Origin of the sequence: Mesorhizobium sp. RIZ17 (genome assembly GCF_051127865.1) — a bacterium.
Lineage (GTDB): Bacteria > Pseudomonadota > Alphaproteobacteria > Rhizobiales > Rhizobiaceae > Mesorhizobium > Mesorhizobium humile.
Window position 1 is genome coordinate 5,634,408 of sequence record NZ_CP147861.1, and the last position, 55,119, is coordinate 5,689,526.

Annotated in this window: 58 protein-coding genes and 1 tRNA gene (2 of these 59 running past the window's edge); 14 read left to right on the forward strand and 45 right to left on the reverse strand. The window is 62.9% G+C overall.

Annotation, left to right across the window (positions count from 1 at the left end; genetic code table 11):
• From bamA to WDX12_RS27455, 8 genes are all read right to left on the reverse strand, one after another.
• Positions 1 to 1,229, reverse strand: partial view of an outer membrane protein assembly factor BamA gene (bamA, locus tag WDX12_RS27420; protein ID WP_434722688.1) — the 5' portion only. Its footprint begins 1,138 nt before the window's first position; 1,229 of the gene's 2,367 nt are visible here — the first part of the coding sequence; the start codon lies at positions 1,227 to 1,229; the stop codon falls past the left edge of the window.
• 218 nt (positions 1,230 to 1,447) lie between these two features.
• Positions 1,448 to 2,590 (reverse strand): RIP metalloprotease RseP, encoded by a 1,143-nt coding sequence (gene rseP / locus WDX12_RS27425; protein WP_434722689.1) that lies wholly within the window; start codon positions 2,588 to 2,590, stop codon positions 1,448 to 1,450.
• A 101-nt stretch (positions 2,591 to 2,691) separates the two neighbouring features.
• Positions 2,692 to 3,507, reverse strand: coding sequence for a phosphatidate cytidylyltransferase (locus WDX12_RS27430; RefSeq protein WP_434722690.1), 816 nt, complete (start codon positions 3,505 to 3,507; stop codon positions 2,692 to 2,694).
• 12 nt (positions 3,508 to 3,519) lie between these two features.
• On the reverse strand, positions 3,520 to 4,239 hold the full coding sequence (locus WDX12_RS27435; protein WP_320295700.1) for an isoprenyl transferase: 720 nt from the start codon (positions 4,237 to 4,239) through the stop codon (positions 3,520 to 3,522).
• Positions 4,240 to 4,270: 31 nt separating this feature from the next.
• Entirely contained in the window at positions 4,271 to 4,825 is a 555-nt protein-coding gene (frr, locus tag WDX12_RS27440; protein WP_140642694.1) for a ribosome recycling factor, read from the reverse strand.
• Positions 4,826 to 4,915: 90 nt separating this feature from the next.
• Positions 4,916 to 5,638, reverse strand: a complete 723-nt coding sequence (gene pyrH, locus WDX12_RS27445; RefSeq protein WP_040987265.1) for a UMP kinase — start codon at positions 5,636 to 5,638, stop codon at positions 4,916 to 4,918.
• 166 nt (positions 5,639 to 5,804) lie between these two features.
• Positions 5,805 to 6,914, reverse strand: coding sequence for an aldo/keto reductase (locus tag WDX12_RS27450; protein ID WP_434722691.1), 1,110 nt, complete (start codon positions 6,912 to 6,914; stop codon positions 5,805 to 5,807).
• A 32-nt stretch (positions 6,915 to 6,946) separates the two neighbouring features.
• Positions 6,947 to 7,474 carry a nuclear transport factor 2 family protein gene (locus WDX12_RS27455; RefSeq protein WP_320295702.1) on the reverse strand — a complete coding sequence of 176 codons (528 nt, stop codon included), beginning with the start codon at positions 7,472 to 7,474 and terminating at the stop codon, positions 6,947 to 6,949.
• Positions 7,475 to 7,588: 114 nt separating this feature from the next.
• Between WDX12_RS27455 and WDX12_RS27460 the strand changes: the two genes are divergently transcribed.
• A complete protein-coding gene (locus tag WDX12_RS27460) occupies positions 7,589 to 8,515 on the forward strand; it encodes a LysR family transcriptional regulator (RefSeq protein ID WP_320295703.1) in 927 nt (308 codons plus the stop codon).
• A gap of 54 nt (positions 8,516 to 8,569) precedes the next feature.
• Here WDX12_RS27460 and tsf read toward each other — a convergent pair whose 3' ends face one another.
• From tsf to WDX12_RS27485, 5 genes are all read right to left on the reverse strand, one after another.
• Positions 8,570 to 9,490: a translation elongation factor Ts gene (tsf, locus tag WDX12_RS27465; RefSeq protein ID WP_434722692.1), complete on the reverse strand. Its 921-nt coding sequence runs from the start codon at positions 9,488 to 9,490 to the stop codon at positions 8,570 to 8,572.
• Between the two features lie 121 nt (positions 9,491 to 9,611).
• A complete protein-coding gene (gene rpsB, locus WDX12_RS27470; protein ID WP_040994986.1) occupies positions 9,612 to 10,391 on the reverse strand; it encodes a 30S ribosomal protein S2 in 780 nt (259 codons plus the stop codon).
• 175 nt (positions 10,392 to 10,566) lie between these two features.
• Positions 10,567 to 11,181: a LysE family translocator gene (locus WDX12_RS27475; RefSeq protein ID WP_320295705.1), complete on the reverse strand. Its 615-nt coding sequence runs from the start codon at positions 11,179 to 11,181 to the stop codon at positions 10,567 to 10,569.
• On the reverse strand, positions 11,178 to 11,456 hold the full coding sequence (locus WDX12_RS27480; protein ID WP_320295706.1) for a DUF4031 domain-containing protein: 279 nt from the start codon (positions 11,454 to 11,456) through the stop codon (positions 11,178 to 11,180). The genes WDX12_RS27475 and WDX12_RS27480 overlap by 4 nt, the downstream gene beginning before the upstream one ends.
• A 68-nt stretch (positions 11,457 to 11,524) precedes the next feature.
• On the reverse strand, positions 11,525 to 12,355 hold the full coding sequence (locus tag WDX12_RS27485; protein WP_434722693.1) for a cell envelope integrity EipB family protein: 831 nt from the start codon (positions 12,353 to 12,355) through the stop codon (positions 11,525 to 11,527).
• 139 nt (positions 12,356 to 12,494) lie between these two features.
• Here WDX12_RS27485 and WDX12_RS27490 point away from each other — a divergent pair, with 139 nt between their 5' ends.
• From WDX12_RS27490 to WDX12_RS27500, 3 genes are read left to right on the forward strand one after another with little or no spacing between them, the layout of a single operon-like run.
• Positions 12,495 to 12,959 (forward strand): RidA family protein, encoded by a 465-nt coding sequence (locus tag WDX12_RS27490; protein ID WP_320295708.1) that lies wholly within the window; start codon positions 12,495 to 12,497, stop codon positions 12,957 to 12,959.
• 8 nt (positions 12,960 to 12,967) lie between these two features.
• A complete protein-coding gene (locus WDX12_RS27495) occupies positions 12,968 to 13,696 on the forward strand; it encodes a glycerophosphodiester phosphodiesterase (protein ID WP_434722694.1) in 729 nt (242 codons plus the stop codon).
• Between the two features lie 55 nt (positions 13,697 to 13,751).
• Positions 13,752 to 14,966 carry a GNAT family N-acetyltransferase gene (locus tag WDX12_RS27500; RefSeq protein WP_434722695.1) on the forward strand — a complete coding sequence of 405 codons (1,215 nt, stop codon included), beginning with the start codon at positions 13,752 to 13,754 and terminating at the stop codon, positions 14,964 to 14,966.
• A gap of 252 nt (positions 14,967 to 15,218) precedes the next feature.
• Here WDX12_RS27500 and WDX12_RS27505 read toward each other — a convergent pair whose 3' ends face one another.
• Both WDX12_RS27505 and WDX12_RS27510 read right to left on the reverse strand, forming a co-directional pair.
• Complete coding sequence (locus tag WDX12_RS27505) at positions 15,219 to 16,097, reverse strand: DMT family transporter (protein WP_320295711.1); 879 nt, start codon at positions 16,095 to 16,097, stop codon at positions 15,219 to 15,221.
• Entirely contained in the window at positions 16,094 to 16,561 is a 468-nt protein-coding gene (locus WDX12_RS27510) for a hypothetical protein (RefSeq protein ID WP_320295712.1), read from the reverse strand. The genes WDX12_RS27505 and WDX12_RS27510 overlap by 4 nt, the downstream gene beginning before the upstream one ends.
• A 105-nt stretch (positions 16,562 to 16,666) precedes the next feature.
• Here WDX12_RS27510 and WDX12_RS27515 point away from each other — a divergent pair, with 105 nt between their 5' ends.
• Both WDX12_RS27515 and WDX12_RS27520 read left to right on the forward strand, forming a co-directional pair.
• Entirely contained in the window at positions 16,667 to 17,359 is a 693-nt protein-coding gene (locus WDX12_RS27515) for a helix-turn-helix transcriptional regulator (protein WP_320295713.1), read from the forward strand.
• A 362-nt stretch (positions 17,360 to 17,721) separates the two neighbouring features.
• Entirely contained in the window at positions 17,722 to 18,153 is a 432-nt protein-coding gene (locus WDX12_RS27520; RefSeq protein WP_434722696.1) for an HIT family protein, read from the forward strand.
• 110 nt (positions 18,154 to 18,263) lie between these two features.
• Here the strand turns inward: WDX12_RS27520 and clpA are convergent, their stop codons facing one another.
• The 3 genes from clpA to WDX12_RS27535 all read right to left on the reverse strand — a co-directional run bounded on the left by clpA (position 18,264) and on the right by WDX12_RS27535 (position 21,668).
• Positions 18,264 to 20,729: an ATP-dependent Clp protease ATP-binding subunit ClpA gene (gene clpA / locus WDX12_RS27525; RefSeq protein ID WP_320295717.1), complete on the reverse strand. Its 2,466-nt coding sequence runs from the start codon at positions 20,727 to 20,729 to the stop codon at positions 18,264 to 18,266.
• 6 nt (positions 20,730 to 20,735) lie between these two features.
• Positions 20,736 to 21,062 carry an ATP-dependent Clp protease adapter ClpS gene (gene clpS, locus WDX12_RS27530; protein WP_040972327.1) on the reverse strand — a complete coding sequence of 109 codons (327 nt, stop codon included), beginning with the start codon at positions 21,060 to 21,062 and terminating at the stop codon, positions 20,736 to 20,738.
• 276 nt (positions 21,063 to 21,338) lie between these two features.
• On the reverse strand, positions 21,339 to 21,668 hold the full coding sequence (locus WDX12_RS27535) for a phasin family protein (RefSeq protein WP_320295718.1): 330 nt from the start codon (positions 21,666 to 21,668) through the stop codon (positions 21,339 to 21,341).
• A gap of 287 nt (positions 21,669 to 21,955) precedes the next feature.
• On the opposite strand from WDX12_RS27535, the gene WDX12_RS27540 reads away from it, so the two are divergent.
• Positions 21,956 to 23,389, forward strand: coding sequence for a D-alanyl-D-alanine carboxypeptidase (locus tag WDX12_RS27540; protein ID WP_434722697.1), 1,434 nt, complete (start codon positions 21,956 to 21,958; stop codon positions 23,387 to 23,389).
• A 43-nt stretch (positions 23,390 to 23,432) separates the two neighbouring features.
• On the opposite strand, the gene WDX12_RS27545 is transcribed toward WDX12_RS27540, so the two are convergent.
• The 3 genes from WDX12_RS27545 to WDX12_RS27555 all read right to left on the reverse strand — a co-directional run bounded on the left by WDX12_RS27545 (position 23,433) and on the right by WDX12_RS27555 (position 26,323).
• On the reverse strand, positions 23,433 to 24,131 hold the full coding sequence (locus WDX12_RS27545; RefSeq protein ID WP_434722698.1) for a DnaJ domain-containing protein: 699 nt from the start codon (positions 24,129 to 24,131) through the stop codon (positions 23,433 to 23,435).
• Positions 24,132 to 24,397: 266 nt separating this feature from the next.
• Positions 24,398 to 24,835, reverse strand: coding sequence for a DUF1489 family protein (locus tag WDX12_RS27550; protein WP_434722699.1), 438 nt, complete (start codon positions 24,833 to 24,835; stop codon positions 24,398 to 24,400).
• 84 nt (positions 24,836 to 24,919) lie between these two features.
• Positions 24,920 to 26,323 (reverse strand): L-serine ammonia-lyase, encoded by a 1,404-nt coding sequence (locus WDX12_RS27555; protein ID WP_434722700.1) that lies wholly within the window; start codon positions 26,321 to 26,323, stop codon positions 24,920 to 24,922.
• 178 nt (positions 26,324 to 26,501) lie between these two features.
• Between WDX12_RS27555 and WDX12_RS27560 the strand changes: the two genes are divergently transcribed.
• Positions 26,502 to 27,221, forward strand: a complete 720-nt coding sequence (locus WDX12_RS27560) for a DUF599 domain-containing protein (protein WP_434722701.1) — start codon at positions 26,502 to 26,504, stop codon at positions 27,219 to 27,221.
• Here WDX12_RS27560 and WDX12_RS27565 read toward each other — a convergent pair.
• The 6 genes from WDX12_RS27565 to WDX12_RS27590 form a co-directional block, all read right to left on the reverse strand.
• Positions 27,194 to 27,991 (reverse strand): YdcF family protein, encoded by a 798-nt coding sequence (locus tag WDX12_RS27565; protein ID WP_320295724.1) that lies wholly within the window; start codon positions 27,989 to 27,991, stop codon positions 27,194 to 27,196. The two genes, WDX12_RS27560 and WDX12_RS27565, sit on opposite strands and share 28 nt — an antisense overlap.
• A 29-nt stretch (positions 27,992 to 28,020) precedes the next feature.
• Positions 28,021 to 29,586 (reverse strand): amidase, encoded by a 1,566-nt coding sequence (locus WDX12_RS27570; RefSeq protein WP_434722702.1) that lies wholly within the window; start codon positions 29,584 to 29,586, stop codon positions 28,021 to 28,023.
• Entirely contained in the window at positions 29,586 to 30,044 is a 459-nt protein-coding gene (locus WDX12_RS27575; protein WP_434722703.1) for a GNAT family N-acetyltransferase, read from the reverse strand. Before WDX12_RS27575 ends, WDX12_RS27570 begins: the two co-directional genes overlap by 1 nt.
• Positions 30,045 to 30,047: 3 nt before the next feature.
• Positions 30,048 to 30,335, reverse strand: a complete 288-nt coding sequence (gene gatC, locus WDX12_RS27580) for an Asp-tRNA(Asn)/Glu-tRNA(Gln) amidotransferase subunit GatC (RefSeq protein WP_434722704.1) — start codon at positions 30,333 to 30,335, stop codon at positions 30,048 to 30,050.
• A gap of 94 nt (positions 30,336 to 30,429) precedes the next feature.
• A complete protein-coding gene (locus WDX12_RS27585; protein ID WP_434722705.1) occupies positions 30,430 to 31,011 on the reverse strand; it encodes a hypothetical protein in 582 nt (193 codons plus the stop codon).
• Between the two features lie 270 nt (positions 31,012 to 31,281).
• Positions 31,282 to 31,989: a metal-dependent hydrolase gene (locus WDX12_RS27590; protein WP_434722706.1), complete on the reverse strand. Its 708-nt coding sequence runs from the start codon at positions 31,987 to 31,989 to the stop codon at positions 31,282 to 31,284.
• 115 nt (positions 31,990 to 32,104) lie between these two features.
• On the opposite strand from WDX12_RS27590, the gene ruvX reads away from it, so the two are divergent.
• Positions 32,105 to 32,587 (forward strand): Holliday junction resolvase RuvX, encoded by a 483-nt coding sequence (ruvX, locus tag WDX12_RS27595; protein WP_434722707.1) that lies wholly within the window; start codon positions 32,105 to 32,107, stop codon positions 32,585 to 32,587.
• Here ruvX and WDX12_RS27600 read toward each other — a convergent pair.
• From WDX12_RS27600 to WDX12_RS27610, 3 genes are all read right to left on the reverse strand, one after another.
• On the reverse strand, positions 32,529 to 32,870 hold the full coding sequence (locus WDX12_RS27600; RefSeq protein ID WP_201410094.1) for a DUF6105 family protein: 342 nt from the start codon (positions 32,868 to 32,870) through the stop codon (positions 32,529 to 32,531). The two genes, ruvX and WDX12_RS27600, sit on opposite strands and share 59 nt — an antisense overlap.
• The gene (locus tag WDX12_RS27605; RefSeq protein ID WP_320295731.1) at positions 32,870 to 33,427 is read right to left on the reverse strand and encodes a hypothetical protein; all 558 of its coding nucleotides are present in this window, start codon (positions 33,425 to 33,427) and stop codon (positions 32,870 to 32,872) included. The genes WDX12_RS27600 and WDX12_RS27605 overlap by 1 nt, the downstream gene beginning before the upstream one ends.
• A 212-nt stretch (positions 33,428 to 33,639) precedes the next feature.
• Positions 33,640 to 35,268 (reverse strand): DNA alkylation response protein, encoded by a 1,629-nt coding sequence (locus WDX12_RS27610; RefSeq protein WP_320295732.1) that lies wholly within the window; start codon positions 35,266 to 35,268, stop codon positions 33,640 to 33,642.
• Positions 35,269 to 35,443: 175 nt separating this feature from the next.
• On the opposite strand from WDX12_RS27610, the gene WDX12_RS27615 reads away from it, so the two are divergent.
• The 4 genes from WDX12_RS27615 (at position 35,444) to dprA (ending at position 39,683) form a co-directional block, all read left to right on the forward strand.
• On the forward strand, positions 35,444 to 36,409 hold the full coding sequence (locus WDX12_RS27615; RefSeq protein ID WP_434722708.1) for an aspartate carbamoyltransferase catalytic subunit: 966 nt from the start codon (positions 35,444 to 35,446) through the stop codon (positions 36,407 to 36,409).
• Positions 36,406 to 37,692 (forward strand): dihydroorotase, encoded by a 1,287-nt coding sequence (locus tag WDX12_RS27620; protein ID WP_434722709.1) that lies wholly within the window; start codon positions 36,406 to 36,408, stop codon positions 37,690 to 37,692. Before WDX12_RS27615 ends, WDX12_RS27620 begins: the two co-directional genes overlap by 4 nt.
• Before the next feature lie 285 nt (positions 37,693 to 37,977).
• Positions 37,978 to 38,559: a glycerol-3-phosphate 1-O-acyltransferase PlsY gene (plsY, locus tag WDX12_RS27625; protein ID WP_434722710.1), complete on the forward strand. Its 582-nt coding sequence runs from the start codon at positions 37,978 to 37,980 to the stop codon at positions 38,557 to 38,559.
• A complete protein-coding gene (gene dprA / locus WDX12_RS27630) occupies positions 38,556 to 39,683 on the forward strand; it encodes a DNA-processing protein DprA (RefSeq protein WP_434722711.1) in 1,128 nt (375 codons plus the stop codon). The genes plsY and dprA overlap by 4 nt, the downstream gene beginning before the upstream one ends.
• 31 nt (positions 39,684 to 39,714) lie before the next feature.
• Here the strand turns inward: dprA and WDX12_RS27635 are convergent, their stop codons facing one another.
• From WDX12_RS27635 to WDX12_RS27645, 3 genes are all read right to left on the reverse strand, one after another.
• The gene (locus tag WDX12_RS27635) at positions 39,715 to 40,860 is read right to left on the reverse strand and encodes a hypothetical protein (protein WP_434722712.1); all 1,146 of its coding nucleotides are present in this window, start codon (positions 40,858 to 40,860) and stop codon (positions 39,715 to 39,717) included.
• A gap of 96 nt (positions 40,861 to 40,956) precedes the next feature.
• Positions 40,957 to 41,349 (reverse strand): hypothetical protein, encoded by a 393-nt coding sequence (locus tag WDX12_RS27640; RefSeq protein WP_434722713.1) that lies wholly within the window; start codon positions 41,347 to 41,349, stop codon positions 40,957 to 40,959.
• Positions 41,322 to 41,397: transfer RNA gene (locus tag WDX12_RS27645), tRNA-Lys, on the reverse strand. The genes WDX12_RS27640 and WDX12_RS27645 overlap by 28 nt, the downstream gene beginning before the upstream one ends.
• Positions 41,398 to 41,688: 291 nt before the next feature.
• On the opposite strand from WDX12_RS27645, the gene WDX12_RS27650 reads away from it, so the two are divergent.
• Positions 41,689 to 42,150 (forward strand): BA14K family protein, encoded by a 462-nt coding sequence (locus tag WDX12_RS27650; RefSeq protein WP_320295738.1) that lies wholly within the window; start codon positions 41,689 to 41,691, stop codon positions 42,148 to 42,150.
• A gap of 74 nt (positions 42,151 to 42,224) precedes the next feature.
• Here WDX12_RS27650 and glpK read toward each other — a convergent pair whose 3' ends face one another.
• The 12 genes from glpK to WDX12_RS27710 all read right to left on the reverse strand — a co-directional run.
• Positions 42,225 to 43,718 carry a glycerol kinase GlpK gene (gene glpK, locus WDX12_RS27655; RefSeq protein ID WP_434722714.1) on the reverse strand — a complete coding sequence of 498 codons (1,494 nt, stop codon included), beginning with the start codon at positions 43,716 to 43,718 and terminating at the stop codon, positions 42,225 to 42,227.
• 93 nt (positions 43,719 to 43,811) lie between these two features.
• The gene (locus WDX12_RS27660) at positions 43,812 to 45,536 is read right to left on the reverse strand and encodes an ABC transporter substrate-binding protein (protein ID WP_320295740.1); all 1,725 of its coding nucleotides are present in this window, start codon (positions 45,534 to 45,536) and stop codon (positions 43,812 to 43,814) included.
• Between the two features lie 79 nt (positions 45,537 to 45,615).
• Positions 45,616 to 45,903: a DUF2160 domain-containing protein gene (locus WDX12_RS27665; RefSeq protein ID WP_320295741.1), complete on the reverse strand. Its 288-nt coding sequence runs from the start codon at positions 45,901 to 45,903 to the stop codon at positions 45,616 to 45,618.
• A 3-nt stretch (positions 45,904 to 45,906) separates the two neighbouring features.
• Positions 45,907 to 46,821, reverse strand: coding sequence for a carbohydrate ABC transporter permease (locus WDX12_RS27670; protein WP_434722715.1), 915 nt, complete (start codon positions 46,819 to 46,821; stop codon positions 45,907 to 45,909).
• A gap of 1 nt (position 46,822) precedes the next feature.
• Positions 46,823 to 47,689: a carbohydrate ABC transporter permease gene (locus tag WDX12_RS27675; RefSeq protein WP_320295743.1), complete on the reverse strand. Its 867-nt coding sequence runs from the start codon at positions 47,687 to 47,689 to the stop codon at positions 46,823 to 46,825.
• A complete protein-coding gene (locus WDX12_RS27680; RefSeq protein WP_434722716.1) occupies positions 47,690 to 48,757 on the reverse strand; it encodes an ABC transporter ATP-binding protein in 1,068 nt (355 codons plus the stop codon).
• A gap of 10 nt (positions 48,758 to 48,767) precedes the next feature.
• Complete coding sequence (locus WDX12_RS27685; protein WP_434722717.1) at positions 48,768 to 49,847, reverse strand: ABC transporter ATP-binding protein; 1,080 nt, start codon at positions 49,845 to 49,847, stop codon at positions 48,768 to 48,770.
• Positions 49,848 to 49,886: 39 nt separating this feature from the next.
• The gene (gene glpD / locus WDX12_RS27690; protein ID WP_434722718.1) at positions 49,887 to 51,413 is read right to left on the reverse strand and encodes a glycerol-3-phosphate dehydrogenase; all 1,527 of its coding nucleotides are present in this window, start codon (positions 51,411 to 51,413) and stop codon (positions 49,887 to 49,889) included.
• A gap of 126 nt (positions 51,414 to 51,539) precedes the next feature.
• On the reverse strand, positions 51,540 to 52,307 hold the full coding sequence (locus tag WDX12_RS27695) for a DeoR/GlpR family DNA-binding transcription regulator (protein WP_320295747.1): 768 nt from the start codon (positions 52,305 to 52,307) through the stop codon (positions 51,540 to 51,542).
• A gap of 125 nt (positions 52,308 to 52,432) precedes the next feature.
• A complete protein-coding gene (locus tag WDX12_RS27700; protein ID WP_434722719.1) occupies positions 52,433 to 53,845 on the reverse strand; it encodes a pyridoxal phosphate-dependent decarboxylase family protein in 1,413 nt (470 codons plus the stop codon).
• Positions 53,846 to 53,946: 101 nt separating this feature from the next.
• The gene (locus tag WDX12_RS27705; RefSeq protein ID WP_320295749.1) at positions 53,947 to 54,678 is read right to left on the reverse strand and encodes a peptidase; all 732 of its coding nucleotides are present in this window, start codon (positions 54,676 to 54,678) and stop codon (positions 53,947 to 53,949) included.
• A gap of 32 nt (positions 54,679 to 54,710) precedes the next feature.
• A protein-coding gene (locus WDX12_RS27710; protein WP_320295750.1) for a transglutaminase family protein crosses the window boundary here: on the reverse strand, positions 54,711 to 55,119 show its 3' portion. Its footprint extends 386 nt past the window's final position; the window shows 409 of its 795 coding nt (coding positions 387-795); its start codon lies beyond the right edge, outside the window; the stop codon is at positions 54,711 to 54,713.

Consider the following 55,119-nt stretch of genomic DNA (forward strand, 5'->3'; position numbering starts at 1 on the left):
GACTGGAAATAATCAAGGTTTTCCAGCCGCTTCTTCGCGCGCTGGATGAGAACCTGGTTGAAGGCATCGCCTTCGCTGACATCGAATTCGCGACGGATGACATAGTCGCGCGTGCGGTCGTTGCCGCGGATTTCGATGCGCTCGACATAGGCCTTGGTGCCCTGATCGATGGTGTAGACGACCGAAATGGTGTGGTTCTCGAAATTACGGTCGCCGCGCGGCGTCACCTGGGCGAAGGCATAGCCCGAACCCGCGACCTTTTCGGTCAACGCAACGATCGAATCCTCGACATCCTTGGCGTTGTAGACGTCGCCCTTGTGGGTCTCGACCGCGGACTCCAGCGACTTCGAGTCGACTTCCGGGATGGTGCTTTCCACGCTGACGTCGCCGAACGTATAGCGGTCGCCTTCCTGCACGGTGATGGTGACCGTGTATTTGTTGGTGGTGTCGTCGAGCTCGCCGACGGCCGAGACGACCTGGAAGTCGGCATAGCCGTGATTGTAGTAGAAGCGGCGCAGCAGTTCCTGGTCGGCGCGCAGCTTGTCCTCATCATAGACGTCGTCGCGCAGCACAAAGGACAGCCAGGACGAGCGCTTGGTGTTGATGACATCCGACAGGCGGCGGCTGGAATAAGCGTGGTTGCCGACGAAATTGATCGCCGCGATCTGGGTGCGACCGCCTTCGTTGATGTTGAAGACCACGTTCACGCGGTTGTCGCCGAGATCCATGATCTGCGTGGTCACGGCAGCGTCGTCGCGGCCGATGCGCTTGTAGGCGGCCTTGACCGCCTCGACGTCGGCATCGAGCGCCTGCTGCGAGAAGGTCGCGCGCGGCTTCAGCTGGATGGCGGCCTGGAGCGCGTTGTCCTTCAGCTTCTTGTTGCCCTGGAACAGGACCTGGTTGACGACCTTGTACTCGGAAACCTTGACGACCAGGCTCGAACCGACCTGGTTGATCTGAACGTCCGAGAACAGACCGGTGCCGAACAGCGCCTTGACGGCATCGTCGATATCGGAGCTGGAGAAGGGCTTGCCCGGCTTGATCGAGATGTAATTGCGGATGGTTTCCGCATCGACCCGCTGGTTGCCGCTGACCTCGACACGCGAAATGACCGCGGCCTCAGCCACAGACGTGGCGGCGAACTGCACTGCGAGCGCGCCTGGCACGACCAGAGCGGCGGACAAAGCCGCCGCGGAAGCGGCGCTCAGAAACTTGGATGCTGCCTTCATCGGGCTTTTGTACCTTTTTCTCGTAGTCCCCACGGCGAGAAAACCGGACGTGCGGTATTTTCCCTTACCGTATTAACCGGATTTTCCCTACACGCAAGGCTCCCGGTTAATTTGTATTTACTTAACCGTACCGCGTGGCTTTCGCGTCACGCATATCCCCACGCATGGTAAACGGCATCTCAATGCGACCGGGTCTGAAGCCAAATTTCTTCATGATTTCAGCATCCAAACAGATCATTCCAAAACACGAAGCCCATGAAGCCCAGCACCAGGAACAGCCCGGTCCTATAGGCCATCTCCATCATTCGCTCCGAAACCGGTCGCCTTATGACGGCCTCCACGCCGTAGAACAAGAGGTGGCCGCCGTCGAGAGGGGGAATCGGCAGGAGATTGAGAAAACCTATCCCGACTGACAGAAATGCAACAAGCTGCACCAACCACTCGAAGCCGAGCTTGGCTGCCTGTCCCGACATCTTCGCGATCTTGATCGGACCGCCCAGTTGGCATTTGTCCTCGCGTCCCAGCGCAAAGCGCTGCAGGAACTGGCCGGTGCGCTCGATCACATGCCCGGTTTCCTCCACCGCCGCCACCACGGCGCCGGCCGGCGTATAGGAGATCAGGCGCGGCTGGCCGAGTTCGGCGTTGTTGACGACGCCAATAACCGCGACCTTGATCTTGTTGCCCAGCGCATCCTGCTGCTCCATGGGCTCCGGCGTGGCCGTAACGTCGATTTCCTTGCCGTCGCGCAGCATGGTGAAGGTGATGGCGTCGCCCGCCCGGCCCGAAACCAGCCGCTGCACGTCGGCAAAGGTCTCCACCTTGCTGCCGTCGACTTTGACGAATCGGTCGCCTGGCTGGATTCCAGCCTTTTCCGCCGGGCTGCCCTTGGTGACTTCGGCGACTGTCGGCTCCAGGACTGGACGGCCATAGAGGGAAAACAGCACCGTGAACACGGCGATCGTCAGCAGAAAATTGAACAGCGGCCCGGCAACCACGGTAGCAGCCCGCTTCCATATGGGTTGCGTATGAAAGGCGACCTCGCGCTCGGCTTCCGTCAGCGATTCGAGCTCTTCGGTGCTCGGCTGGCTCGACGTCGCGTTCATATCGCCGACGAATTTGACGTAGCCGCCAAGCGGAATGGCGCAAAGCTTCCAGCGCGTGCCGCGGCGATCGTAGAAACCGAAGATCTCAGGGCCGAAGCCGATGGAAAAAGCCTTCACCCCGATGCCGCACCAGCGGCCGACCAGATAGTGGCCCATCTCGTGGACGAACACGACCACGGTCAGCACGAACAGGAACGGCACCAGCGTGCCAAGGACGAAGCCTTGTGTGCTGAAGACCGCGTGAAAGATGTCGTTCAAGTCATGCCCTCAAATTCGCCCACGCGCGACATTCCACCGCGACTGTGGCATCAATCCGGGCGAATCCGTGGCGCGCGCCATTTTTCGCCTTACCCCGCCGTTCAGTTCGGAAATAGCCCCAATGCCGGATGCTCGGCGCCCGCCGCGATCCAGCCCATGACGTACAGCGCGAACGCGGCCGCGACAAGCCCGTCCACCCTGTCCATGACGCCGCCATGGCCGGGAATGAGGTTGCTCGAATCTTTGGCGCCGTGCCGGCGCTTGACCCATGATTCGAACAGATCGCCGATCTGCGAAACGATCGAAAGAGCGAGCGCCACGAGGCCAAGCTGGACGAGATTGCCGGCCCCGGCCGCAACTGCCAGCAGCAATCCGGCAACAACGCCGCCTGCCGCGCCGCCAAGCGCGCCGCTCTGCGTCTTGCCGGGTGAGATCGACGGCGCGAGCTTGGGTCCGCCGACCGCGCGGCCGACGAAATAGGCGCCAATGTCGGTCGCCCAGACCACGGCGAACAGGAAGAGAATCGCAATCAGCCCGGAATGATTGTCGTCACGGAGAAAAGCGAGCGAAAAGCCGGAAAGAGCCGCATAGGCAAGTCCAGGGGCTTCCCAGGACGCAGCCCCCTTGATCCGAGCGGCAATGGCCGCGACCGCCACAAGGATCGCGACGAGCAAGAGCAGCCACAAGGCTGGCAGCCCAGCGATCAGCGCGCCGATGAAGACCAGAATCAGGGTTTCCGGCAGGAAGCCGAGAGCCGCGCCGCTCCCGGCGCGCGCCATGCGCGTCCATTCATAGAAGATCAGCGCAGCGATTCCCGCGCTAAACAGCCGGAACGGCAACCCGCCGAGCCAGGTGAGCGCAAGCGTCAGCGCCGCCATCACGATTGCCGAGATGACGCGCTGCTTGAGGTTGCTCATTCGTGGCGGCGCCTAAAGCGCGACATCGCGGGCGGCAAGCCCGCCGAAGCGTCGTTCGCGGCCGGCAAAGTCGCGCAAGGCGTCGGCCAGGTGCTCGCGGCTGAAGTCCGGCCAATAGCAAGGCAGGAAGACGAGCTCGCTATAGGCCGCCTGCCAGAGAAGGAAGTTCGACAGCCTGAGTTCGCCGCTGGTGCGGATCACCAGCTCGGGATCGGGAATGCCCTTTGTGTCGAGCGACGCGGCAAAACTTTCCGCCGTGATCGCGTCGCTCGCCATGTCGCCGCGCGCGACGGCATCCGCCAGCTTGCGCGCCGTGCGCACGATCTCGTCACGGCCGCCATAGTTGAAGGCGATCACCAGCGTCAGCGACTCGTTGCCGGCGGTCAGCGATTCGGCCTCCTGCAGCAGTCCCCTGATGTCGGGCTGCAGCCCCTCCTTGTCGCCGATCACCCTCACCCGCACGCCGTTCTGGTGCAGTTCGGCGAGATCGCGGCGGATGAACAGCTTCAACAGACCCATGAGGTCGCTGACCTCGGTTTTCGGCCGCGACCAGTTCTCCGAGGAAAAAGCGTAGACGGTCAGGTAGGAGATGCCAAGCTCGGGCGCGGCGCGGACCGTCTTGCGCAGGGCCTCGACGCCGGCGCGGTGTCCGGCAAGGCGCGGCAGGCCGCGCGCCTTGGCCCAGCGTCCGTTTCCATCCATGATGATCGCGACATGCGCGGGCGTTGCCATGGTCTCGCTTTCGAGCCGGAAAACCCGACCCCTAAACCTGCATGATTTCAGCTTCCTTATCGGAAAGCAGGTGATCGATGGTGCTGATCGTCTCGTCGGTCAGCTTCTGCACCTGGTCGGAGCGCTTGCGCTGATCGTCCTCGCTGATGGTGCCGTCCTTTTCCGCCTTCTTGAGGAAATCCATCCCGTCGCGACGGACATGGCGCGCGGCGACACGGGCATTCTCGGCATAGCCGTGCGATATCTTGACCAGTTCCTTGCGGCGTTGCTCGTTGAGCTCGGGCAACGGAATCCGCAGATTGGTGCCGTCGACGATCGGGTTGAAGCCGAGATTGGCTTCGCGGATGGCGCGGTCGACCGCGCTGACCATCGACTTGTCCCAGACCGAGACCGAAATCATGCGCGGCTCAGGCACTGTCACATTGGCCACCTGGTTGATCGGCATCGTCGTACCGTATGCCTGCACCTGGACGGCGTCGAGCAGGTTGCTGGACGCCCGGCCGGTGCGCAGCGAAGCCAGATCGTGCTTGAAGGCGGCGATCGCCCCGTCCATGCGTCGCTTCAGGTCTTCGAACTCGCCACTCATGATCATCTCCTCGACCCGTTCGCCGGGTTCACTGCTTCTATCGTTATTTGGTCCAGGATTCCGTAGCCGCGTAACGGATCCCGGCGCCTGTTACTTGTCCGTGACGACCGTGCAATGGCCGCCGCCCCTCAGAATATCGCCGAAACCACCTTTTTCGTGGATCGAATAGACGATTATCGGAATGTTGTTTTCGCGCGCAAGTGCAATCGCGGCGGTGTCCATGATCGCAAGCCCGCGTTTGATGACTTCCGCATGGCTGATACGATCGAAACGGACCGCATTCGGGTCCTTCTTGGGGTCGGCCGAATAGACCCCGTCGACCTGCGTGCCCTTGAACAACGCATCGGCGCCGATCTCGGCGGCGCGAAGGGCCGCGGCCGAATCGGTGGTGAAGAAGGGATTGCCGGTGCCGCCGGCAAAGATGACGACCTTGCCCTGGTTCATGTAGGCGGTCGCCTGGCGCTGGGAAAAGCTCTCGCAGAGCTCCGGCATGGCGATCGCCGAAAGCACGACGGCGTCGACGCCGATCTTGTTGAGCGAGGTGCGCAGCGCCAGCGAGTTGATGACGGTGGCGAGCATGCCCATGTGATCGCCGGTGACGCGGTCGCCGCCCTTCGAGGCCACGGCGACGCCGCGAAAGATGTTGCCGCCACCGATGACGACGCCCACTTCCACGCCTAGCGCGCGCGCCTCGGCGATGTCGGCGGCGATGCGGTCGACGACCGAGACGTCGATGCCGAAATGCTGCTCGCCCATCAATGCTTCGCCGGAAGCTTTCAGCACGACACGTCGATAGAGGGGCTTCACCGTCATCTCATTCCTCGAAATCTCGGCGCGGCAATTTTGGAGGCGAAACCGCCCCCGCTTCATCCGGCGATGCTGTCATGACGGGTTGACCCGATACACGAAGGGCGCGGCGATGTCACGCCGCGCCCTCGTGCAAAATTCCAGGCTTTTTGGGTCAGTTGCCGCCTTTTGATCAGTTACTTGAGATGCTGACCGCCTCGCCTTCGATCATGACGGGAGGCGAATAACCGGCCGGCTTGTCGCCGGTCACGGCGCCGCCGGTCACCCGGACCTGAATCTCGGAGCCGAAATAGGAATGCGGGAACGGCGCAGGCGTGGCGCTGACCTTTTCCAGCCGGGCGCGAAGTTCGGCGGGAATCGAAAAATCGAGCGCGCCGAGATTATCCTCGATCTGCGCAGGCTTCGTCGCTCCAAGGATGACGGAAGCGATGCCCGGCTGCGTCGCCGCCCAGTTGAGCGCGACCTGGGCCATGCTGCGGCCGAGCTCGGCGGCCACCTTCTCGAGTTCCGCCACGATCGCCCAGTTGCGGTCGCTGAACTTCTGGAAGCCGGGATGCGTGGTGTTGCGGAAACCGTCGAGCCGCCCGGCGTTTCCGGCTTGCGTCGGTCTGTATTTGCCGCTGAGCAGGCCGCTGGCCAAAGGGCTCCACGCCATGATGCCTGCGCCATGACGGGTGGCGAACGGCACGTATTCATGTTCGATGGCGCGCTCGGCCAGCGAGTATTCGAGCTGCAGCGCCGAGACCGGCTCGTAGCCGCGCAGTTCGGCGATCGCCTGGGCGCAACCGGCATACCAGGCCGGCACGTCGGAGAGGCCGATATGGCGCACCTTGCCGGCGCGAACGAGGTCGTCCAGCGTGCGCAGCACCTCCTCGGCCGGGGTGATCCTGTCCCAGACATGCAGAAGGTAGAGGTCGATATAGTCGGTGCCGAGCCGTTTCAGCGACGCCTCCACGGCGCGCATGACGTTCTTGCGGCCGTTGCCGCCGGCATTCGGATTGCCGGCCTCGGAATTCATGGTGAATTTGGTGGCGATCACTGCCCTGTCGCGCAGGCCCCGCTCGGCGACGAACTCGCCGAGCCAGGTCTCGGCGGTGCCCCCGGTGTAAAGGTCGGCTGTATCGAAGAAATTGCCGCCCGCTTCGACATAGGCGTCGAACATCGCGCGGGCGGTGTCCCTGTCAGCACCCCAGCCCCATTCGGTGCCAAAGGTCATGGTGCCGAGAGCCAGCCGGCTGACGCGCAACCCGCTGTTGCCCAACGTGTAATAGGTCATGGTCATCGTCGTGTCCGTTTCGATCCGGTTGCCGCCGCTTACTGGCCGGGGGTCGCCTTGACCCAGGGATTGCCGCGCTCGTGCGTCATGCGGAAGGTGAAGCCGTCGACCTTCCAGCCGGACGCCGAGCGCGTCAGGTGGTGCTCGTAGGTGCCCCAGACTTCCCACAGCGGGTCGCCGTTGCCTTCCATCCGGTTCCAGGCATAGCCGTTGGAACGGACAGTCGCGGCGTTGGCTTCAAGCGCGACCTGATGGTTGGTGCGCAGATGCAGGCTGGTCTTGCTGCCCTTGAGGTTGCCCGCCCAGGCGCCGATCAGATCGTCGGAAGCGATGTTGGCTGCGGGCTGCCCGGACAGGCTGCTGAAATCGGCGGTGACACGCTCGGCGAAATAGCTGCGGGCGAGCTTCCAGTCCTGCGCGTCCACCGCGCGGTCGATGGCGTCGGCGATGCGGATGACGGCGCCCTCGTCGGTAAGCGCCTGCCAGCCGGCCGGCTCGGCGCCGCCGGCATCGATCGGCGCCAGCGCCATGCCAGCGGCAAAAGTTACATGTCTCAATGCGTTCATTTCTTCTCTCCTTGGGCATCAGTCCGCCGCCGACGTGTTGACGATAATGTGGAGCAGCTCAAAGGCGTCGATAAGATTGCATTGTTCGCATGGACTGTGCGATATCATTCATGAATGGATCGCGATTTGCTCACGCACCTGCCGGTCATCGTCGCCGTGGCGCGGCGCGGCGGCTTCGCGCTCGCCGCGGCTGAGCTCGGCATGAGTCCGTCTGCCGTCAGCCATGCGGTGCGGCTGGTGGAAGAGCGCATCGGCCAGCCGCTCTTTGCCCGCACGACGCGCAGCGTCTCGCTGACCGAAGCGGGCAAGGCGCTGGTGGAGACGGCGGCCCCGGCCCTGCAGGACATCGGCGAGCGGATGGACCGCATCCGCGGCGTGAAGGGAAGGCCTGCCGGCCTGCTCAGGATCAACGCCTCCAACATAGCGATCCCCCTGGCGGTGACGCCGGTGGTTGCGGCGGTGGCGGAACGCTACCCCGACGTGACGGTCGAGATCGTGGCCGACCAGGGACTTATCGATATCGTCGGCGAAGGCTTTGACGCCGGCATCCGGCTGGGTGAAATGATCGCGCAGGACATGGTCACCGTCAGGATGACGCCGCCGTTCAAAGCCGTGATCGTCGCCTCTCCCGCCTATATCGCTAAGCACGGCCGTCCGCGCGACGTGGCCGATCTCGCCAATCACAACTGCATCGGCTACCGGCTGGTCCGATCGGGCGCGCTTTACCGCTGGGACCTGAACGACAACGGCAAGGATGTCGTCGTCGAAACGCGCGGCACGGCCATCGTCACGGATTCGCTTGGCGCCATCGATCTGGCGCTGGCCGGGGTCGGGCTCGCCTACGTGTTCGAGCCGCTGGTGCGCGCCGACCTGGCGGCCGGCCGCCTCGTCCAGATCCTGCCGCAGATGGCGATCCAGGAGCCCGGCCTCTTCCTTTACTTCCCGCGCCGCGCATCGATGGCGCCGAAGCTCAGGGCTTTTATCGACACCGCACAAGAAATCGGCCGAGCATCCATGCGGACACCCGGCCGAGTCGCCTGAGCTCGTGAGCTCGTCACCTTAAGGGAAACGCTGGGCGCTCCCTTGGGATCAGAGCTATTTCTTGACCGCGGCAGCGACTTCCGCCGCAAAGTCGGTCGTTTCTTTCTCGATGCCTTCGCCAAGCGCGAAGCGCAGATAGGCAGTGATCTTGGCCGGAGCACCGATCTCCTTCTCGGCATCCTTCAGCGCCTTCTCGACGGTGATGTCGGGATTGAGCACGAAGGCCTGCTTCAGAAGGACGACCTCTTCGTAGAATTTGCGCAGGCGGCCCTCGACCATCTTCTCGATGATCGCTTCCGGCTTGCCGGTCTGGCGCGCCTGGTCGGCAAAGATCGCCTTCTCGCGCTCGACCGCTGCCGGATCGATTTGTTCCGCTGTCAGCGCCATCGGATTGGTGGCAGCGACATGCATGGCAACCTGGCGAGCGAACGCATTGGCTGCATGTTCATTGCCCGTGGTCTCGATCGCGACCAGCACGCCGAGCTTGCCGAGGCCGTCGGCAACCGCATTGTGGACATAGGTCGCCACCGCGCCATGCGGCACGGTGAGCTTGGCCGAACGGCGGAAATTGATGTTCTCGCCGATGGTGCCGACAGCGTCCTTGACGGTCTCGGTGACCGTCTTGTCGGAGCCCGGATACTTGGCCGCGGCAACCGCGTCGGTGGTGCCATAGGCGAGCGCGACCTTCGCGATGTTGCGGACCAGTTCCTGGAACTGCTCGTTGCGCGCGACGAAGTCGGTCTCGGAATTGACCTCGATGATGGCGGCTTCGCGTACGCCGGCGTCAACGCCGATCAGGCCCTCGGCGGCAGTGCGCCCGGCCTTCTTGTCGGCCTTGGAGATACCCTTCTTGCGCAGCCAGTCGACGGCCTCTTCCATATTGCCGTTGGTTTCGTTCAACGCCGCCTTGCAGTCCATCATGCCCGCGCCGGTCAAGTCGCGGAGTTCTTTGACCTGTGCAGCCGAAATGCTCATTGTCGCCTCTTGGTTCAAAATGCGCCGACGCACCAACCGGGACTCGGGTGATGCGCTCGGCAAAAGCGCTTTAGCGCGCCAATTTATTGGAAAGATGAAGGCCGGGACCCGGCCTTCCTTATCAAGCTTCCGGAGCTTCGGCAGCCGGAGTGTCGAGCGCCGGCTCGACCGGAGCCTCGGCCGAGGCGCCGATATCGACGCCGAGCGCGCCCTGCTGGCGGGCGATGCCGTCGATGGCGGCCTTGGCGATCAGGTCGCAATAGAGCTGGATGGCGCGGGCCGCGTCGTCATTGCCGGGGATCGGGAAGTCGATCTTGTCCGGGTCGCAGTTCGAATCGATGATGGCCACGACCGGAATGCCGAGGCGCTTGGCCTCGAGGATGGCGATCGCTTCCTTGTTGGTGTCGATGACGAACATCAGGTCCGGCGTCGAGCCCATGTCCTTGATGCCGCCGAGAGCCTTGTTGAGCTTCTCGCGCTCGCGGTCGAGGTTCAGCCGCTCCTTCTTGGTGAGGCCCTGGGCCTCGCCGGCCAGCGTCTCGTCGAGCTTGCGCAGGCGCTGGATCGAGTTCGAGATCGTCTTCCAGTTGGTGAGCATGCCGCCCAGCCAGCGCGAGTTGACATAGTACTGGGCCGAACGCTGCGCGGCGTCGGCGACAATGTCGGACGCCTGGCGCTTGGTACCGACGAACAGCACGCGGCCGCCCTTGGCGACGGTGTCGGACACCTGCTTCAGAGCCTGGTGCAGCAACGGCACTGTCTGCGACAGATCGATGATGTGGATGTTGTTGCGGGCGCCATAGATGTAGGGCGCCATCTTCGGGTTCCAGCGGTGGGTCTGGTGGCCGAAGTGAACACCAGCTTCCAAAAGCTGGCGCATGCTGAAATCTGGCAGAGCCATTCTTTATTTCCTTTCCGGTTGGCCTCCACGGACACAGGCATTTCGGACATGTGTCCTGATGCCACCGGAGGTTTCAGCCGGATTTCTCCCGGGCAGACACCAAAGTCCGTGTGTGGAATGAGCGCGCATATAGAGGGGATGCGTTATAAACGCAAGCCATGCATCGCTTCACGGCTCAACGTGCGGCAATCAGCGCACCTGTGCCGATCATCGCGCCGCCGGCAAGCCTGTGCATGAGGCGTATGCGCTTCGGGGTCCGGAACCATCCGGCCGCCCGCCCCGCCATCGCGGCATAGAGCCCCATGACGACGATGTTGACGCTGATCACGACAAGGACCACGAGCAGGCCATCGGCGAAAGTCATCGCATCAAGGTTCAGGATCAGTGGCATGATGGAAGCGTGGAACAGCATCGCTTTCGGATTGCCGAGCGCGATCGATGCGCCGAGAAAGAAAGACCGCGACAGCCGGACCGGTGTTTGATGGGATCCATCCGATTGCGCGGCAACAGCGGCTCTCCAGATCCTGACGCCGAGAAAGATCAGGTAAGCAGCACCGGCATATTTCAGCAAAAGAAAAACCCACTCGAAGGTCTGGGCCAAGGCCACCAGGCCGGCCAACGTCAGGGTGACCAGCACGGCGTCGCCCGCAGCGACCCCCACGCCGGCCATGAACGCGCGCACGAAGCCGCGCGAGATGCCATTGGTGATGACAGCGAACATCGCAGGGCCAGGTGTGGCGGCGGCAAGTGTGATTGCGGCGCAATAAGCCAGAAATGCCGTCACGGTCATCGTTTCACCTTCCCATTTGGCACCCGAACGCGGCGGAAGACGGCAACGATCTCCTCGCGGCTGCATTCGATAGCGCCAAGCCGCACGGCGCGGGTGCGCTCGAAACTGGTTATATCGTAATGCGGCGCCGAGGTCTTGGGCGGTCCCTGATAGGTCGAGTGCTTGAGGCCAAGCTGGGCGGCGAAGCGGTGCAGTTCCTCGGTTTCGTCGGCGAGCAGATGGCACCAGCGGCGGCCTGCCCACTTCCAGATCGCCGCATCGACATAAACCGCCATCAGGCCTGCCGCATCCCATGATCCCCACACACGACGTCTAGCGATTGGGGTTGCAAGCGAAAGCGCTGCTATTTCGACGCCGGGCAAGCCTTGGTCTGGTCGAACAGCGACAGGTTCACCAGCTTGCCTGTCATCGAGAAGTCGCCATAGTCCATGACGAGGTCGCGGGTGATGCCGTTCTCGTGCAGCTTGAAGCTGATCCGGTATTCCGGCACCTCCTCGCCGCTTTTGTCGGTATCGTCGAAATAGGCGATGTCGACCGGCCAGTATTTGTCGGAGGCGAGCTTGGCCAGCGCCGGCGCTTCCGGATCCGTCTTGTTGGCTTCCGTCTTCTTGCCGACGATGACGGTGGTGGTCATCACCTTGTTGGCGTCCTCGGAGCCGTCGAACAGATTGGTCTGGTAGAAATTCTCGCCTTTTTCGGCCTTGCCGATCAGCTCGACCAGATGCTGGGTCGGAAACTGCGTCGCCGCGAGCTCGAGGCTGCTCTTCTCCGGCTTGTCGATATCGACCTTGAGGCCCTTCGCTTCCCTGGTGGCCGTGCCTTTGACTTCCTTGTCGAGATTCTGGTCGACAAAGGATTTCGTCACGAAGGAAAAGGTCTTGCCCTCGGCGTCCTCGAAAGTCGTCGTCTGCTGGTCGGTCAGCCTGGTGTTGTCGTTGGTGACGATCTGCGTGACGAAGCGGAACTTGACCGTATAGCCTTCGCAGGCGGAGCCGTTGAACTCATAGACCATGCGGCCGGTGATGCCGGTAATGCCTGAACGGTCGGAGGCCTTGCTGAGCGTCAGATCGTAGACGGCGCGATGCGCCTGCAGCGCCGGCACCGCAAAGGCCGGCGTCATCGGAAGCGCCGCCGAGAGACAGGCGGCGGCAATAAAAAGGCGCGTTGCGCGCATGCGTTACTCCGATCGTTACGGCCGCGAGGCAGGCCGCAGGGAAAGATGGTCCAGCTTAAAAAAAGTCGTGGCGGAAGCGAGGCAAAAATAGCAATTTCGGCCCGGCCAACGCGGCGTCTTCCAGCAATAGGGAAAACCAATGAGCGAAACAATCGAAAAGCGGCTAAGCGATCTTGGCGTCACCCTTCCGGCCGCCGCCGCGCCCGCCGCCAACTACGTACCCTATTGCCGCACCGGCAACACGCTGTTCACCGCCGGCCAGCTGCCGCTGAAGGACGGCAAGCTGCAGGCAAGCGGTCTTCTCGGCCGCGACATCGACACGGCAGCCGGCAAGGAAGGTGCGAAATTCTGCGCCATCAACATCCTGGCGCAGGCCAAGGCCGCCCTCGGCGATCTCGAAAAAATAAGGCGCGTGGTCAAGATCACCGTCTTCGTCGCCTCCGCGCCGGATTTCGTCGAACAGCATCTTGTCGCCAACGGCGCCTCCGATTTCCTGGTCGCGGCACTCGGCGAGCGGGGCAAGCACGCCCGTTCCGCCGTCGGCACCGCCTCGCTGCCGCTCAACGCCGCGGTCGAGATCGAAGCGATCTTCGAAGTCGAGTGAGGCCTAAGATGACCGATCTGTCCTGGCTGATTGCGCAGCCCGTCGCGCATCGCGGCTTCCACGACATGAACAAGACCCGCTGGGAAAACACGCTGTCGGCCTTCGCCGCGGCGGTCGAGCGCGGCTATGCCATCGAATGCGACGTGCATATCTCGTCGGATGGCGTTCCGGTCATCATCCATGACGGCGATCTGAAACGCCTGACCGGCCATGACGGCTTCGTCTGGCAACGCACCGCGGCCGAGCTGGCGACGCTCAAGATCGGCGGCACCAAGGACCACGTGCCGACGCTCGAGGAGGCGCTCGACCTGATCGACGGCCGCGTGCCGCTGGTGGTCGAGCTGAAAGGCGTTCCCGGCCACGATGCCGGGCTGGTGGCGAGCGTCGGCCGGCTGCTCAAGCGCTACAAGGGCAAGGTGGCGATCATGTCGTTCGATCACTGGCTGATCCGCGACTTCGCCAAGGACGCCCCTGGCATTCCCGGCGGGCTGACCGCCTATGGCAGGGACAACCAGTTGATCGAGGCGCATTTCGCCATGCTCGCGCACGACCTCGCCTTCACCTCTTACGCCGCCGGCGACCTGCCCAACCCCTTCGTCAGCTTCGTGCGCGAAAAGCTGAAAATGCCGGTCATCACATGGACCGTGCACGACCAGCCGGCGGTCGACCTCACCTTCAAATACGCCGACCAGATGACCTTCGAAGGTTTCGAGCCTGGCCTGGTGAAGGTCGCTTGAGCCGGGTGCCTCAAACGTGACTTGTAGCTAACCTGGCGAAGCTTAAATAAGCCCCATGGATCAGGGTGACGAAGACGATGGACGGGCAGCGAACGCGGATTATGCGGTCCGCGTCGCGGCGGGTATCGGCGCCTTCACCTGCGAGGAATGGAACGGCTTTGCCGGAACCACGCGCAGCGACAAAGAAAACGGCTACAACCCACTGGTTTCATTCGCTTTTCTAAGCGCATTGGAAGATTCCGGATGCGCTGTCCGGCGCACCGGCTGGCAAGGCCATCATCTCAGGTTGGAAACCGCGCAAGGCAGGCTGCTCGGCGCCGTACCCTGTTATCTCAAATCGCACAGCCAGGGCGAATATGTCTTCGACCATGGCTGGTCGGACGCCTTCGAGCGCGCCGGCGGCCGCTACTATCCCAAGCTTCAATGCTCGGTGCCGTTCACGCCGGTCACCGGCCCTCGCCTGCTGGTCTCCAAAGGCGAGAATGAAGGTGCCGTGAGAGCCGGACTGGCGGAAGGCCTGAAACTCGTGACCGACAAGCTCGGCGTCTCTTCCGCGCATGTCACCTTCGCCAACGAGCTCGACGTCGCGACGCTGGAAGCGGCGGGCTTCCTGCATCGCACCGACCAGCAGTTCCATTTCTTCAACGAAGGCTTTTCGAGCTACGACGACTTCCTCGCCACGCTTGCCTCGCGCAAACGCAAGGCGATGAAGAAAGAGCGCCGCGAGGCGCATGCCGACGGCATCTCGATCGACTGGCTGACCGGCAAGGATCTCACCGAAAGCGCCTGGGACGATTTCTTCGCCTTCTATATGGATACCGGCGGCAGGAAATGGGGCCGGCCCTATCTCAACCGGCACTTCTTCTCGCTGATCGGCGAGCGCATGGCCGACGACATTCTTCTGGTGATGGCCAAGCGGAACGGCCGCTACATCGCCGGCGCCATCAACTTCATCGGTTCGGACGCGCTTTACGGGCGCAACTGGGGCTGCGTCGAGGACCACCCCTTCCTGCATTTCGAGGTCTGCTACCATCAGGCGATCGACTTCGCCATCGAGCGCAAGCTGAAGGTGGTGGAGGCAGGCGCGCAGGGCGAGCACAAGCTGGCGCGTGGCTATCGGCCCGTGACCATGCATTCGGCGCACTACATTTCGCACCCCGGTCTGCGCAACGCCGTCGCCGACTATCTCAGGCGCGAGCGGCGTGAGGTCGAACGCATGGGCGAGTATCTCGAGGAGCACACGCCCTTCCGCAAGGATGTGCAGGAATAGCTTGAGGCCGTAGGACTGCCGTTCGATCCAGAATTCGCCACACACGCAGCTTTTTGAGGGAGCAGCCAGCAGCCTATTTCGAGATAGCCTCGACCGAGAAAGGCGCTTTCACCGCGCCTTGTCGAGGCGGTGATGGTGATTTGAGGGCATAGCGTTGGTTCCCGCCAAACACGCTAAGGCAGATCAAATCGAGAACCGTGAGCTTTATCCTGAACTTCTCAGTTCAGAGGTCCAGGGAACTCGGCTTGCTTCTCAGTCAGGGAGTGGAGCGACCGCTTCCTTCCTTCTCGCTTCGACCAAGATATGGAGGCCAACGGCACTAAACACGATTAGGCCTCCCGCAAGCGTGCTGATACTGGGTATCTCGTTGAACGCGAGCCAAACCCAAAGTGGGGCCAGCGGTGCATCGAGGGAGCCTATCAGCGCGGTTTCGATCACCGGCAGCATCCGCGCGCCAAGTGTGAATAGAGCGAGACCGGCTGCCGAGTTCACAAGGCCGAATAGCATCAAGACGAACAGATCTTGCCCAGAGACGGCGAATGGCTCTCCGAAGGGCCAGCAGACCAAGCCACTCAGTAGGGCCGAGAGGCAGGCGGCTGGCATGGTGGGAATGTTGTGAAACTGTCTCGCAATCACCATCATCGCAGCCAAGCAAAAGGTCATGCCGAGCGCCATGAGATCCCCGAACAAACTGCCGTCAGCACCGAGGCCAACCATCAGGGCAACGCCTGCCAAAGCAGCAAGGCCGGCGAAGATCGCATTTTTTGACGGTCTTTCCCGCATCACCAGCCAGCCCAGAGCAGCGCCGATGAACGGCACCGTCGCATAGGTCACCGCGACGTGAGCGACCGTGGTGTGCCGAAGCGAGGTGATGAAGAAAACCATGCCAATCGCCGAGACAATAGCGAACAGCCACCCGGGCCGACCCATGTTTTTGACGCTTCGCCACGCGTCCCTGCGCTGCATCGCGATAAACACGACCGCTATGCCGATTGCGCCGAAGATGCCGCGCCAAGCAAGCATGGTCCAACTATCCAGCGGAATTAGCCTGGTGAAGAAGCCTGCTGTGCTCCAGGCCACGGCCGATGCCGTGACCAGCACTAGGCCGAGCCGATATTCGGTGGTGCTCATTCCTGGGGTGTGTTCTTATTCGGCTCGCAAGCCTTCTTTTTCCAGTCGCCGGTCGTGTTCCACCAGCGGTTCGAGTTGGCGCTGTCGTCAAGGCCCTTGGATCGGCTGGTGAGAATGCTCCAGACCCTGATGACCGGTTCCTGGTAGCTGTGGGTCTGGAAGATAGTCTCGACTACCTGCTGGATGAGTTTCTGGTCGTCCGGGAGTTCGAACGATATTTCGACTGTACCGGGACGCTTGCGTATCTCGCTTTCCGGTCCAGCCACTGCGCCTTCGAGCGGCCGATATCGTTCGGTACCGAGCCCCGACTGGTAGGCATTGCTGTCGTAGTTTCCCATGGCGAGCGGCGTGACTTTCACCACCGCCTCCATGATGCGGTCCACATCATCAGCCGGCGCCTGGAACGTCAGCAGGCATAAGCGCTCCATCCGCACCGATTTTGTTGCAAATTCCTGATCGACCATCGGTTTCTCCCGTTAGACAGATGATCGTCAAAATAGCCGACCTTCTGCTGACACCCTGTGTCAGCATCAAAGTGATAAAAGTCGATTGTTTGCAGGAGCGCCACGATGAGCCGTTCAAGCCGGCTGTTCGAGATTATCCAGATTCTGAGGCGCGCAACCGCGCCGGTCTCAGCGGGCAAGATCGCTTGCGCTCTCGAAGTTAGTCAGCGGACCATCTATCGCGACATCATTGCTCTGCAAGGCATGAGGGTTCCCATCGAAGGGGAGGCCGGCGTCGGCTATGTCATGGAGGTGGGTTTCGACTTGCCGCCGCTCATGTTCACGGCCGAGGAGGTCGAGGCTATCGTGGTCGGCCTGTCGCTGATCGGACGTACCGGCGATGCCGATCTTTTGGCGGCGGCGTCACGCGTTGGCCACAAGGTTGCCGCCGTTCTTCCGAGCACGGCCGACAGCCACATCGAAGGCTCGCCGCTGCATGTCTCGCACTGGAACGCCATTCCTCCGTCGGCGGTCGAATACCGCGTGTTGCGACAGAGCATAAGGGAAGAGCGAAAACTACATCTTCACTATCAGGATGCCGAGGCACGGCGCAGCGAGCGCATCGTCTGCCCGCTGGCGCTCGTCTATTACGTAGACAATATCGTCCTTGCCGCGTGGTGCGAATTGCGGAAGGATTTCCGACATTTCCGAGTCGACCGGATGAGTGCCTGTATAGCCACAGACAACCTGTTCAAAGGTGAGAGAGAGCGCCTGCGATCCGAGTGGCAAGCCCGTCATCAACTGTTCTCTGCCTTCTGAGTGTCCTCGATAAGGGCACGCGATCCGCAAGACGGATTTAGCCGGCGTCAAGCGGCTCGACTAACCCCCCAGTCGGCGCATTTCCCGATAGATTGTCGAGCGGCCTAGATTTAGCTGTTTGGCAGCAGCCACCGGCGACATTTCGGCGTTCACCAGATTCATCGCAGCATCGACCTTCGTCATATCGAGAGGCTGGCGCCCCGGCTGCTTTCCCTTCGCCCTTGCGGCGGGCGATGCCGTCCCAGCTTCGTTCCCCCTTGGCGTTGTTAGCGGGAAACCAAGCGCTATGCCCTCGACTTGCCTTGCCGCACGGCGGCGGCTTCGCTACACGAGGCGGGTCAGCACGATCCGGAGCGCCTGCCATGGCCGAAGCCGCCTACGATCCCGGCAACATCTTTGCGAAAATCCTGCGCGGCGAGATCCCCTCGCACCGCGTCTATGAGGACGACGCGGTCGTTGCCTTCATGGATGTGATGCCGCAAGGGGTCGGCCACACGCTGGTGGTGCCGAAGGCCCCGTCGCGCAATATCCTCGACGCCGATCCGGTGACATTCGGGCCGCTCTTCGCGGCCGTCCAAAAGTTGGCGCGTGCAGTCAAGAAGGCTTTCGCCGCCGACGGCGTCACCATCCTGCAGTTCAACGAGCCCGCGTCGGGGCAGACGATCTATCACCTCCATGTCCACGTCATTCCGCGCTTCGAGGGCATCCCCTTGAAGCCGCACAGCGGACAGATGGAGAAACCCGAGGTGCTGACGGAAAACGCCGACAAGATCCGGGCAGCGCTGGGGAACTGAGGCCACTGGCAAGCCCGCCCCTCCACGGCGCTGATTCGCTCGAAATCACGCCGCGTTCCCAAGAAAAAGCCCCGTTTCCGGGGCTTTTCGTAGTCTGATCAAGAGGCCTATCAGCCCTTGCGGGGCAGTTGCGGCACCAGGCTGCGCTTGTTGCCGTCCTTGCCTTTCGGCTCCGGTTTCTGCGCCACCGCCTTCTTGGGCGCAGGCTTCTTGGCCACCGCCTTTTTCGGCTTCGGCGCGTCTTCCGGCTCTTCCTTCTTCGGCTGCACGGGCGACTCGTCGGCGAGCGATTCGAGCTTCAGGCCGGACTCGCCGGTTTCCTTCTTCTCGACGGTGACGCGCACCGTACCGCCCTTCTTGAGCTTGCCGAACAGCACCTCGTCGGCCAGGGGCTTCTTGATGTGCTCCTGGATGACGCGGCCGAGCGGACGCGCGCCCATGCGCTCGTCATACCCCTTGTCGGCCAGCCAGGCGATCGCGTCCGGCGACAGATCGAAGGTGACGCCACGCTCGGAGAGCTGCGCCTCGAGCTGCATGACGAACTTCTGCACCACCTGATGGATGACCGGCACCGGCAGCGAGCCGAAGGGGATGATCGCATCGAGACGGTTGCGGAACTCCGGCGTGAACAGCCGGTTGATCGCCTCGACGTCGTCGCCTTCGCGCTTGGTCGAGCCGAAGCCGATCGCCGCGCGCTGCGCATCCGACGCACCCGCATTGGTGGTCATGATCAGGATCACGTTGCGGAAGTCGATCTGCTTGCCGTTGTGGTCGGTCAGCTTGCCGTGGTCCATCACCTGCAACAGGATGTTGAACAGGTCCGGATGCGCCTTCTCGACCTCGTCGAGCAGCAGCACGCAATGCGGGTGCTGGTCGACGCCGTCCGTCAGCAGGCCGCCCTGGTCGAAGCCAACATAGCCGGGAGGCGCGCCGATCAGCCGCGAGACGGTGTGGCGTTCCATGTATTCCGACATGTCGAAGCGGATCAGCTCGACGCCGAGCGAGGCGGCAAGCTGCTTGGCGACTTCGGTCTTGCCGACGCCGGTCGGACCTGAGAACAGGTAGGAGCCGATCGGCTTTTCCGGTTCGCGCAGGCCGGCGCGCGCCAGCTTGATAGCCGAGGTCAGCGCGGTAATGGCCGTATCCTGGCCATAGACGACACGCTTCAGCTCGATATCGAGGCCCTGCAGCACCTTCTCGTCGTCGGCCGAAACCGTCTTCGGCGGGATGCGCGCCATGGTGGCGATCGTCGCTTCGATCTCCTTGATGCCGATGGTCTTCTTGCGCTTGGCCTCAGGCACCAGCATCTGCGAGGCGCCGGTCTCGTCGATCACGTCGATCGCCTTGTCCGGCAGCTTGCGGTCGTTGATGTAGCGCGCCGAGAGCTCGACCGAAGCCTTGATCGCCTCGCTCGTGTAGCGGACCTTGTGGAACTCCTCGAAATAGGGCTTCAGGCCCTTCATGATCTCGATGGCGTCCTCGATGGTCGGCTCGTTGACATCGATCTTCTGGAAGCGCCGCACCAGCGCGCGGTCCTTCTCGAAGAACTGGCGGAACTCCTTGTAGGTGGTCGAGCCGATGCAGCGGATGGCGCCGGACGACAGCGCCGGCTTCAGGAGGTTCGATGCGTCCATGGCGCCGCCCGAGGTGGCGCCCGCCCCGATCACGGTGTGGATCTCGTCGATGAACAGCACCGCGCCCGGATAATCCTCGAGCTCCTTCACGACCTGCTTCAGCCGCTCCTCGAAGTCGCCGCGATAGCGGGTGCCGGCGAGCAGCGTGCCCATGTCGAGCGCGAAGATGGTGGCGTCCTGCAGCACTTCCGGCACGTCGCCTTCGACGATGCGCTTGGCCAGCCCTTCGGCGATCGCCGTCTTGCCGACGCCCGGGTCACCGACATAGAGCGGGTTGTTCTTGGAACGGCGGCACAGCACCTGGATGGTGCGGTTGATCTCGCTGTCGCGGCCGATCAGCGGGTCGATCTTGCCGGCCCGCGCCTTGTTGTTGAGGTTGACGCAGTAGGCCGTCAGCGCGTCCTGCTGCTTCTTCTTGCCGTTTTCCTCCTGCGGCTCGGCGCCGTTCTGGCCGCCCTGCTCGTCCTCGGCGCCGCGCGGCGTGCGCGATTCCGAAGCGCCGGGGCGCTTGGCGATGCCATGCGAGATGTAGTTGACCGCGTCGTAGCGGGTCATCTGCTGTTCCTGCAGGAAATAGGCGGCGTGGCTCTCGCGCTCGGCGAAGATGGCGACCAGCACGTTGGCGCCGGACACTTCCTCGCGGCCGGACGACTGCACATGGATCACGGCGCGCTGGATCACGCGTTGGAAGCCTGCGGTTGGCTTCGAATCCTCGTCGTAACCGGTGACGAGGTTGTCGAGCTCGGTGTCGATATAGGTCAGAACGGTGTGTTTGAGCTCATCGAGATCGACGTTGCAGGCGCGCATGACGGCGGCCGCCTCGGTGTCGTCGATCAGGGCGAGCAGCAAATGTTCGAGCGTCGCATACTCATGATGCCGCTCGTTGGCGAATGTCAGCGCCTGATGTAGCGCCTTTTCCAGGCCTTGGGAGAAAGCCGGCATGTTACCTCACTTCTTCTCCATCACGCATTGCAGCGGATGCTGATTCTGTCGGGCGAAATCCATGACCTGGGACACTTTGGTCTCGGCCACCTCGAATGTGTAGACACCGCACTCGCCCACTCCATGATTGTGAACATGAAGCATGATGCGTGTGGCGGCCTCGCGGTCCTTTTGGAAAAACCGTTCCAGGACGTGAACGACGAACTCCATCGGCGTGTAGTCGTCGTTCAGGATGAGCACTCGGTAGAGGCTGGGCTTCTTGGTCTTGGTTTTGGTGCGCGTGATGACAGCGGTGCCGCGACCGGGATCGTTGCGGTCTCCGTCACTTTGCATTCGCACCACGCCTGCCGTGGCAGTCAAACCGATCGTCACGTAGTCCAGCCTTTTCGAATCCTCATGCGAGTTCAACATGTAGGTTCTCGATGGACGATTTTAAGCCCTTCTGTTTAGCTGACAATATGGCTAGGTGGGCAAACCTCAGCGAATTTCTCAATCGTGAATGCGGCAAGGTGCATCGGGTTGCGATCGCGCATGAAAAAACCCGGCCGCGTTTCCGCGACCGGGTCCTTCCGCAGGCCTGATGGCCGTATCGGCTGTGATCGGGCGAAATTACTTCGCCTTGGCGACCACTGATTCGAAAGGCTTGTAAGCTTCCTTGGCGAGCTCGGCATAGAGATTGCCGATCTTGCTGGCTTCGGCCACGAAGCTCTCATAGCTCTGCTTGGCGTAATCGGTCTGGATCTCGATGGCCTTCTCGACCGACTTGGCCGCGAACAGCTTCTCGACGGCGGCGCTGCCGGCCTCGAAGCTCTTCTTGGTGTATTCGCCGGCTTCGGTGGCGATCGCCTGCGCGCCCTTGGTGAGCGAGGCAAAGCTCTTCAGCCCGGTGTCGGCAAACTCCTTGCCGTATTTCGTGAAGTCCTCATAGGTCTGGGTCATTTCATACTTCCCTTGGTTGAAACGCCCTTTTTGCCCCGGGCGCCCTTGTGCAATGCACCTCAATATATTGTGCGATGCACAAAAGTCAAGAATCCCCTTGGTAAGCAGGGGGTCCAGCGCCGGCGGCCGGTAAAATTCGATTAAAGAGAGGCTCGATTTGCCGAAAAATAGTGAACGCGGCGGTTACCATAAACGGATTGGTAACGCTGCCCGCGATAGCTTGGCCGGAAGCGAGGCAGGCATTCCCGTAGCCGCCTCCGGGGCAACGAAAATTCAGGGTAGTAGCGGTGCGTCAGGCGTTGTCGGGGCTGGTCTCCAAATCTTTCTCCCTCAAGGCAATCATGATCGCCGCGCTCGCGGTGACGGTTGTCGTCGCCGACGTGGCGTCGGCGATGGCCGCAAGGTCCTCGGCCATCGTCGTCGATGCCAAGACCGGCAAGGTGCTCTATTCGGCCGACGCCAACGGCCGGCGCTATCCGGCTTCGCTCACCAAGATGATGACGCTCTATTTGACCTTCGAGGCGTTGGCGAAGGGTAGGATCAGCAAGAACACGCCGGTTCCGTTTTCCGCGCATGCCTCGGCCGAGGCGCCAACCAAGCTTGGCGTTCGCCCCGGTGGCTCGGTTCCGGTCGAGACCGCTATTCTCTCGATCGTAACGAAGTCGGCCAACGACTCGGCCACCGCGCTCGGCGAAATGCTCGGCGGCAGCGAAGACAATTTCGCCCGCATGATGACGGCCAAGGCGCGTCAGCTCGGCATGAACGGCACCGTCTTCCGCAATGCCAACGGCCTGCCCGACCCCGGCCAGTTCACCACGGCGCACGACATGGCGATGCTTGGCATCGCGCTGCGTGAGCACTACCCGCAATATTACGGCTATTTCTCGCAGCGCTCGTTCCTGTATGGCCGCCAGCGCATCAATGGCCACAACCGTCTGCTTGGCCGCATCAAGGGCGTCGACGGCATCAAGACCGGTTATACCCGCGCCTCGGGCTACAACCTCGTCTCCTCCGTCGCCGATGGCGACCGCCGCCTTGTCGCGGTGGTGATGGGCGGCGCTTCGGGCCGCAGCCGCGACAACCAGATGGCCGCGCTGATCAACACCTATCTGCCGCGCACCTCGACGCGCGGCGGCGGCGATCTCATCGCCAAGGGCAACGACAATCCGATCAAGACGCTGGCCAAGGTCTTCTTGCCCAAGCATGACGCGCCGACGCCGGACGCCAAGCCGGCAACGGATGACACTGTCGTGGCCTCGGCCGACGACACCGTTGCCGCTGCCGATGATGTCCAGGACGACGCCCAGCAGGTCGCCGAAGAGACCAAGCCCGTGGTCAAGATCAAGAAGGTGAAGACGGTCGCCGTGGCCGCCATGGCGCCGGCTCCCAAGGCACAGGACGCCTCGCCCCAGGTCGTCACCGCCTATGCCGAGCCCGCGCCGGCGATCGATCCGGTCAAGACGTCGTCGGTGCCGTCCGGCTGGGTGGTTCAGGTTGCCTCCTCGCCCACCAAATCGGGGGCTCAGAGCCTCCTCGATCAGACCGCCAAGCAGGCGCCGAGGATCCTGGCCGACGCTTCCGGCTTCACCGTCGCCTTCGACAAGGACGGCGCCACCTACTACCGCGCCCGCTTCGGCGGCTTCGGCTCGAAGGACGCCGCCTGGAAGGCCTGCGATGCCCTGAAGCGCAAGAAAATCTCGTGCTACGCCGTCCAGCAATAGGCGGTTGTTGAAATCTCCCGGAAGGTACCGGCGTCGAAGGAGACTAATCGTGATTGGAGAGCAAGACGTCCTTGGCTTCATTGATCCGCGCCGCCAGGACAGACGTGCCGCCGACGTCGGCGTTCAGGCGTTGCATCAGGCGGCGGTGCGCCTTGCGGATATCCGCCGCGGCAGCCCCCGCTTCAAGACCAAGGACCTTGTAGGCCTCCTCCTTAGTCATGGCGCCCGCACCTGGCGCAACACCCAACCCTTCGCCACCGTGCGGCTGCGCGTCCTTGCGCCAGACGGGAAAACGGCCGTCAAGATACGTCTCTAGGAGCTGACGGCTCTCCGGATCGGGGCTGAGCTCGCCATAAAGCTGGCGCAGGTCCGTCAGCCCCATCGCTCCAAGCATCTTGCCTTCATAGCGCCCGGCCAGGACGAGCCCCTCGAGTCTGCCGCTGTCATGATCGAGGTCCATTTCAAGCGCCGCGGTGCGCACCGTCGAATGTCTGGACGCGGCGGCGCGTTCCGGAGGCCGCCTGGTGCGTATCCAGCCGACCCAGGCCAGCGCCGCGAGCAAAAGCAGTCCACCGATAAGGCTGCGGCCGAAGACCAGCATGGGCGCGCCGACCAGCCCCAGGAGGGCAGGCCCAAGCGATCTCAGACTGTCTGCCATCCTTCCCGCATCCGCGCGCACAAAGAGCATCGCGGCGCCGAAAAGCACCACGAGCACCGCTGCCAAAGCAAGGATCACGCCCATCGATTAGCACCACCATAGGGACGACCGAGCATAGAAATAGGATGGGACCAAGGTCCGGCGCTTGCAAGTCCCACACCGGCCGAGCCGAAGGGCCAGCGCCGCGGGCGGTAAACAAAGCCGCGCTAAGGCGTGTTGAGATTCAGGTCAGGCCGAGCCGAAAATGGCGGGTTCCGAGAACCGGAGCGGAGCGTACTTAAAGTTCGTGAGCACCGGAAGCGCAGGAAGCCGGCATTTGCAGGCCGGCATCACCTGAATATCAACACGCCCTAGAGCAGACCGAGTTCGGCGAGTTCAAGCCTCAGCTTCGGCGGCATCTCGGCCAATGCCGCCCTGCCCTTGCCGAGATCGGCCGGCGCATCGGCGGGCTTGAGATAGCGCCAGCCCTGAAAGGCGCGGCGCGGCTGCCATTCGGTGCGCACGACCTCAGGATGAAGCACCAGATGACAGCGGCCGATACCTTCGTCGTCAACGAACGGCCTGATCTCGGTGATCAGTTGCCGGCACTGCACGCTGCCCTTGATCACCCAATAGAGCGAGCCGCCATCGGTGATCTCGTCGCCGCGCGTTGGCACCATGCGGGTGGTGTGCCAGTGCTCGGCCGGCTCGTCGGCGCGTCGCCGCTCGTCGAGGCGGAAGGCAATCCACTCTTCGAGGTCCTCGACGCTGTCGCAGCCGACGCAGAGCTTTAGGAGATTAAGGGCCATGCTCCAAGATTTAGCCGCAAGGGTTGACGCGTCAACGCCTTGAGTGACTTCTCCACAGGGCCAGCCCGGAGTCTCGGTGAGGCCTCAGCACTCGACGACGTTGACCGCCAGACCGCCGAGGCTGGTTTCCTTGTATTTCTCGTTCATGTCGAGGCCGGTCTGGCGCATGGTTTCGATCGCGGCGTCGAGCGGCACGAAATGCGTGCCGTCGCCCTTGATGGCCAAAGAGGCCGCCGTCACCGCCTTCACGGCGCCAAGCGCATTGCGTTCGATGCAGGGCACCTGCACCAGGCCGCCGACCGGATCGCAGGTCATGCCGAGATGATGCTCGAGCGCGATCTCGGCGGCGTTCTCGACCTGCTCGGGCGTGCCGCCCATGACGGCGCACAGCCCTGCGGCTGCCATGGCCGAAGCCGAACCCACCTCACCCTGGCAACCGACCTCCGCGCCCGAGATCGAGGCATTGGACTTGATGATGCCGCCGACGGCGGCCGCCGTCAGCAGGAAGTCGCGGATGCTCGGCTGATCGGCTTCGGGGTGGAAATGCAGCCAGTAGCGCAGCACGGCCGGCAGCGTGCCGGCGGCACCATTGGTGGGTGCCGTCACCACCCGACCTCCGGCGGCGTTCTCCTCGTTGACCGCCATGGCGTAGATCGACAGCCAATCATTGGCGAGCAAGGGATTGGGCCGGTTCTGCTGCCACTGTTCCTGCAGCTTGTCGTGCAGCTGCCGCGCGCGGCGGCGCACTTTCAGCCCGCCCGGCATGATGCCGTCCTGCGATAGGCCGCGGTCGATGCAGCCTTTCATGGCGCCCCAGATCGCGTCGAGGCCCTCGTCGAGCTCCTCGCGCGACATGTGCTTTTCCTCGTTGGCGCGCTTCATCTCGGCGATCGAAAGCCCGCTCTTTGCCGCCATCACCAGCATCTCGACGGCATTCTTGAACGGGTACGGCACTCGTCTGCCCTCGGTCGTCACCGAGCCCTTGGCCTTCATGCGCTGCAGCTCTTCCTCGGAAACGACGAAACCGCCGCCGATCGAGTAATAGATGCGCTTGAGCAGCAGCCGGTCGGATGCGTCATAGGCATAGAAGGCCATGCCGTTGGCGTGGCCGGTCAGCGGCGTCTTGCGGTCGAGCACGAGATCCTTTGCAGGATCGAAGCTATAGGTCGGATGCCCGGGCGGCGAAATGCGCTTCTCCGCGCCGATGCGGGCGACGATGCCGTCGGCCTCATCCGGGTCGACCGTCTGCGGCGTCTGGCCGGCGAGACCCAGGATCACCGCGCGGTCCGAGCCATGGCCGATGCCGGTATAGGCGAGCGAGCCGTGCAGGCTAGCGCCGATGCGATCGACCTTGACACCGGCTGGGCGAGGCCAGTCGCCGGCCAGTATCTCGTCGAGGAACCGGCGCGCGGCCGTCATCGGGCCCATCGTGTGCGAGCTCGACGGGCCGATGCCGATCTTGAACAGGTCGAAAACCGAAAGGAACACTGGGCCGCTGTCTCCCGAGGCTGCTCGAAACTTACATATAGGAATTCCAGCGATGTTTCCGCTGTTTTGCATGCTGCGGCTCGGCGGCTGCCGACCTTGTCTGCTCCGCCAGCGACATCGCCATGCGGCAGCTCGGGCACCGGTCGAAGCGCCGGCTCGGCCTGTGTTACAAGAACGCATGGGCGACTCACTCCACCTCTCGACCGCAGATCTGGCGGCTTTGGCCTTCTTCCTGCTCGTCTGGGTGCTGCACACGCTCGCTTCCGACGGCAGGCTGGTCAGCCGTGTCTCGCTGACGACCGCGATGAACGCCCAGCGCGAAGCCTGGATGCGCAACATGGCCGAACGCGAAATCCGCATCGTCGACACCGCCATCATGGGCGGCCTGCAGCAAGGCACCGCCTTCTTCGCTTCCTCCTCCCTGATCGCGCTCGGCGGATGCTTTGCCTTGCTCGGCGCATCCGACCGCGTGCTTGAGGTTCTGGCCGACCTGCCCTTCGGCGCGGCTTCGTCGCGCGAAGCCTTCCAGACCAAGGTGTTCGGCCTGGTGCTTATCCTGGCCTTCGCTTTCTTCAAATTCGGCTGGGCCTACCGGCTGTTCAACTATTGCTCGATCCTGATCGGCGCGGTGCCGACCCCGCATGGCCCGGCTTCGCGCAACCCGGTCAGCGAAACGGCGGTGTGGCGAGCGACGCGCATGAACGTGCTCGCCGGCAAGCACTTCAACTCCGGCCTGCGCGCCGTCTTCTTCTCGATCGGCTATCTCGGCTGGTTCGTCGATCCGGTCGTCTTCGTGATGTCGACGATGGTGCTTCTGGCCGTGCTGGTGCGCCGCCAGTTCTTCTCGGCGGCAAGACAGGCGGTGCTCGGTCAGCCGCCCGGTCCTGGGAAGAACTGATCGATCCTGTCTGAAAGCCGGTAGGCGAGAAGCCCGATCCATTCGCGCACCGCGATGGTGGTCGCCTGCATCGAGTCGACCGGATTGTCGCGGTAGAAACCGACGCCTTCCCTGCCCGAGGTGCGGTAGTCGACCGGCCACGGAATGGTCGCAAAGCCCGCCTTGTCGAACAGCGCCTTGGCGCGCGGCATGTGAAAAGCCGAGGTTACCAGCAGCCACGTCTCACCGGGTTTCGGCTCGACGAGCTTTCGCGAGAACACTGCATTCTCGTAAGTGTTACGCGATTTGTCCTCGAGGATCAGGCGATCGGCCGAAACGCCGAGCGCGCCGAGCAGCCGCGGCGCCGTATCGGCGTCGCCTTCGCCGTCGAGGAAAAGCGAGCCGTTGCCGCCGGACACGACGATCTTCGCCTGAGGGAAGCGCCTCGCGAGGATCGCGGTCTCGACCATGCGGTCGCCGCCGCTGTTCAGCTCATAGCCGCCGCGCGCCAGATTGATGGCGCCCTCGAAGCCGCCACCGAGCACGACGATCCCATCCACCTTTTCCGGCAACGGCGGCTTGGGGAAACGTTCTTCCAGTGGAGTCAACATCATCGCGCCAACCGACGTCCAGGCCGAGAGGGCCAGAATCAGGAAAGCAACCACGCTACCCGTCGCGGCCAATCGCCGGCGACGGAAGAGCGCGGCCAGCAGTCCCGCGAGCAGGAGGAAGATCGCCAGGTTGACCGGCTGGATGAAGAACCAGAATATTTTCGAAAGGTAGTAGAACATCCCTCACCTTTGCTCGATGAGGGACGACGCTACCACCACTTTTCCGGCTGAAATTTGCCCGCGGCCCTTTCGATGACGTGCGCCGTCTGGAACAGCGTTTCCTCGTCGAACGGACGGCCGATCAGCTGCAGGCCGAGCGGCAGGCCCTTGCCGTCCAGGCCGGCCGGCACGGAAATGCCGGGAAGACCCGCCATGTTCACGGTCACGGTGAAGATGTCGTTGAGGTACATCTTGACCGGATCGGAAGCCATGTCTTCGTCGGCGACGCCGAAGGCAGCCGACGGGGTCGCCGGCGTCAGGATGACGTCGACGCCGGCGGCAAAGACGTTCTCGAAGTCGCGCTTGATCAGCGTGCGCACCTTCTGCGCCTGCAGGTAGTAAGCGTCGTAATAGCCGGCCGACAGAACATAGGTGCCGATCATGATGCGCCGCTTGACCTCGCGGCCGAAGCCGGCGGCGCGGGTCTTTTCATACATGGCGATGATGTCCTTGCCGGGCACGCGCAGGCCGTAGCGAACACCATCATAACGCGCCAGATTGGACGAGGCTTCGGCCGGCGCGACGATATAGTAGGCCGGCAAGGCATATTTGGTGTGCGGCAGCGAGATGTCGACGATCTCGGCGCCGGCATCCTTCAGCCAGGCAATACCCTTCTGCCAGAGCGCCTCGATGTCTTCCGGCATGCCCTCGACGCGGTATTCCTTCGGAATGCCGACCTTCATGCCCTTGATCGGCTTGCCGATCACCGCCTCGTAGTCCGGCACCGGACGGTCGACCGAGGTCGTGTCCTTCGGATCGACGGAAGCCATCGACTTCAACAGGATGGCGGCGTCGCGCACGTCGCGCGCGATCGGCCCGGCCTGGTCGAGCGAGGAAGCGAAGGCGACGACGCCCCAGCGCGAGCAGCGCCCGTAAGTCGGCTTGATGCCGACCGTGCCGGTGAAGGCCGCGGGCTGGCGAATCGAGCCGCCGGTGTCGGTCGCGGTGGCGCCGGCGCACAGGAAGGCGGCGACGGACGATGCCGAGCCGCCGGACGAGCCGCCGGGCACCAGCTGCATGTTGTCGTAGGTGCGGCTCTGCTCGACGCCGCCTGGCACGACAAAGCCCCCGCCGCCATCATGGATGGTTGGCTTGACCGTGGTCTGCAGGCGCGAGCGGCGCCACGGATTGATGACCGGGCCGTAATAGGAGGTTTCGTTCGACGAGCCCATGGCGAACTCGTCCATGTTGAGCTTGCCGAGCATGACGGCGCCATCGGCCCACAGATTGCTGGTCACGGTCGATTCGTAGCGCGGCTTGAAGCCGTCAAGCACGTGGCTGCAGGCCTGGGTGTGAATGCCTTCGGTGGCGAACAGGTCCTTGATGCCGAGCGGAATGCCCTCCAGCGCGCCGCCCTCGCCCTTGGCGAGTCTGGCATCGGAGCTCTTCGCCATGTCGCGCGCCTTGTCGGCGGTGACGGTCACATAGGCATTGAGCACCGGATTGGCGCGATCGATCGCCGCGAGATAGGCCTCGGTGATCTCGGCCGCGGTGATCTCCTTGCCACGCAGCTTGGCGCGGGCCTCGGAAATGGTGAGATGTGTGAGGTCGCTCATCAGGCAAGGCTCTTTTCGTAAAACACCGACCATTCGGAGTCGGGATAATCCAGCACCGGTCCGCAACGCGAGAAACCGGCGCGCTCATAGATGGTCCAGGCGGCCGGGTGCCGGTCGCCGGTCTCAAGGACAAGGCGCCTCAGCCCTTCCCGCCGGGCAAGCGCCTCGACCCGTCCGACGATCTCGGCGCCGATCTTGCGGCCGCGATGCGAAGGCCGCGTATACATGCGCTTGACCTCGCCGACCGCATCGTCATGACGCTTTAGCGCGCCGCAACCGACGGCAAGGCCATTGTCGCGGGCGATGAACACCGTCGTATCCTTGCCCGCCATCTGCTCGACGGTCAGGTGATAGCAGTGCTCGGGCGGCGTCAGTTCGAGCAGCGCTGAGTTGAGTTCGGCGACCAGCGCGCGCACGTCGTCCTGCAAAGGCGTCTCGACGGCGATCTCGACAGCCACGGCCTACTCCACCACCTTCGGAACGAGGAAAAAGTTCTCTTCCGTTGCCGGCGCGTTGGCCACGATGTCGACGGCCTTGTTGCCGTCGGTGACGCCATCCTGGCGCTTCTTCATCTCCATCGGCGTGACCGAGGTCATCGGCTCGACGCCCGAAACATCGACCTCGTTCAATTGCTCGACGAAGCCGAGGATGGCGTTCAATTCGCCGGTCATGCGCTCCGCGTCCTCCTCGCTCACCGCGATACGGGCAAGGCGCGCGACGCGCTTCACGGTCTGAAGATCAACGGACATTTTGAAACCTTAGAAAAGCCTGCCCGCGCTATAGCCGCGCGACGTGGCGTGCGCAACATATCGGGCAACATTTGACGCTTCAGCGGGGCAGACCTTACTGAAAAACATAGCCAGCGTGCCTGCGGCCTTGGTCTCGAAGTGCGTTGGTGATCGCGTTCCGGTTGTCTCGGGTGTCTTCAAGGATCATTACCGGCGCGCAAGGTTGCTGTATCACCTCAATGATTGGCGCTCCATGACGGTCAATGGCGGCGCGCAAACCTACGATCACATTTTCCGGCCCAGTCCATTGGTCAGCCATTTCAAATGTTGAATTTACCCAAATTGCCTCCCAATCGCCCAATCTGGGGAAACCGGAAATCGTCTCCTTGACTTCAAACTTCATACGAGCGCTGTCGACGGAGCGATCCGATAAGCTGTCTGCCGATTGGTGAGTGCCATTCTTGCTCAGAGCTTCCCGAAACTGGCGGCGCCGCTCCTGGAGTTCGGGATCGAATATTGGTTGATAGGATATCATTCTGGCGCGGACTACGATTTGGGCATTGCTGAAGTAATTCAGATCACGTTCGTGAAACGTTGCGCACGCTATTGCCGGTTCCGATAGCTCCAAAAGGCTCAAAAACACCGCGCATACCGGCACTGCATTCAGTCTAAAAGCCCTGCTCACACCGATCTCCATGCCGTCTCAGAGGTTAGTGACGGTCGGCTAAGATCAAGGCAAATTAACGCCGTTATACCCCACGCTTTCCAGGCCTTGCGCCGACAGAACGATGTTGCCGGCGTCGATCACGGTCTGCAGCGTATCCTTCTTGGCAGCGCTCCTCCGATTGCAGATAGACGCCTAGATCAAATCATCGGTGGCCGGCGCGGGTGTCGCCGCGACCAGCATCGAAACGCAAAGAACCTATCTCAAGGCCATGGTTTCGTTCCAGATTCCTGATGGAGCGACCTAGATCTCCATCGCCTTGCCGATTTCCGGCAGCGCCACGTTGACGCCCGAGCCTTCCATGCCGGCGACGAACTTGTCGGCGGTCTGGTCGATCATCGAGAAGGTGCCGAAATGACAGGGAACGACGGTGTCGAAGCCGAAGAAGCGGCGGCAGGCAAGAGCTGCCACCGCGCCGCCCATCGTGAAGCGGTCGCCGATCGGCACGATGCCGATCTTCGGCTCATGCAGCTCGTTGATCAGCCCCATGTCGGAGAAGATGTCGGTGTCGCCCATGTGATAGAGCGTCTTGTCCCCGGGGAAGTGCAGGACGAGCCCGCCCGGATTGCCGAGATAGGTGTTCGTGCCGCCTTCGCCGCCGAAGGAAGACGAATGCAGCGCCTGGACGAAGGTCGTGGTGAAAGGGCCGCAATCGACGGTGCCGCCGATATTGCCCGGATTGATCTTGTCGCCGCTGACGCCCTGGCCGACGAGAAACATGCAGATCTCGAAATTGGCGACCAGCATGGCGCCGCTTTTCTTCAGCACTTCGACCGCGCCGCTGACATGGTCGTTATGGCCGTGGGTCAGGAGCACATGGGTCACGCCCTCAGCCGGCCCTTCCCACCCGCCCGTCCAGGACGGATTGCCAACCAGATAGGGATCGATGAGGATGGTGGCGTCCTTGGTCTCGACGCGGAATGCCGAATGTCCGTACCAGGTCAGTTTCATGAATGCTTCCTCGATTTTTCCGTTGCCGGAAGATAGAACGCTGGCGGCAAATTGAAAGTAGCGCGGCGCTTCCCACCGTCAAAAGGATGTGACGCCCGGATGTCAGGACAAGCCGTTGGGCATTATTTCAATCGAGGACCTGCCGGAGCGGCTCGCCGGCGGCAGGACGCTCGCCGGGCTCGATCTCGGCGATAAGACGATCGGCGTAGCGGTTTCCGATCGCGGGCTGTCCTTCGCCCATCCGCGCCCGGTCATCCTGCGCAAGAAGTTTTCGCTCGATGCCGCCCAGTTGCTCTCTCAGCTCGAGAAAGACAATGTCGGCGCCTTCGTGCTCGGCCTGCCTGTCAACATGGACGGCTCGGAAGGGCCTCGTGCGCAAAAATCGCGCGCCTTCGTTCGCAACATGGCACCGCTTTGCGACCTGCCCTTCGTTCTGTGGGACGAGCGGCTGTCGACGGTCGCAGCCGAGCGGACACTGATCGAGATGGATTTCTCGCGCAAGAAGCGCGCCGGCAAGATCGATTCGGCGGCCGCCGCCTTTATTCTGCAGGGAGCGTTGGACCGGCTTCAGTCGCTCGGCCGAGCCGATCGGAGCTGATATCGCCCTGCCGGCGCTGCCTGATCCATTCGGCGATGTTGCGCCGGCGGCGGAAGGCCCAAAGCCCCATGAGCAGGAAGAAGTCGAAAACGCAGGTCCGCGCCACCATGCCCGGGATGATAGCCGGATCGACGCCGAGCATCTGGCCATAGAGCTGGAAAGCGAAATCGTGCACCTGTCGGCTCAGCATCGCGTAGCCGAAATTCATGTCATTGGCCGATAGGAAGAACCATCCCCAGAAGATGGCCATCGGAGCAGCCCAGAGTGTGAATATCGTGCGCATCAGCGCCTGCCTCCAGGCTTGTTTTCCGGGCGGCCGGATATACGGGAAAGAAGCGAACTGTGCGCGGCCCCCATCGCCATGCGCGAGGCGGCGCGAATATCGCCCTCGGGCAGATTCATTGCGGCGAAGGTGGAGCGGCGTTCGGCCAGCACGGCGATGTAGGAGGCAAGCAGCGCCGTCATCTGGATGGCGACGATCATGAACAGGCCATCGATCCCCTGCGCCACGCCGCCGATGAGGATCACCGAAAGCAGGAAGGATGCCGAGATGAAGGCGATCCGCGCCACGCTCTCGCCCGCGTCCGGCCTTGCCGTTGCGTTCAACAGCGTTTCGACGAAGGCCCAGCAGAACAACACCGCGACGGTCAGAAGCGCGATCGAAAGCGGTGCGACCACGGCAACATTATCAAGCTCGGGAAACCGGCTGCCCTGGAGTGAGAGGCCAAGCACACCAAGCGCCGCCGCTATGCCGCGGCTGCCGTCCATGCAGATATAGGCAAGCAGGGCGAAAACCACCGCCCAATGCAAGGCCAGAACTGAGCTCAATACGTGCCGCATACGCTTCCCGCTGGCGGAGCTCGGGGAGGTCATGGTTAACCGTTCCCTACTCCAAAGCGGAGATTGGGCTTTGCAACGGCTCGCCGCAACGGAAACCATTTGTTAAGGTTAACAGCTATCCACAGATCGGCAATGTGCCGTTAGAGCATGATGCGGAAAGCTGTGAAGCGGTTTCTCGGCATCATGTTCTATCTCTTTGATTTAGAGCCGGATCAGGTCACCGGAGGATAGAGCGTGTCGACGATCATGCGCGCGTCGTGGCGCGAATCGAGCATGCCGTAGGTGGTGCGCCACTGGCCGCCGAGCCGCGTTTCGACGAAGGCGTCGGCGATCCGCCCTGCTCCCAGCCTGCGAAGCTCCGCCGCGGCGGCCGAAAGCGCGAGCTGTTCCGTGAGCAGGCGCGCCGAGCCCTGGTCGGTCGCCGCCACCTGCATGGCCGCCTTCAGCACGCCGATGGTGCCGCGCCCGCCGGCGCCGAGGTCGCGGTCGATGCCGGCCAGCACTTCATCGAACAAGCCGGGCGCACGGCCAAGCACGCGCAGCACGTCGAGCGCCATCACATTGCCCGAGCCCTCCCAGATCGCGTTGACCGGCGCCTCCCGGTAGTAGCGGGCAAGCGGCGCTTCCTCGACGTAACCGTTGCCGCCGAGGCATTCCATCGCCTCGTAAAGCAGCTGCGGCGCGATCTTGCAGACCCAGTATTTGACGACAGGCGTCATGGCGCGGGCAAAGGCTGCCTCGCCGCGATCGCTCGCCGCCTCATCGAAAGAACGCGCCAGCCGGAACGACAGCGCCGTGGCCGCGGCGACGTCGAGCGCCATGTCGGCCAGAACCCGCTGCATCAGCGGCTGGTCGATCAGGTTCGAGCCGAACACCTGGCGATGGCGCGTGTGGTGAACGGCCTCGGCGAGGCCCGCCCGCATCAGCGCCGACGAAGCGACCGCGCAGTCGAGCCGGGTCAGCGTCACCATGTCCATGATCGTCTTCACGCCCGCGCCCGGGTCGCCGACCATCTCACCGATCGCGTTGACGAACTCCACCTCCGACGAGGCGTTCGAGCGGTTGCCGAGCTTGTCCTTCAGCCGCTGGAAGCGGAAACCGTTGCCGGAACCGTCGCCCAGGATGCGCGGGACGAGGAAACAGGACAGTCCCTCCGGAGCCTGTCCCAGCACCAGGAAGGCGTCCGACATCGGTGCCGACATGAACCATTTGTGTCCGGTCAACCGGTAGAAACCGCTTCCGGTGCGCTCCGCCCTGGTGGTGTTGGCGCGCACGTCGGTGCCACCCTGCTTCTCGGTCATGCCCATGCCGAGCGTCAGTCCGGTCTTCTGCACCGGCGGCTTCTGCGTCTGGTCGTATTTGCGCGTCGTCACTCGCGGCGCCCATTCGCGGAACAGCTTCGGACTCGCCATCAAGGCCGCCAGCGAGGCGCTGGTCATGGTGATCGGGCAAAGATGTCCGGTCTCGAGCTCGGCGGTCAGGTAGAAGCGCGCCGCCCTCACCTGGTGGCGGCGGCCGATCTCGGCATCGCCGTTTTCCCACACGGAAGAATGCAGGCCGCCGGCGACGGAGCGGCGCATCAAGGCGTGATAGGCCGGATGATATTCGACCAGGTCGAGACGGCGGCCCTGGCGGTCGTGCGTCCGCAATTTCGGCGTGTCGGTGTTGGCGAGGCGAGCGAGCTCCTGGGCCTCCTGCGTCATCACGAAACGGCCAAGCCCGTCGAGATCCTTGCGCACGGGGTCGGAAAAACGCTCGGCGAGCTGGATGAGCAACGGATCGCCCCGCCATGCGTTGCCGCCCGTCAGCGGCGGCGGCTGGTTGATCACGTCGTCGGTCACGCCCAATCCTTCAATTGGCAGAAGGGTCCTTGCATCTTGAAGGCCGCGGTCGCGAATCCGAAGCCATCGCCGCCTTATAGCCCAAGCCACGCAGCGAAAATACCGGGGAGAACGCCCGCAATCCAAAGCTGGCGCTTGCGGCAGGCTGGACCGCACCCTATAGCAGCGCCTTGAGATGACCGACGCTTCGTCCCTGCCGCTCTTTCCCCACCGCCATCTTCTGGGCATCCGCGATCTTTCCCCCGCCGATATCGAGCTATTGCTTGACCGGGCAGACCAGGCCGTGGCGATCTCACGGCAATCGGAAAAGAAGACCTCGACACTGCGCGGCCGCACCCAGATCAACCTGTTCTACGAGGCATCGACCCGTACGCAGTCGTCCTTCGAGCTTGCCGGCAAGCGCCTTGGCGCCGATGTCATGAACATGTCGGTGGCGAGCTCCTCGGTGAAGAAGGGCGAGACGCTGATCGATACGGCCATGACACTCAATGCCATGCGCCCTGACATCCTGATCATCCGCCACCAGTCGGCCGGGGCCGCGGCACTGCTGGCGCAGAAAGTCGGCTGCTCGGTGGTCAATGCCGGCGACGGCGCGCATGAGCACCCGACGCAGGCGCTGCTCGATGCGCTGACCATCCGCCGCGCCAAGGGACCGTTGTCGAAGCTGATCGTGGCGATTTGCGGCGATATCCTGCATTCGCGCGTCGCCCGCTCCAACATCATGCTTCTGAACGCGCTTGGCGCGCAGGTGCGCGTCGTCGCGCCCTCGACATTGCTGCCGTCCGGCATCGACAGGATGGGCGTGGTCGTCGCGCGCTCTATGGCCGAGGGCCTCAAGGATGCCGACGTCGTGATGATGCTGCGCCTGCAGCGCGAGCGCATGGAAGGTGCCTTCGTGCCCTCGATCCGCGAATATTTCCGCTATTTCGGCCTCGATGCCGAAAAGCTGAAAGCTGCCAAGGACGATGCGCTGGTCATGCATCCCGGCCCGATGAACCGCGGCGTCGAGATCGCCTCCGAGATCGCCGACGGACCGCAAAGCGTCATCCAGGAACAGGTGGAGATGGGGGTCGCCGTGCGCATGGCGGTCATGGAGGCGCTGCTCGATCCACGCCGCAACCATGAGGGGCGCGGCGCATGAGCGTGACCGTCTTCAGCAAGGCGCACATCGTCGACCCGTCGCGCGGCGTGGACGAGATCGGCAGCGTCGTCGTCGACGGTCGCAAGATCGTCGCGGCCGGAAAAGCGGCGTTGAACCAGGGCGTGCCGGAAGGCGCCACCGTCGTCGACTGCGCCGGCAAGACGATCATTCCAGGCCTTGTCGACGCGCGTGTCTTCATCGGCGAACCCGGCGGCGAGCATCGCGAGACCATCGCCTCGGCAAGTGTCGCGGCGGCGGCCGGCGGCGTCACCTCCATCGTCATGATGCCCGACACCGACCCGGTGATCGACAATGTGGCACTGGTCGAATTCGTACTGCGCACGGCGCGCGACACCGCAAGCGTCAACATTTTCCCGGCGGCCGCGATCACCAAGGGCCTCGAAGGCCGCGAGATGACCGAATTCGGCCTGCTGCGTGAGGCCGGCGCCGTCGCCTACACCGACGGCCGCCACACGATCGCCAACGCCCTGGTGATGCGTCGGGCGCTGACCTATGCGCGCGATTTCGGCGGTGTGATCGCGCATGAAACGCAAGACGCCGACCTCGCTTCGTCCGGCGTGATGAACGAAGGGCTCTACGCAAGCTGGCTCGGCCTGTCCGGCATCCCGCGCGAGGCGGAGCTCATTCCGCTCGAGCGCGACCTGGCGCTGGCCCGGCTGACCGGCGGCGCCTATCACGCCGCAAAAATCTCGTCGGCGATGGCGGCCGGCGCGGTGAACAGGGCCAAGACCGACGGTGCCAATGTCACCGCAGGGGTAGCCATCCACAACCTGTCGCTCAACGAGAACGACGTCGGCGAATACCGCACCTTCTTCCGGCTGACCCCGCCCTTGCGCGCCGAGGACGACCGGCTGGCGATGATCGAGGCGATCAAGGACGGCACGATCGACATCATCGTCTCCTCCCACGACCCGCAGGACGTCGACACCAAGCGCCTGCCCTTTGCCGATGCCGCCGCCGGCGCCATCGGGCTGGAGACGCTGCTGGGAGCGGCGCTTCGGCTCTACCACAATGGCGACGTGCCGCTGCTGCGGCTGATCGAGACGCTGTCCACCGCGCCGGCGAGACTGTTCGGCCTGCCGGCCGGCACGCTGAAGCCGGGCGCATCGGCAGATCTCACGGTCGTCGATCTCGACGAGCCGTGGATCGTCAGCGAAAGCGGCTTGCACTCACGCTCGAAGAACACGTGTTTCGAAGGCGCGCGCCTGCAGGGCAAGGTCCTGCAGACGGTGGTCGCGGGCCGCACGGTGTTTTCTGCCTAGAGCATGATCGCGAGACGTGGGAACCGGTTTGCGCAGAAGATCATGCTCCAACAAAGAGTTGGATCAGGATGGCGATTCAACGAAACGTCATCCTGATCCAGACCACCTATCACCTTGAGCCCTTCCGAGCCTGCCCGGCACAGGCTTGCTTGGCGAACCCTACCGACTCTACCATTATGACCAACTGATGCTTGAGCAAGGCGAGCTCTTGCAAATTAAGGTTGTATCGCGCACATTGTCTCAATCATAGAGAGCAAGATGCGCGACAGAAATGTAGGGGAAACAATGGGTTACGTGATCGCGCTCATTTTCGGCTATCTGCTCGGCTCGATCCCGTTCGGGCTCTTGATCACTCGTGCGGCCGGGCTCGGCGACGTTCGCCAGATCGGCTCCGGCAATATCGGCGCGACCAATGTGCTGAGGACAGGCAACAAAGGCCTTGCCGCCGCCACGCTGCTGCTCGATGCGCTGAAAGGCACGACCGCCGCTTTGATCGCCGGGCATTTTTCGCCGGACTACGGGCTTCTGGCCGGTTTCGCAGCCTTCCTCGGCCATCTCTTCCCGGTCTGGCTCGGCTTCAAGGGCGGCAAGGGCGTCGCAACCTATCTCGGCGTGCTGCTCGGCCTTGCCTGGCAGGGCATGCTTGTCTTCGCCGTCGTCTGGCTCGCGATGGCCTTCCTGTTCCGTTATTCCTCGCTGGCGGCGCTGGCTGCCGCGGTGATCGTGCCGATCGCGCTTTATTTCATAAGCACGCCACAGATCGCCGGCCTGTTCGCCGTGATGAGTCTGATCGTCATCGTCAAGCATCATGCCAACATCTCGCGGCTGCTGGCCGGCACCGAAGGCAAGATCGGGGCGAAGGGATGAGCGCGCCGGCCGCCGGCCCGCGCCTCAGCGACCGGCAGCGGCTTGCCTGGCTTCGGCTGATCCGCACGCCCAATGTCGGCCCTGCCTCGTTTCGCGAGCTGATCAACCGCTTCGGCTCGGCCGAAGCGGCGCTTGAAATGCTGCCCGAGTTGATGATCTCCGGCGGCGCCAATCGCATAATCCGTATCCCCTCCGTTGCCGAAGCCGAAGCCGAGCTGGACGCTGCCCGGCGCGCCGGCGCCCGCTTTGTCGGCATTGGCGAAGCCGACTATCCGCCCCTGCTGAAGACGCTGGACAACCCGCCGCCGCTGCTGGCGGTGAAAGGCGAAGGCGCGGTCTTCCGTTTGCCCGCGGTGGCGATCGTCGGCGCCCGCAACGCTTCGCTTGCCGGCATCAAGATGGCGCGGATGCTGGCAACAGATCTCGGCCGCGACGGCTACGCCATCGTCTCGGGCCTGGCGCGCGGCATAGACACGGCCGCGCACAAAGGCAGCGTTTCGACCGGAACCATCGGTGTGCTCGCTGGTGGGCTCGATGTGCCCTACCCGCCCGAAAATGCCGGCCTGTGCGATGAGATCGCCGATCGCGGCGGCGCCATCGTGTCGGAAATGCCGTTCGGCTGGCAGCCGCGCGCCCAGGATTTCCCGCGTCGCAACCGCCTGGTTGCCGGCATGGCGCTTGGACTGGTGGTGGTCGAGGCTGCGCAGCGCTCCGGCTCGCTGATCAGCGCCCGCCTCGCCAACGAGATGGGCCGGCTGGTCTTCGCCGTGCCGGGCTCGCCGCTCGACCCGCGCGCCGCCGGCTGCAACGCACTGCTCAAGGACGGCGTCACGCTCGTCACCGAGGCAGCCGACGTGCTCGGCGCGCTGGCGCCGCTCGCCGGCACCCGGGCTCCAAGAACCGCCCCGATTGCCGAGGCCCCCGACATATCCGCCATGCCACCGCCCGGCGAAAACGACCGCGCCGATGTGCTGGAAGCGCTCGGGCCGACGCCGACAGGCATAGACGAGATCATCCGCCACACGGGATTAAGCGCCGCGCAGATTGCCATGGTGCTTCTTGAACTCGACCTCGCCGGTCGGCTCGAGCGTCACGCTGGCGGGAATGTCTCGCTGATCGCGTGATCTGGCACCTGCGGCCGCAACGCTGACTTCCCTATCGGAAGAGATATTTGGACACTTCCGGATTGCCGCGGCGCCACATCACATTGTCGAGGAAATAGTGGTGCACATTGATGAAGATCAGCACGATGAAGAAAAACAATGAGGAACCGAGAACCTGGCTGTCGTAAGGGATCAGGCCGGTCAGCACGAAAGGGATCAGCCAGAAGCCGAGATAGCCAAGCGCCGCGCCCCCGATGATGAAGCCCAGCACCCGCAGCCTGTAGCGGGGCCCAAGCACGGATAGCATTTTCGGCTCCGGATCGCGCGTGGCATCCGCGACGTCTCGCTCGACATTGGTCTGATAGCGCCACACCACGGCCAGGTATTGGAGCGAGTGGAGCGCCGGCACCACGAGCAGCCAGAGCGGGTTTATCCTGGCGATCAGGATCCAGAGATAGAGCGAGGCGACATAGGCCACGATGCCGTTGTAAGGCAGTCCGCCGCCATTTTTTCGCCAGCGGTTGACCAGCATCAAAAGCGTGGCGGCCGTCGATCCGACGGCCGCCAGCACGGCAATGTCGGTGATCCAGGACGGAACCGCGAAGGTGTAATATTGAAGGCCGTAATACTGCCCCCGCGTCACGGCCGTATTCGTCTGCAGCCAGGCCAGGATCCACACCACGTAGCTGTTGACGAGCAGCACCTTCTTGTCCCGATCGTCGAAGAATTTGCGTTTCAGGACGGCATCGACCATCAGCATGCCGTAGCCTTGCTTGACGTAGTGCCAGCCGACGAAGAAGAACATCGCGTTGGCCGCGAAGCCGAGCAGCCGCGTGTTCGACGTCGCCGCGCCATAGGCAAAGAACAATGCCATGATCGCCGGAACGACGACGCCGGCGAAAATGTAGCGAAGCTGCAGGCTTCTGTCGTAGCCGTCGCCACGCGCCTTGCGGCCGAAGTTGCGGTAGAAAATCTGGTAGGAATGGGCGAAGTGCGGGTAGTTCACCAGATAGGCCACGACCACCATCGTCGCGGCTAACGGGCCTTCGTATTCACGCGGCACGAAGAACAGCACGGGCAGGATCAGAAACGCGCTGCCGCCAAGCATGAGGAAGTCGGCGACCGGACCGAAAAGATATTTTCCAGGCTTGGGCGCGGCCTTGGGAACCTGAGCGTCTACCGAAAGGTCAAGTGTCATCCTGGAGCCTCCCTCGGAGGCCCGAGTTTAACCACGACCCTGTCCAGGGACAAGGCAACGCGACAGGATCTCCCCTGGCTTGGGAGAGTCACCCCGTCAGGCTGAGGCGGTCGAAGCGATCTTCATCAGCCGCTTTCTTGCCTCCGCCACGCGCTTCTTCTCCAACCTTATGCGGTCGCACAGCGCGAGATTGATCCCGACGCCACATTCTTCATCCAGCATTTCTTTTGCATGATTGAGCGAAATCTCCGCGCGCTTGACACGCAGCCTGGCTCTGTCCAGTTCCAGATTTAATACGTCCACTATTCGCGTCCCGAATTGCAGTCCCTTCACCAGGGGAAACAGCCGCGCATAAGTTTTTGTTCCGATCGCCCGGAACGCAGACGAGATGTCCCGCTTCGGTCGCACGGGATATGGCAGCCCACGGGTCGGTGCTGGCATCTTTTTGATTTTTGAAATTCTGGTGAGCGCGATGGGATTCGAACCCATGACCTACTGATTAAAAGTCAGTTGCTCTACCGGCTGAGCTACGCGCTCCCGCGGGCTCGAAACGCCGCCCTCGAAATTGCGCGGAACATAGGGAGAGTGCCGCGGCCGGTCAACCGGAAAAAGATGCCTGCCAGCCGGAGTTATCAACGGGTCTGGCGAATTTTGACGGCCGGCGATTGTGCATCCGTCGCGTCGACCCCGATAGCGGTTTCCAACCGCCCGGATATCTCAGAAGTTGGCGAAATAACAACGGCTTGGGAATCAAACGGGAACCATCGCGATCATTTTCCGTTTTTCCGGCACAGGGACGTCAAACCAACCCTCTCAAGGAGAAGATCCATGAAAAAGATCGTGTCGGGCTTGCTTGCCGCCACCTTGTCGGTTTCGTTTGCCGCCGCCGCGGCGGTCCCCGCCAATGCCGCGCAGGTGTTCGTCCCGCAGGCTTCGCCGGCTTCGTCCGATGTCCAGACGGTCGCCGAGCGCGATTTCCGCTGGAGGCATAACCATTGGCGCGGCGGTCAGCGTTTTTCGCGCAATGACGGCATGTATTGGAATGGCCATCGCGGCTATCGCGAATACCGCCACGGCTATCGCCGTCATGGCGACTACTGGTTCCCGCTTGCCGCTTTCGCGACGGGCGCATTGATCACCGGCGCGATCGTCAACAGCGAGAATAACCGCGTCTATCGCGGCAACTCGCATGTTGAGTGGTGCTACGACCGCTACCGCTCGTATCGTGCCTCGGACAACACCTTCCAGCCTTACAACGGCCCGCGTCAGCAGTGCATCTCGCCCTACTGACGGCCTCCAGTCAGTACCCAGGGTCGTTGACTGAGCCCGCGCCTCGAGAGGCGCGGGCTCTCTCTTTTCCGATCTCAGGTCGTGCTCAGCGTCCTGCGCACCGCATCGCGCCATCCGGCGAGTTTCGCGCCGCGCGTCGCGGCGTCCATCTCCGGCTTGAAACGCCGTTCCAGCGCCCAGCTCTTGGCGAATTCCTTTGCCTTCGGCCACACGCCCGCCTTCGATCCCGCGAGCCACGCCGCGCCCAGCGCGGTCGTCTCCAGGATCGTCGGACGGTCGACCGGCGCATCGAGAATGTCGGCGAGCCGCTGCATGGTCCAGTCGGACGCCACCATGCCGCCGTCGACGCGAAGCACCGTCTTGGCCGAAGCACCTTTCCAGTCCTTGCGCATGGCGTCGAGCAGGTCGCGCGTCTGGTAGGCGACGGATTCCAATGCCGCGCGCGCGAGCTCGGCCGGGCCCGAATTGCGCGTCAGGCCGAAGACGGCACCCCGCGCTTCCGCGTCCCAGTGCGGCGCGCCGAGGCCGACAAAGGCCGGCACCAGATAGACGGCTTGCGCCGGATCGGCGGCGGCGGCCAGGGCACCGCTCTGCTCCGCCTTGCCGATCACCTTGATGCCGTCGCGCAGCCACTGCACGGCGGCGCCCGCGATGAAGATCGAGCCCTCCAGCGCATAGGTGGTCTTGCCGTTGAGCCGGTAGGCGATCGTGGTGAGCAGGCGATTCTTCGAGCGCACCAGATCGGCGCCGGTGTTGAGCAGCGCGAAGCAGCCCGTGCCGTAGGTCGATTTCATCATGCCGGGCTCGAAGCACGCCTGGCCGATGGTCGCCGCATGCTGGTCGCCGGCCACGCCGAGGATTCGCATTTCGGCCCCGAACAGGCTCTTTTCGGTGACGCCGAAATCGTCGGCGCAATCCTTCACCTGCGGCAGGATCGCGGCCGGGATCTTCAGGATCGAAAGCAGTTCGTCGTCCCAGACATTCTTCTCGATGTTGTAGACCAGCGTGCGCGAGGCGTTTGTCGCGTCGGTGGCGTGTACGTGGCCGCCAGTCAGCCGCCAGATGAGAAAACTGTCGATGGTGCCGGCGAGCAACTCGCCCTTCTCGGCGCGCTTCCTGGCGCCCTTCACCTTGTCCAGCATCCAGGCGATCTTGGTGCCGGAGAAATAGGGATCGAGCAGCAGGCCGGTCTTCTTCGCGAATGTCTTTTCCAGTCCCTGCTTCTTGAGCTTCTGGCAGAGTGGCGCGGTACGCCGATCCTGCCAGACGATCGCGTTGTGGATCGGCTTGCCGGTCGCCTTGTCCCAGATGACGACCGTCTCGCGCTGGTTGGTGATGCCGATCGCGGCGACATCCGATGCCGCGCGACCGGCGGCCTTCAACGCCGATTTCACCGTGACGAGAACGCTCGCCCAGATGTCTTCCGGGTCATGCTCGACCCAGCCGGAAGCCGGATAATGCTGCGCGAATTCCTGCTGGCCGGTGCCGGCGACCTTCATCTTGTCGTCGAACAGGATCGCCCGGGTCGAGGTCGTTCCCTGGTCGATGGCCAGCACAAAACCGCTCATTCCACTTCCTCCACCATTCATGCAATGGGGGAGACGGCAAGCCGCCTCCCCCGCAGTTTCTAAACGGACGCGCCCGCCCGTGTCATGCAGTTGTTACTTCTGCCAGCTCTTCACCAACTCGTCGTAGTTGATGGTGACCGGCTTTTCCTTCTCGTTGTCGAGTTTCAGCTGCGGCGCGAGGTTGCCCTTCTTGACCGCGTCGGCGTTCCAGTAGGCAAGGTCATGCTCTTCGGCCATCTTCGGACCGATATCGCCCTGGACGCCCGACTTCTCGATACGTTCGAGAACCTTCTCCTGATCGGCGCAGAGGCCATTCATGGCTTCCTGCGGCGACTTGGCGCCCGACGAGGCGTCACCGATATTCTGCCACCAGAGCTGCGCCAGCTTCGGATAGTCCGGAACGTTGGTGCCGGTCGGGGTCCACTGCACGCGCGCCGGCGAGCGGTAGAACTCGATCAAGCCGCCGAGCTTGGGAGCGCGTTCGGTGAAGCTCTTGTCGTGGATCGTGGAGTCGCGGATGAAGGTCAGGCCGACATGGCTCTTCTTCACGTCCACGGTCTTGGAGATAACAAACTGCGCATAAAGCCAGGCGGCCTTGGCGCGGTCGGTCGGCGTCGACTTCATCAACGTCCACGAGCCGACGTCCTGGTAGCCGAGCTTCATGCCGTCCTTCCAGTAGGAGCCGTGCGGCGACGGCGCCATACGCCATTTCGGCGTGCCGTCGTCATTCATCACCGGCAGGCCGGGCTTGACCATGTCGGCGGTGAAGGCGGTGTACCAGAATATCTGCTGGGCGACGTTGCCCTGCGACGGAACCGGACCCGATTCAGAGAAAGTCATGCCTTGGGCTTCCGGCGGCGCATAGGCCTTCAACCAGTCGAGGTATTTCTGGATCGCATAGACCGAGGCCGGGCCGTTGGTGTCGCCGCCGCGCGCGACGCAGGAGCCGACTGGACGAGAATTCTCATCGACCTTGAGGCCCCATTCGTCGACCGGCAGGCCGTTCGGCAGGCCCTTGTCGCCGTTGCCGGCCATCGACAGCCAGGCGTCGGTGAACCGCCAGCCGAGCGACGGGTCCTTCTTGCCGTAGTCCATGTGGCCATAGACCTTCTTGCCGCCGACGTCGCGGCCGGTAAAGAATTCAGCGATGTCCTCATAGGCCGACCAGTTGACCGGCACGCCAAGGTCGTAGCCGTATTTCGCCTTGAAGTCGGCCTTGTTCTTCTCGTCATTGAACCAGTCGTAGCGGAACCAATAGAGGTTCGCGAACTGCTGGTCGGGAAGCTGGTAGAGCTTCTTGTCCGGCGCGGTGGTGAACTTGGTGCCGATGAAGTCGTCGACGTCGAGCATCGGATCGGTGACGTCCTTGCCCTCGCCAGCCATCCAGTCGGTCAGGTTGCGCACCTGCTGGTAGCGCCAGTGAGTGCCGATCAGGTCGGAGTCGTTGACCCAGCCGTCATAGATGTTCTGGCCGGTCTGCATCTGGGTCTGGATCTTTTCGACGACGTCGCCTTCCTGGATGACGTCATGCGTGACCTTGATGCCGGTGATTGCTGTGAACGCCGGAGCCAGCACCTGCGATTCGTACTGGTGCGTGGTCAAGGTTTCGGAGACGACCTTGATGTCCATGCCGGCGAACGGCTTGGCAGCGTCGACAAACCACTGCATTTCCTTTTCCTGATCGGCGCGCGAAAGCGTCGATAGAGGGCCTATCTCCTTGTCGAGAAAGGCTTTTGCTTCGTCCATACCGGCATAGGCGTGGCCCGCGCCGAGCAATAGGACAAGGGCAGTCGTTGATGTTAAAAATTGCCGTCGCATGTGTTTCCTCCACAGTTAAAGGTTTCAAGTGCGATATGGAGCGGCCGCCAGCACGCGGCCGCTCCAGCTATTTCCCCCTCTATACGTAACGGAACACGCCGATGGCGTAGACCACGGAGAGAGCGAGAGCCCACCACAGGTTAGGCCCAACGAGACCCAGCCAAGCGAGATGGATAAACGCGCTGCCGAGCAGCGATAGGAAGAGACGGTCACCGCGCGTCGTTTCGAAGCGCAGCACGCCGACGCGCGGGTTGCCACCCGGCGAGACATATTCCCAGACGCCCATGCCGCAGAGCATCAGTGCAATCACGATGAAGAAAGCGGCCGTCGGCCACGTCCACGCCATCCAGGAGAAGTCGAGGTTCATGGCTTAGACCCTCCCCAGGGCAAAGCCCTTGGCGATATAATTCCGCACGAACCAGATGACCAAAGCGCCGGGGATCAGCGTGAGCACGCCGGCGGCAGCAAGCAGGCCCCAGTCCATGCCGGCGGCCGAAACGGTGCGCGTCATGGTGGCGGCAATCGGCTTGGCGTCAGTGGTGGTCAGCGTGCGGGCGATCAGCAGTTCCACCCATGAGAACATGAAGCAGAAGAAACAGGCGACGCCAATGCCGCTGGCGATCAATGGCATGAAGATCTTCACGAAGAAGCGCGGGAAGGAATAGCCGTCGATATAGGCGGTCTCGTCGATCTCCTTCGGCACTCCGGACATGAAACCCTCCAGGATCCACACCGCCAGCGGCACGTTGAACAGGCAGTGCGCCAGCGCCACCGCGATATGGGTGTCGATAAGGCCGAAGGCCGAGTAAAGCTGGAAGAACGGCAACGCGAAGACCGCCGGCGGCGCCATGCGGTTGGTCAACAGCCAGAAGAAAAGGTGCTTGTCGCCGAGGAAGCGGTAGCGCGAGAAGGCATAGGCCGCCGGCAGTGCGACGGCGACCGAAATCACCATGTTCATCACAACATAGGTGATGGAATTGATGTAACCCGAGTACCAGGCCGACTGCGTGAAGATGATGTAGTAGTTGTTCAGGGTCGGCGCGTGCGGGTAGAGCGTCAGCGAAGAGATGATTTCCTCATTCGTCTTGAAGCTCATATTGACGAGCCAGTAGATCGGCAGCAGCAAGACGAAGATGTAGATCGTCGGCACGACCCACCACCAGCGCGATTCCTCGCCGCGGCGCCGCATCAGCCGCGCCACTTCATCCTGCGACAGGGTGCTGGCCAGTCCTTCGGAAACCGCTGTCTCGCTCACTCTGTCCGTTCTTTCGTTGGCGCCGCTCATCTCAGCGCTCCGCGTCGTAGTTGGTCATCACGGTGTAGAAGACCCATGACAGCAAAAGGACGATCAGAAAGTAGACCAGCGACATCGCCGCCGCCGGACCGAGATCGAACTGGCCGAGCGCGGTCTTGACGAGATCGATCGAAAGGAACGTTGTCGAGTTTCCGGGACCGCCGCCGGTGACGACGAAAGGTTCGGTGTAAATCATGAAACTATCCATGAAGCGCAAAAGCACGGCGATCAGAAGCACGCGCTGCATCTTAGGCAGCTGGATGTAGCGGAACACCGCCCAGCGCGAGGCGCCGTCGATCTTGGCCGCCTGGTAGAAGGCATCGGGAATGGAGACCAGGCCGGCATAGCAAAGCAGCACGACCAGGCTCGTCCAGTGCCAGACATCCATGATGATGACTGTGACCCAGGCGTCGATCGGATCCTGCACGTAGTTGTAGTCGATGCCGAGCGCCTTGACATAGTAACCGAGCAGGCCGATGTCGTTGCGGCCGAACACCTGCCAGATGGTGCCGACGACATTCCACGGGATCAGCAGCGGCAGCGCCATCAGCACCAGGCAGACCGGCACGCCCCAGCCCTTCTTCGGCATGTTGAGCGCGACGAAGATGCCGAGCGGCACCTCGATCGCCAGGATGATGAAGGAGAAGATCAGGTTGCGCACCATCGCTTCCCAGAAGCGGGACGAATGCAGCAATTCCTCGAACCACTCTGTGCCTGCCCAGAAGAAGACGTTGTTGCCGAACGTGTCCTGAACCGAATAGTTGACGACGGTCATCAGCGGGATGACGGCCGAGAACGCAACCAGCACCAGCACCGGCAGCACGAGGAACCAGGCCTTGTTGTTCCAGGTCTTGTCCATCTATGCCCCCATCTCGACGCGCCAGGAATCGGCATAGATGTTGATGCCGGCCGGATCGAAGCGGACTTTCGGCTCGGCAGGCACCTCGTCGTCCTCGCCGATGACGGCCGCGATCTCCTTGCCCTCGAGGTTGGCCCGAACGACCTTGTGGCGGCCGACATCCTCGACCTTACTAACCTTCACCGTCATGCCCTCACGGCCGAGCCGCACATATTCGGGGCGGATGCCGAGCTCGACGGCGCCGGCTTCGGCCTTCGGCACGCCCGGCAATTCGATGCGCTGCGCGCCGAGCTTCGCCGTCCTGCCTTCCAGCGCAACCGGCAGCACATTCATGCCCGGCGAGCCGATGAAATAACCGACAAAGGTGTGGCGCGGACGCTCGAACAATTCGGCCGGCGTGCCGATCTGGACGATGCCGCCGTCATACATGACGACGACCTGGTCGGCGAAGGTCAGCGCCTCGGTCTGGTCATGCGTGACATAGACCATGGTGTAGCCGAAGCGGCGGTGCAGCTGCTTCAACTGCGAGCGCAGCACCCACTTCATATGCGGGTCGATCACCGTCAGCGGCTCGTCGAACAGGATGGCGTTGACGTCCGAGCGCACCAGGCCGCGGCCAAGCGAGATCTTCTGCTTCTGGTCGGCGGTGAGCCCGCGCGCCTTCTTCCTGGCCAGTCCGGCGAGATCGATCATGTCGAGCGTCTCGCGCACCTTGCGGTCGACATCGGCTTCCGGCACCCGGCGGTTGCGCAGCGGAAAGGCCAGATTGTCGTAGACGGTCATGGTGTCGTAGATGACCGGGAACTGGAACACCTGCGCGATGTTGCGCTCCTGCGTCGACAGTTTGGTCACGTCCCGGCCGTTGAACAAAAGCTGGCCGTGCGAGGGGTGCAGAAGTCCCGAAATGATGTTGAGCAAGGTGGTCTTGCCGCAACCCGACGGCCCGAGCAGCGCATAGGCGCCGCCATCCTCGAAGATGTGATGCACCTCTTTCAACGCGAAATCTGAATCCTTCTGCGGGTTGGGCAGGTAGGAGTGGCGGATGTGGTTGACGTCTATGCGCGCCATCGTTTGCTCCTCAGGCCGCCAGCTTCGACGCCGTCACGGCGCGGCCGTTCTGGTCGAACACCATGATGTGGCGCGGGTCGATGAACACCTCGACCTCGTCATCGGTCTCGAAATCGAGAATGCCATGCGCAAGCATGACCCAGCGCGCATCGGCGAAATCCATATGGACGAAGCTTTCCGAGCCGGTGATCTCCGTGATGGTGACCTTCGCCCGCACGGGCACGGCTGAAGCGTTCGGCCGCCCCAGCGACAGGTGATGCGGCTGGAAGCCGATCGTGTAGCTGGCATCGGGAATGCCGTTGAGTTCCGGCGGCACCGGCAGCTTGACACCGCCTTCGAGCAGGAAGTCCGCCCCCTTTTTGGAGAGCACGATGGTGTTGAGCGGCGGGTCGGCGAAGGTCCGTGCCGTCACCAGGTCGACAGGCTTGCGGAACACCTCGACCGTCGGGCCGAACTGCGTGACGCGGCCTTCCGACAGCGTGGCCGTGTTGCCGCCCAGCAGCAGCGCCTCGTGCGGTTCGGTCGTCGCATAGACGAAAATGGTGCCGGCGGCGGCAAAGATCTTCGGCAATTCGGCGCGCAATTCCTCGCGCAGCTTGTAGTCGAGATTGGCCAAGGGCTCATCGAGCAGCACCAGGCTGGCATTCTTGACGATGGCGCGGGCAAGCGCGGTGCGCTGCTGCTGGCCTCCGGACAGGTTGAGCGGCGTGCGGTCGAGAAAGGGCGTGAGCTTCAGGAGCGCGGCCGCGTTGCGCACCTCCTTGTCGATCTTCGCCTGCTCGACGCCGGCCACCCTGAGCGGCGAGGCGATGTTCTCGTAGACCGTCATCGCCGGATAGTTGATGAACTGCTGGTAGACCATGGCGACGTTGCGCTTCTGCACCTTCTGCCCGGTGACGTCCTTGCCGTCGAACCAGACCGAGCCGGAAGTCGGCGCGTCGAGGCCCGCCATCAGCCGCATCAGGCTGGTCTTGCCGGAAAGCGTCGGCCCAAGCAGGACATTCAGCGAGCCGTGCTGAAGCGTCAGCGACACGTCGCGGATATGCTCCTGCGCGCCGACCGTCTTCGTCACGTTCCTCAGTTCCAGCATCACGCCTCCTCCCAGGCCTTGCGCATCAGCGGTCGATCCTCATTCCGCCGCCGCGACATGACGGTTGCTCAGTCCGCGCATGAATTCTTCCAGCGCCGCCGTCTGCTCGCGGCTGAAATGCAGGCCGCGCTTGGTGCGCCGCCACAGCACGTCCTCGGCGGCGACCGCCCATTCGTTTTCGACCAGATAGCGCACCTCGGCCTCGTAAAGGTCGGCGCCGAAATTGCGGCCGAGATCCGCATTCGACTTGGCGAGGCCGAGCAGCTTTTCCGCGCGCGTGCCGTAGAGCCGGGTAAAGCGACGCGCCAGCCGCTGGTCCAGGAACGGATAGGTGGTCTTCAGCCGGGCAACCTGGGCATCGAAACCGGTCGCGGGGAAATCGCCACCCGGCAGCGGCGCGTCATGTGTCCAAGGCTTGCCGCGCTTGCCGAGAAAACCTTCGATCTTCTCCAGCATCGATTCCGCCAGCCGGCGGAAGGTCGTGATCTTGCCGCCAAAGGCATTGACCAGCGGGGCGACGCCCTCCCCGCCGTCGGCCTTCAGCACATAGTCGCGCGTCGCCTCCTGCGCCTTCGAGGCGCCGTCGTCATAAAGCGGGCGCACCGCCGAATAGGTCCAGACGATGTCGGCGCGTTTTACCGGTTGCGCGAAATATTCGCTCGCCGCGGCGCACAGATAGTCGATCTCCGTATCGGAGATCTTCACCTCATGCGGATCGCCGGGATAGTCGCGGTCGGTGGTGCCGATCAGCGTGAATTCTTCCTCGTAAGGAATGGCGAAGATGATGCGGCCATCCTTGTTCTGGAAGAAATAGGCCCGCGGATCGTCGAACTTCTTGGCGATGACAATGTGGCTGCCCTGCACGAGGCGGACATTGTGGACGTCGTTCTGGCCGACGGCGGTCGAGAGCACGTGATCGACCCAGGGGCCGGCGGCGTTGACGAGAAGCCGCGCGCGAACTTCTTCGTTTTCACCCGTAAGCAGGTTCTGCGTCTTGATGATCCAGGTCGAACCGTCGCGCCGCGCGCTGACGACCTTGGTGCGGGTGCGGATAATGGCGCCCCGGTCGGCGGCGTCGCGGGCGTTCAGCGCCACCAGGCGCGCGTCATTGACCCAACCATCCGAATATTCGAAAGCCTTGCGAAACAATGGCTTGAGCGGCTTGCCTGCCGGATCGCTGGCCATGTCCAGCGTCTTCGTCGCCGGCAGGAGCTTGCGCCCGCCGATATGATCGTAGAGGAACAGCCCGAGCCGGATCAGCCAGGCGGGCCTGAGGCCCTTGGCGTAAGGCAGCACGAAGCGCATCGGCCAGATGATGTGCGGCGCGTTCTTCCACAGAACCTCGCGCTCCATCAGCGCTTCGCGCACCAGCCGGAACTCGTAGAATTCGAGATAGCGAAGGCCGCCATGGATGAGCTTGGTCGAGCCTGACGAGGTCCCGCTCGCCAGATCGTTCATCTCGGCGAGGTATACTGAAAACCCGCGACCGACAGCGTCGCGGGCTATGCCGCAGCCGTTGATGCCGCCGCCGATGACGAAAATGTCATGGATCGGAATTGCGTCCAAGGAGTCCTCCAACGATTTCGCATTGCACCGTTTTTGTGTTTTACGAAACCGCAGCGGAATTATTTCGAACTCAAACCGAATGTCAAACGAAATATCACGGCTGCGTGAGTCAGCCGTGGTACGCGCCTATTCGAGCGCCGTCTCGATGAGCCGGACCTCGGTTTCCTCGCAAATCCGGCGGATCGACGGGATCTCGCAACGATCGGTGATGAAGGTATTCACCTGCGAGAGATGGCCGATACGAACCGGCGCCGTGCGCTCGAACTTGGTCTGGTCGGAGACCAGGATGACGTGGCGGGCATTCGCGATGATGGCCTGCGCGACTTTCACCTCGCGGAAATCGAAGTCGAGCAGCGCCCCGTCATGGTCGATCGCCGAGGCGCCGATGACGGCGTAATCGACCTTGAACTGACGGATGAAATCCACGGCCGCTTCGCCGACAATGCCGCCGTCGGAACCGCGCACCACGCCGCCGGCGATCACCACCTCGATGGTAGGATAGATACGCATCCTATTGGCGACATTGATGTTATTGGTAATGACCATAAGCCCGTTATGGTCGAGCAGCGCCTTGCTGACTGCCTCGGTGGTGGTGCCGATATTGATGAACAGCGAGGCATTGTCCGGGATCAGACGCGCCGCAGCGCTGCCGATCGCTTCCTTCTCGTCGGCGGCGATCTTGCGGCGCGCCTCGTACTCCATGTTCTCTATGCCGGACGGAAACAAGGCGCCGCCATGGATGCGGGTCAGCAGTCGCTGATCGCACAGATCGTTGAGGTCCTTGCGGATGGTCTGCGGCGTCACATTGAAATGCGTCGCCAGGTCGTCGACCAGCACCCGGCCATGGTCTTTCGCCATCTGGATGATCTCGGCATGGCGTGGCGAAAGAAACATTGCTGGTCCTCCATTTTCGTTTTTTCCGTCTATATCGGAAAACGAAAGCGAAGAAAAGGTATAAGCCGGCTAACGAAAATCACCTGATTGCAAAAGGCAAACCAGTTCGGAACACGTCCGCCGCCTCAGGACGGGCGCCGGGCGATCTCGGTTATGACGTCGAACGCTGCGTCGACATCCGCTGCCGTCGACTCGAACTGTCCCATCTGAAAGCGTATCGCCACGCGCCCGTCGACCCTCGTCTGCGTGAGATAGATGCGGCCATCGGCATTGATGGCGTCGACCAGATGCAGATTGTGCTCGTCAGGATCGATGCCTGGTGCCGCGCGATGCCGGAACGAGAAGAGCGACAGCATCGGCTCGCTGCTGAGCTCGAAATCCGCTTCCCGGGCCAGCCGCGCGGCAAGCCCTTCGCTCCAGGCGACATGGTTGCGGATCATGTTGCGCAAGCCTTCGAGGCCATGGGCGCGAAGCAGGAACCAGAGTTTGAGCGCACGGAAGCGGCGCCCGAGCGGCACCGACCATTCCGAATAGTTGATGATGCCGTCATGACCGCGGGTCTTCAGATAGTCCGGCTTGATCGCCAGCGTGCGCACCAGGTCTTCGGGCTGGCGCACGAACTGGATCGAGCAGTCGAACTGCGCACCCAGCCATTTGTGGGGATTGAAGACGATGGAATCGGCGCCCTCGACGCCTGTCCAGAAATGCCGGTATTCCGGGCAGATCATCGCCGACCCGGCCCAGGCTGCATCGACATGCAGGTAAAGCCCGTGCCGCTTCGCGACCTCCGCCACCGCCGCGATGTCGTCTGTGCCGCCGGTGCTGGTACCGCCGACGCAGGCGATGATGCCCGCGGGCAACAGGCCGGCCTTGCGATCGGCAATGATCGCCGCCTCCAGCGCGGCCGTGTCCATGGCGCGAAAACGTCCGCTGACCGGGATGCGGACGAGGTTTTCCTCGCCGATGCCGGAGACCCAGATGGCGCGATCGATCGAGGTATGGACCTGGTCGGAGGAATAGACGCGCAACTTGCCCTGCCCGGCGAGGCCTTGTCTGTTGCCCTGCCAGTCGAGCGCGCGCTCGCGCATGGTCAGCACCGCCGCAAGCGTCGCCGACGAGGCCGAATCCTGGATGACGCCGGAAAAGCCTTCGGGCAGGCCGAGCGCCTGGCGCATCCAGTCGACGATGCGCATCTCGAGCTCGGTCGCCGCCGGCGAGGTTTGCCACAGCATGCATTGCGCGGCCATCGCCGAGACCAGATATTCCGCCACGACCGACACCGGCGCCGCATTGGCCGGGAAATAGGCGAAGAAGCGCGGATGCTGCCAATGCGTCATGCCCGGCACGATCTTTTCTTCGAAATCGGCGAAGATCTTCTCCATCGGCTCGGGCATTTCGGGTGGCGAGGCTTCGATGCTCCTGAAAATCTCGCCGGGCGCGATCGCTGGCCGCACCGGGCGGTCGCGCAGGCCGGCGCGGTAATCGGCGCCCCAATCGGCCGCCCGCCTTGACCAGTCGCGGAATTCCTCATTGTCCATAGTTTCCTCCCAGCAGCCGTCAAAGATACCGGCCGATCGAACCGCCCTTGGCTTTTAATTAACATGTTAAATATAGTGAAGCAACGGTGAGAACCGAAAGCTTACCCCGGAAAATCCGGCAGGTTTGAAAAGGCCAATTTCAGCGCCTTGGACCAGCCGTCCGAAATGGTGCGGTAATAGGGATCGTCCTGGCCGATCCGCCGGCTCAGCCCCACCTTGAACGCATCCTGTTCCATGAACAGAAGATCAAGCGGCAGCCCGACCGAAAGGTTGGATTTCAGCGTCGAGTCGAAGGACACCAGCAGCAGCTTCACCGTCTCCGCCAGGCTCATGGCCCGGTCATAGGCGCGAATGATGATCGGCTTGCCGTATTTCGTCTCGCCGATCTGAAAGAATGGCGTGTCGTCAGTCGACTCGATGAAATTGCCTTCCGGATAGATCATGAACAGCCTGGGGGGGCTGCCCTTGATCTGGCCGCCGAGGATGAAGGAAGCATTGAAATAGGAATCCGCCTTCTCGCCGTCGGGCGACGCATGCGCGATCACTTCCTTGACCGTTTCGCCGACCAGCCGCACCGTCTGGTACATAGACGGGGTCTCGAGCAGCTTCTCGTGGCGGTCGCCGACCGCCTTGTTGCGCTCGTCGAGCAGGCTGACGACGGCCTGCGTTGTGGCAAGGTTGCCCGCCGACATCAGCACGATGACGCGCTCGCCGGGCTGTTCCCACACATGCATCTTCTTGAAGGTCGAGATCGAATCCATACCCGCATTGGTGCGCGTGTCCGACATGAACACGAGCCCGCGATCGATCTTGAGGCCGACGCAATAGGTCATGGTCGCTCTTCCGGCAGAGAATCTTGCGAAGATTACTGCTCCACCGTGACGGTGACGGCAAGCTTCTCCTGCGACTGCCCCAGCAGTATCCCCGACACGGGCGAGGCGTCGCGATAGTCGCGCCCCGTCGCCACCCGCACATAGCGTTCGTCGGGAGAGATGCCGTTCGCCGGGTCGAAGGCAACCCAGCCGAGCCCCACGACATAGGCCTCGGCCCAGGCATGGCTCGCGGCCTGCTCGACGGCCGCATCCATCATCAGATAGCCGCTGATGTAGCGGGCGGGAAAGCCAAGCACGCCGGCCGCGGCGATGAAGATGTGGCTGTGGTCCTGGCAGACGCCGGTCTTCAACGCCAGGGCTTCTTCCGCCGGCGTCACGACGCTGGTCGTGCCCGGCCTGTAGACGACGCGTTCGCCGATGGCGCCCATCAACCGGTGCAGT

Coding starts and splice junctions, on each gene's coding strand:
- WDX12_RS27430 (WP_434722690.1), bottom strand. CDS start 3,507: ATGAGCAACCTCAAGCAGCGCGTCATCTCGGCAATCGTGATGGCGGCG.
- WDX12_RS27435 (WP_320295700.1), bottom strand. CDS start 4,239: ATGGCAACGCCCGCGCATGTCGCGATCATCATGGATGGAAACGGACGC.
- frr (WP_140642694.1), bottom strand. CDS start 4,825: ATGAGTGGCGAGTTCGAAGACCTGAAGCGACGCATGGACGGGGCGATC.
- pyrH (WP_040987265.1), bottom strand. CDS start 5,638: ATGACGGTGAAGCCCCTCTATCGACGTGTCGTGCTGAAAGCTTCCGGC.
- WDX12_RS27450 (WP_434722691.1), bottom strand. CDS start 6,914: ATGACCATGACCTATTACACGTTGGGCAACAGCGGGTTGCGCGTCAGC.
- WDX12_RS27455 (WP_320295702.1), bottom strand. CDS start 7,474: ATGAACGCATTGAGACATGTAACTTTTGCCGCTGGCATGGCGCTGGCG.
- WDX12_RS27460 (WP_320295703.1), top strand. CDS start 7,589: ATGGATCGCGATTTGCTCACGCACCTGCCGGTCATCGTCGCCGTGGCG.
- tsf (WP_434722692.1), bottom strand. CDS start 9,490: ATGAGCATTTCGGCTGCACAGGTCAAAGAACTCCGCGACTTGACCGGC.
- rpsB (WP_040994986.1), bottom strand. CDS start 10,391: ATGGCTCTGCCAGATTTCAGCATGCGCCAGCTTTTGGAAGCTGGTGTT.
- WDX12_RS27475 (WP_320295705.1), bottom strand. CDS start 11,181: ATGACCGTGACGGCATTTCTGGCTTATTGCGCCGCAATCACACTTGCC.
- WDX12_RS27480 (WP_320295706.1), bottom strand. CDS start 11,456: ATGGCGGTTTATGTCGATGCGGCGATCTGGAAGTGGGCAGGCCGCCGC.
- WDX12_RS27485 (WP_434722693.1), bottom strand. CDS start 12,355: ATGCGCGCAACGCGCCTTTTTATTGCCGCCGCCTGTCTCTCGGCGGCG.
- WDX12_RS27490 (WP_320295708.1), top strand. CDS start 12,495: ATGAGCGAAACAATCGAAAAGCGGCTAAGCGATCTTGGCGTCACCCTT.
- WDX12_RS27495 (WP_434722694.1), top strand. CDS start 12,968: ATGACCGATCTGTCCTGGCTGATTGCGCAGCCCGTCGCGCATCGCGGC.
- WDX12_RS27500 (WP_434722695.1), top strand. CDS start 13,752: ATGGATCAGGGTGACGAAGACGATGGACGGGCAGCGAACGCGGATTAT.
- WDX12_RS27505 (WP_320295711.1), bottom strand. CDS start 16,097: ATGAGCACCACCGAATATCGGCTCGGCCTAGTGCTGGTCACGGCATCG.
- WDX12_RS27510 (WP_320295712.1), bottom strand. CDS start 16,561: ATGGTCGATCAGGAATTTGCAACAAAATCGGTGCGGATGGAGCGCTTA.
- WDX12_RS27515 (WP_320295713.1), top strand. CDS start 16,667: ATGAGCCGTTCAAGCCGGCTGTTCGAGATTATCCAGATTCTGAGGCGC.
- WDX12_RS27520 (WP_434722696.1), top strand. CDS start 17,722: ATGGCCGAAGCCGCCTACGATCCCGGCAACATCTTTGCGAAAATCCTG.
- clpA (WP_320295717.1), bottom strand. CDS start 20,729: ATGCCGGCTTTCTCCCAAGGCCTGGAAAAGGCGCTACATCAGGCGCTG.
- clpS (WP_040972327.1), bottom strand. CDS start 21,062: ATGCAAAGTGACGGAGACCGCAACGATCCCGGTCGCGGCACCGCTGTC.
- WDX12_RS27535 (WP_320295718.1), bottom strand. CDS start 21,668: ATGACCCAGACCTATGAGGACTTCACGAAATACGGCAAGGAGTTTGCC.
- WDX12_RS27545 (WP_434722698.1), bottom strand. CDS start 24,131: ATGGGCGTGATCCTTGCTTTGGCAGCGGTGCTCGTGGTGCTTTTCGGC.
- WDX12_RS27550 (WP_434722699.1), bottom strand. CDS start 24,835: ATGGCCCTTAATCTCCTAAAGCTCTGCGTCGGCTGCGACAGCGTCGAG.
- WDX12_RS27560 (WP_434722701.1), top strand. CDS start 26,502: ATGGGCGACTCACTCCACCTCTCGACCGCAGATCTGGCGGCTTTGGCC.
- WDX12_RS27565 (WP_320295724.1), bottom strand. CDS start 27,991: ATGTTCTACTACCTTTCGAAAATATTCTGGTTCTTCATCCAGCCGGTC.
- WDX12_RS27570 (WP_434722702.1), bottom strand. CDS start 29,586: ATGAGCGACCTCACACATCTCACCATTTCCGAGGCCCGCGCCAAGCTG.
- gatC (WP_434722704.1), bottom strand. CDS start 30,335: ATGTCCGTTGATCTTCAGACCGTGAAGCGCGTCGCGCGCCTTGCCCGT.
- WDX12_RS27585 (WP_434722705.1), bottom strand. CDS start 31,011: ATGGAGATCGGTGTGAGCAGGGCTTTTAGACTGAATGCAGTGCCGGTA.
- WDX12_RS27590 (WP_434722706.1), bottom strand. CDS start 31,989: ATGAAACTGACCTGGTACGGACATTCGGCATTCCGCGTCGAGACCAAG.
- WDX12_RS27600 (WP_201410094.1), bottom strand. CDS start 32,870: ATGCGCACGATATTCACACTCTGGGCTGCTCCGATGGCCATCTTCTGG.
- WDX12_RS27605 (WP_320295731.1), bottom strand. CDS start 33,427: ATGCGGCACGTATTGAGCTCAGTTCTGGCCTTGCATTGGGCGGTGGTT.
- WDX12_RS27615 (WP_434722708.1), top strand. CDS start 35,444: ATGACCGACGCTTCGTCCCTGCCGCTCTTTCCCCACCGCCATCTTCTG.
- WDX12_RS27620 (WP_434722709.1), top strand. CDS start 36,406: ATGAGCGTGACCGTCTTCAGCAAGGCGCACATCGTCGACCCGTCGCGC.
- plsY (WP_434722710.1), top strand. CDS start 37,978: ATGGGTTACGTGATCGCGCTCATTTTCGGCTATCTGCTCGGCTCGATC.
- dprA (WP_434722711.1), top strand. CDS start 38,556: ATGAGCGCGCCGGCCGCCGGCCCGCGCCTCAGCGACCGGCAGCGGCTT.
- WDX12_RS27635 (WP_434722712.1), bottom strand. CDS start 40,860: ATGACACTTGACCTTTCGGTAGACGCTCAGGTTCCCAAGGCCGCGCCC.
- WDX12_RS27640 (WP_434722713.1), bottom strand. CDS start 41,349: ATGGGTTCGAATCCCATCGCGCTCACCAGAATTTCAAAAATCAAAAAG.
- WDX12_RS27650 (WP_320295738.1), top strand. CDS start 41,689: ATGAAAAAGATCGTGTCGGGCTTGCTTGCCGCCACCTTGTCGGTTTCG.
- glpK (WP_434722714.1), bottom strand. CDS start 43,718: ATGAGCGGTTTTGTGCTGGCCATCGACCAGGGAACGACCTCGACCCGG.
- WDX12_RS27660 (WP_320295740.1), bottom strand. CDS start 45,536: ATGCGACGGCAATTTTTAACATCAACGACTGCCCTTGTCCTATTGCTC.
- WDX12_RS27665 (WP_320295741.1), bottom strand. CDS start 45,903: ATGAACCTCGACTTCTCCTGGATGGCGTGGACGTGGCCGACGGCCGCT.
- WDX12_RS27670 (WP_434722715.1), bottom strand. CDS start 46,821: ATGAGCGGCGCCAACGAAAGAACGGACAGAGTGAGCGAGACAGCGGTT.
- WDX12_RS27675 (WP_320295743.1), bottom strand. CDS start 47,689: ATGGACAAGACCTGGAACAACAAGGCCTGGTTCCTCGTGCTGCCGGTG.
- WDX12_RS27680 (WP_434722716.1), bottom strand. CDS start 48,757: ATGGCGCGCATAGACGTCAACCACATCCGCCACTCCTACCTGCCCAAC.
- WDX12_RS27685 (WP_434722717.1), bottom strand. CDS start 49,847: ATGCTGGAACTGAGGAACGTGACGAAGACGGTCGGCGCGCAGGAGCAT.
- WDX12_RS27695 (WP_320295747.1), bottom strand. CDS start 52,307: ATGTTTCTTTCGCCACGCCATGCCGAGATCATCCAGATGGCGAAAGAC.
- WDX12_RS27700 (WP_434722719.1), bottom strand. CDS start 53,845: ATGGACAATGAGGAATTCCGCGACTGGTCAAGGCGGGCGGCCGATTGG.
- WDX12_RS27705 (WP_320295749.1), bottom strand. CDS start 54,678: ATGACCTATTGCGTCGGCCTCAAGATCGATCGCGGGCTCGTGTTCATG.